Below are 54,660 nucleotides of genomic sequence, written 5' to 3'. Positions count from 1 at the left end.
TGGCCCAGTTTATTGATTCCCCGGACACGGCTCGCGCCGGTCCCCCACGTAGCCGACACGGGAGAACCGGCGCGAAACCCACAGCACCGCGCGGACGCCGCTTCCCGCCCTACGTGGACGACGCGAGCGCGTCCTTGTCGTACACCTTCACCTCCGACGCCGGCCGGTTCTTCGGCGTGCGGCGCATCCGCTCCTTGGTCCGCTCCACCATCGTGTAGAGCGTCGGCACCAGCACCAGCGTCAGCAGCGTCGAGGAGATCAACCCGCCGATCACCACGATCGCCAGCGGCTGCGAGATGAACCCGCCCGACCCGGTCACGCCCAGCGCCATCGGCGTCAGCGCGCAGATCGTCGCGATCGCGGTCATCAGGATCGGCCGCAACCGCCGCCGGCCGCCCTCCAGCACCGCCTCCACGATCCCCAGCCCCTGCTCGCGGTACTGGTTGACCAGGTCAATCAGCACGATCGCGTTCGTCACCACGATGCCGATCAGCATCAGCATGCCGATCAACGCCGGGACCCCCAGCGCCGTGTTCGTCGCCAGCAGCAGCCCGATCGCGCCGGTCGCCGCGAACGGGATCGACACCAGCAGGATCAGCGGCTGCACGAAGCTCCGGAACGTCGCCACCATGATCATGAACACGATGGCCACCGCCAGCATCATCGCCAGCCCGAGATCCCCGAACGCCTTCTCCTGCTCCGCACTCGCGCCGCCGATCTTGTACGTCACGCTTGCCGGCAGCTTCACGCCCGCCAGCGTGTCCTTCACCTTCGCCGTGATCGCACCCAGGTCGGCCGCGTCCGCCTTACCCGACACCGTCGCCGTTCGGTCGCCGTCCTGGCGGGTGATCTGCGTCGGACCGGCCGCCCGGACCACGTCCGCCACCGAGCTCAGCTTCACCAGCCCCGACGCAGTCGGCAGCGCGATCTTCTCGATCGCCGCCAGGCTCGCCGGAGAGTCACCCGTCCGCAGCACGATGTCGCTGGAGCGCCCGTCCAGGCTGATCGACCCCACCGGCGCGCCGCGGAACGCCTGCGCCACGAACTGGCCCACGGTCGCCTCGCTCAGCCCCTTGGCGGCCGCCTTCTCCCGGTCCACGTGGACCTCGATCCGGGGCGCGCTGGCCTCCAGGTTGGAGGCGACGTCCCGCAGGCCCTTGACCCCGGCCATCGCCTCCCGCGCCGCGGTCGCCGCCGTCTTCAGCTCATCGCTGTCCGCGCCCTGCAGGATCACCTGCACCTGGTCGGAGGCGAACCCGCCGTCCGAGCCGCCGACCGTGATCTCTCCCGCGCCGGACAGGTCCTTCAGCCGGTCACGCAGCGAGTCCTGGAACGCCGACGCGTCCACGCCCTCGCCCACCGTCACCGAGTACGACGCCCGGTCGGCGCTGCCGCCGAGCCCGCCCATGAACTGGTTGCCGCCGCCCACCGTGACCTGGTACGACGCGATCTGCGAGAACTCGCCGAAGACCGCCTCGACCTTCTTGGCCGCCGCGTCCGTGGTCGCCAGCGCCGTCCCCACGGGCATCCGCTGCGTCACCTGGATCGAGTCGTTGCCCGAGGAGTCGAGGAAGTTCGTCTTCAGGTTCGGCACCAGCGCCATCGTCCCGGCGAACACCACCAGGCCGATCACCAGCGTCACCAGCCGCCGCCGCGTCGCGAACCGCAGCACCGGCAGATACATCCGCTGCAGCGGGCTCCGCAGCTCCCGCAGCTCCGCCTCCTCCCGCACGGCCTCCGCCTCGGCCGGAGACAGCGCCGGAGCCTTCAGGAACCAGTACGCCAGCACCGGGATCACCGTCAGCGACACCACCAGCGACGCCAGCAGCGCGACCGTCACCGTCACCGCGAACGGGCTGAAGAGCTGCCCGACCATGCCGCCGACGAACGCGATCGGCAGGAACACCGCGACCGTCGTCAGAGTGGACGCCGTCACCGCCCCCGCCACCTCGCGCACCGCCGTGAGGATCGCCTGCCGCTTGTCCTCGCCGTACCCGAGGTGCCGCTTGATGTTCTCCAGCACCACGATCGAGTCGTCCACCACGCGGCCGACCGCGATCGTCAACGCGCCCAGCGTCAGCATGTTCAGCGAGTAGTCGCCCAGCCACAGCGCGATCAGCGCCATCACCACCGACAGCGGGATCGACACCGCCGTCACGATCGTGGACCGCACCGACAGCAGGAACACCAGGATGACCAGCACCGCGAACGCCAGACCGAGCAGACCCTCGGTGGTCAGGTCCTCGATCGACCGTTCCACGTACGGCGCCTGGTCGAACACCACCGTCAGCTCCGAGGCGTCCCCGACCGCGCGGGTCAGCTCCGGCAGCGCCGCGCGCACGTCGTGCGAGATCCGCACCGCGTTGCCGTCCGGCTTCATCGTGATCGACACGCCAAGGCTCGGCTTGCCGTTCGTCCGGGTGAGCGTGGTCGCGTCGGAGTCCTGGACCGCGATGTCGGCGACGTCGCCCAGCTTGACCGGCTTCGGCGCGGCCGACACCCGCCCCGGAAGCTGACCGCCCGCCGCGGCGCCGGCGGCTCCCGCCGCCGATCCGGTACGGCCGGCCGCCCCGGCTCCGCCCCCGGCGGCTCCGGCGCCCGCGCCCGCCTGCGGCGCCGCGGGGGCCAGGTACAGGTTCTTCAGATCATCGACCGTCTCGATCCGGTCCCCGACCTGCACGGTCAGCGTCCGGTCCTTCTCCGTGAGCGCGCCCGCGGGGATCGCCACACCGTTCGCGCGCAGCAGCTCCGGGATCGACGCCGCGGAAAGGCCGCGCAGCGCGAGCTTCATCTGGTCCGGGGTGATGACGACCTGCTTCTCCCGCGCGCCGGAGACGGTCGCGTCGCGTACGCCGTCGATGCTGCGCAGCTTGGGCACCATCGCGCGTTCGAGCCGGTCGAACATGGTGTGCTGGTCGCCCGCGTCACCCACCGCGATCACCATCACCGGGATGTCGTCGGTGTTCCCCGCGACCACCTGCGGGTCGACGCCCGCGGGCAGCCGGGAGCCGATCCGCCCCACGGCCTGCTGCATCTTGGCCACGGCCGCGTCGATATCGGTGCCATACTCGAACGCGACCTGAACCTGCGCCAGTCCTTCCTTGGACGTCGAGGTGATGTCGGTCGCGCCCGCGATGCCCTGGAAACTGTTCTCGATCGGCTTGGTGACCTGTTCCTCGACGATCTCGGGCGAGGCGCCGGGATAGGCGGCCACCACGAACGCCCCGGGGAAGCTCAGGGACGGGAACAGCTGCTGTTTGAGAGAGGGGATCGCGAAGGCGCCGAGCGCGCTGAGCACGACCGCGATCATCACCACAAGTGTGCGGTTGGCCAGGCTCAGGCGAGCCAGGAACGTCATCTGGCGGAGCTCCTTCACGGATGATCTTGGGAAAACTATTGGCCCCACCCTAACACTTCGTATAATGCGAATAATTCGCCTTCGTGTTAATGACTGATAACCTGACTGGCCGACGGCGAGAGGTGAACGTGGGCGACAACCAGGCGACAGGACAGGCCGGAAGCGAGCGAGACGAGCGCCACGCGCTCATCGACCGGCTCACCCAACTCCAGCGGACACTCGGCCGCTTCCTCGCCCACGACCGCTCCACCCCACTGCTCGCCTCCAGCCTCACCATGCAGCAGCTCAAGGTCGTCGTGATGCTCTTCTTCCGCGACGCCTCCTCCGGGCAGCACCTCGCCAGAGCGCTCGGCGTCGGCCTCGGCACGGTCACCGGCATCGTCGACCGCCTCGTCGCCCAGGGCCTCGTCAGCCGCCGCGAGGACCCCGCCGACCGCCGGGTCCGCCTCGTCGAGCTCACCACCCGCGGCCACCTCCTCGCCGAGGAGCTCATCGACGCCGGCACGGCCAACTACATGCGCCTGCTCGACCGGCTCGACACCGAGACCCTCAACACCCTCGAACAGGTGATGGTCAAGCTCCAGGGGGCCGCCGACTCCATGATCGCCGAGAGCGGACGCTCCGCCGCCCACTGACCCCGCCCCTACCCAGACGACAAAGGTAGGATGATCCGCTATGTCGTCCTACGCTGCCGAACTCTTCTCCCTCCGCGGCCGCACCGCCCTCATCACCGGCGGAAGCTCCGGCATCGGACAGGCCATGGCCGAGGCCATCGGCCGCGCCGGCGCCTCCGTCGTCATCGTCGCCCGCCGCCCCGCCGAGCTCGCCGCCACCGTACGAACCCTCGAAGAACACGGCGTGAACGCCGCCGCCATCAGCGCCGACCTCGGCGACCGGGCCGCCGTCGCCCGCGTCTGCGCCGAAGCCCCCGAGTTCTTCGGCGACATCGACATCCTCGTCAACGACGCCGCCAACAACATCCGCACCCCCATGGGCGACCTCACCGTCGACGACTACGACCAGACGATCGCCGTCAACCTCACCGCCCCCTACCTGCTCGGCCAGCACTTCGCCCCCCGCATGGCGGCCAGGGGCTGGGGCCGCATCATCAACATCGGCTCCCAGCAGTCGATCAGCGCGTTCGGCGACAGCGGAGCCTACGGCGCGTCCAAAGCGGCCATCTGCGGCCTCACCCGCTCACAGGCCGAGGCCTGGTCCGCCCGCGGCGTCACCAGCAACACGATCATCCCCGGATTCGTGCTCACCCCGCTCACCGAGCCCGCCCAGGCCGTACCCGGACGCGTCGAAGCACTCGCCGCCCGCACCATGACCGGCCGCAACGGCCTCCCCGCCGACTTCGCGGGCGTCGCCGTCTTCCTCGCCGGCGACGCCTCCGCGTACGTCACCGGCCAGGCCATCTGCGTCGACGGCGGGTTCAGCGTCCACTGACCCGCCCGCGCCGGGGCGCACCGCTCCGGCGCGGCCGCGCCCCCTCCCGCCAGTGCGCCGGACGCGCCAGCGCCGCCGGCAACCGGGTCGCGCCGTCGCCCCTGGCCGCGTTGACCTGGGCCTGGGTGAGGAAGATGCTCCCGGTGAGATCGGCGCCGCTCAGATCGGCGTCCCGCAGGTCCGCGCCGATCAGATCCGCCGCCCGCAGGTCCGCACCCGCCAGGTCGGCCGCGATGAGGTACGCGCCGCGCAGGTTGGCACCCCGCAGGTCGGCGCCCCTGAGCCCGGCCCCGATCAGGTCGGCGCCCCGATGGTTCCTCTTCCGCCCCGCAACCCCCGCCCGCGCCAGCTCGCTGGCGCGCAGCAGCAGCGCGTTGACCTCCGCGCGCACCGCCGCCACGTCCGTCTCCGCGAGCGTTTCGGCGCTCTCGCGGGTGAGCCGGTCGATGCCGTCCAGGGCGGTACGGAGATCATCGTGAACCGGGCGGGCCGCCGCCAGCGACAACGCCTCGTTGACGTACCAGAGCAGCTCGTGGAGCTGGCGCATGACGGCGAACACGTCGAACATCCGCCGCGCCGTGTCCGGGTGCCGCCGCCAGTCCCGCCCGCCGAAGGTGACCTGGGAGACCTTCTGCCCGGCCCCCAGGCAGTCGAAAACGGTGCAGCCCGCGAAGCCGCGCTCACGCAGATGCGCGTGGATGCCGCAGCGGAAGTCGTCCCGCAGGTTCGCGCACGGCTTCCCCGCGTCCTTGTCGACCGCGAAGTCGGCCGAAGCGGCGAAAGGCAGCGCGACACAGCACAGCCCGAAGCAGCTCGCGCAGTCGGCGCGCAGGCCGAGACGGTCGATCTCAGTGGACGAAGCGTGCTGCTGCTGGGACAACGTACGGGGTCTCCTGCCAGGAAAGAGCGGCGAACGCGAGGGCGGGCCGGACCCGCTCGCGACGTTCCCCCATTCTCCCCGACCCGCCACCTCTCCCGAGCCGCCTCATCGGCCCTCCACTACAGGTCTCGGCACCAGCGCGGAAGATCAGCTTGAGGTCGGCCCGCGCCGCCGCACCAGGGGCAGGAACACCTCGTCGACGATCTCGATGAGGACGTCGTCGGGGGCGGTAGGGACTCCGCGCACGACGAACTCGTTGCGCAGCAGGACGATGGCCACCGTGGCGACCCGTGGATGAAGCGCTTCGGGTGCTGCCTCACCGCGTGCGACCGCGCGCCCCAGGATGGTCAACCAGGGGGCGGCCACAGCGTCACCGGACTGGTCCTGCAACTGCGCGAGGAGCTCCGACGTCCCACCGGCCGCGGCGAACAGCTCGCGCAGGATCGCGCCGAACGGGGAACTCCAGTGACGGTTGGCCTGGCGTAGCAGTTCCAGGACGTCACCGCGCAGGCTGCCGGTGTCCGTGAGCGGGACCGTCGTGGCCAGCTGCCGGTAGGCGGCGATGCCGAGCGCCAGGCGGTTCGGCCAACGTCGGTAGATGGCGTTCTTGTTGGTACCGGCGCGAGCGGCGACCTTGTCCATGGTCAACCCGGCGTATCCGGACTTGGTGAGCTCCTCCACCGCAGCGTGCAGGATCGCCTCCTCCAGGGCCGCTCCGCGCCGCCGCGTCGGATTCCCCGCCATGACCCCTCCCCGGGAACGGTACCGCTCGTACCTCCTCATTCTTGTTGCCAACGCTGGACAGCGGCAATTAGGGTACGCCCAGTACCGTAAGAGCGTTGTAGGAGAAGGAAAACCCGTGCGCGCCAAAGGCATCAGCTACGACACCGGCTTCATCAAGAACGGAGCGACCTCTCGCAAGCACTTCAACCCGGAGACGGTCAAGCGCGAGCTGCGCATCATCCGCGATGACCTGCACTGCAACGCGGTCCGCATCATGGGCGGTGACCCGGAACGGATAGAGCTGGCGGCGACGCACGCGGCCGACCTGGGCCTGGAGATCTGGTTCTCCCCCTACCCCCTCGAACTGACCACCGAGGAGATGCTGAAGCTGTTCGCCGACTGCGCCGAACGCGCGGAGCGGCTGAGGTCGCGAGGAGCCGAGGTGGTGCTCGTCACCGGCGCCGAGCTGAGCCTGATGAATCCCGGGCTCCTGCCCGGTGACAGCACCGACGAGCGGATCGCACTGCTGAGCCGGCCGGATCGCGTGCGTGAGCAGATCGGCGAGGTCAGCGCACGCGTCAACGAGTTCCTCGGCACGGCCGTGGCGCTCGTCCGCGCAGGCTTCGGCGGCAAGGTGACCTACGCCTCCGTACCGCTTGAGCGCGTCGACTGGGCGCTCTTCGACTTCATGTCCGTGGATCTCTATCGGTCGGCCGAGATCGCCGACCGTTTCGCCGACGGCGTCCGCGGCCTGGCCGCGCAGGGAAAGCCGGTCGCGATCACCGAGTTCGGCGCCGCCGGCTACCAGGGTGCCGGCGAGCGGGGCGCTCTCGGCCTGGAGATCGTCGAGTACGACCAGAACGGTCCCGTTCGGTTGAACGGCGAGTACGCCCGGGACGAGGCCGGTCAGGCCGCGTACGTGCGCGAGCTGCTGGAGGCATTCCAAGCCGGAGGCATCGACAGCGCCTTCGTGTTCACCTTCGCGCTGTACGACCATGTGCACCGCCCCGACGGCCTCCCCCACGAGGACCTGGACCTGGCCAGCTACGGCATCGTCAAGGTCTACGAGGACCGCCTCGGAGCCACCTACCCCGACATGCCATGGGAACCCAAGGCCGCCTTCACCGCCCTCGCCGAGTACTACCGCGGCTGACCACGGCAAGGACCGCAACCCGAAGCGAGCCACACCGGCACCGCCCACCGGCCATGCGCTTCCGCGCTCCACCCGCCCTGCCTTTTCCATGCGAATTCCATGCGAACGAAGGAGAAAACGTGATCACAGATGTCGTCATCGCCGGAGGCGGCCCGAACGGACTGATGCTGGCCTGCGAACTCAGCCTCGCAGGGGTCCGGCCGATCCTGCTGGAGCGGCTACCGGAGATAAGCCAGGAACCCAAAGCGAACGGACTACTCGGCCAGGTCGTGAAAGTGCTCGACCACCGGGGGCTGCACGAACGCCTCAGCGGCAGCCAAGAACCACCGCGGCCGAACTCCGCATACTTCATGTTCGGCGCGATGGGCCTGGACCTCAGCCTGCTGGAGGACAGCCCCATCCATGCCCTGCCAGTGCCGCAGCGCCGCATAGTGCAGGTGCTGCAGGAACGCGCCATCGAACTGGGCGTGGAAATCCGACGGGGACACGAGGTCGTCGGCCTGTCGCAGGACGACGACGCGGTCACCGTCGACGTCGCGAGTCCGAGCGGGGCATACCAGCTGCGGGCCCGGTACCTCATCGGCGCGGATGGCGCACACAGCACCACGCGCAAACTCTCCGGCATCGAATTCCCCGGCGTCACCTACGACCGGATGACCGTCCGCACCGCGCACGCGACGATCCCGGCGGACTGGGTTGATCCCGCGACCGGTGCGCTGAACGTGCCCGGCTACGGCGCGGTTCCGCCGTTCCTGCCCCGCCGCACCGAGCGCGGCGGGTTCTCCTACGCACCGATGCCCGGCCACCCGCCGCTGATCAGCACCACAGAGTGGGACCAGTCCGAGACCGACGCTCCAATGAGCCTTGACGAGTTGCGGGCGAGCATCCGCCGCGTGCTCGGCGTCGACGTGCCACTCGGTCCGCCCGACGGCGAAGGGCCGCACGTGCTGCGCCGCCTGACCGGCGGAAACACCCGAGTCGCCGAACGGTTCTCCGACGGCCGCGTGTTCCTGATCGGTGATGCCGCCCACGTGTACGCCGCCACGGGGGGAGGACCCGGGCTCAACCTCGGCCTGCAGGACGCGGTCAACCTCGGCTGGAAACTCGCCGCCGCGGTCCGCGGCAGCGCCCCGCCCGGACTGCTGAACAGTTACGAGACGGAGCGGCGATCAGCCGCCCGCCGCATGGTGTTGAACGCGCAGGCACAGTCGGCCCTGATAGCCCCCGGCGGCGACGTCACCGGACTGCGCGAAGTGTTCACCGAACTGCTCCGCGACCAAAGCACCGTACGGCGCCTCGCCGAACTCGTCGCAGGCGCCGACACCCGCTACGACATGGGCGTACCCGAGGCGCACCCACTGATCGGCCGGTTCGCCCCGGACATGGACCTGCACACCGCGGCCGGGCCGGTCCGGCTGGCCGAGCTGACCAGAGCCGCACGCCCCCTGCTGCTTGACCTGACCGAAGAAGCATCCCTGGCGGAGACGCTTGCCCTGCCGCAGGACCACGTCGACATCGTCACCGCCCGCCCCCAGGCCTCAGCGCCCACCGCCCTGCTCCTTCGACCGGACTGCTATGTGGCCTGGGCATCCGCGTCACCCCAGCCAGATCCCACGGAAATGGAGGCACTCCGGACGGCCTTGCGGCAGTGGTTCGGTGTCACCGAACCCACCCACGCCTGAGAGGAATCCCAGAAGACGCCGGACCTTCATCGCGCACCGCCGCGGCCCGCCAAGGAACCGCGAACGGTTCACCTCCGGCGGCACGGCGCCGCGCGACCGGCCCATGCTCATGGGACGCCGGCGCGGGCGGCACAGCGGCCATAGGTGCCGCCCGCCCGCGGCGGCGCCCGGATAACCAGGCCGTCCGAGCGGACGGCCTGGTCTGTTGCAGAGGGGTTTTGCGTTGTGATGTTCGGCCATGTTGATCTTGCACAACCCCCGCGCCTTTACGTTGTAGATTTCAATAGTTCGCCGACCGGCCGCGTCCACGCGCGCACGCGCTGTTCCGGTCCCGGAACGGGATCTCGCGGCACGCGAGTTAGCCTGATGAGGAATACGGGAGGGATCACCATGACCGAGTACGGCAGCGTGTCCACGACCGGCGACACCTGTACCCTGCGCTTCGAGCGCCGCCTCCCCCACCCCGTCGAGCGCGTCTGGCGCGCGATCAGCGAGCCCAAGCACCTGATCGAATGGCTCGCCGAGGCCGAGGTCGAGCACCACCTCGGAGGCCAGGTCACCCTGCGGTGGCTCGGCACGGACGAGCACGGCAGCCAGAACGCCCCCGTCGTCCACGGCCTGATCAGCGCGTACAAGCCGCCACACATCCTCCAGATCGACACCGACGCCCACGGCGCCCTCCGCTGGGAGCTCGAGGGTGACGGCAGCGGCTGCCTGCTCCTCTTCAGCGCCACCGGCGACTACGGCGACGAGGCGCCCAAGGTCCTGGCGTTCTGGCACGCCCACCTCGACTTCCTGGCCGACTCACTCGAAGGGCGGCGCATCGACTGGCCACGCTGGCCACGCGCCCGCTGGGAAGCCCTGCTCGGCTACTACAGATCACGCTGACCGTCCAGCGTCCCCTCCCCCACGCCCGGCGCGGGAAAGGCCCGCGGGGAGGATCGGACTGGACGATCCTGGACGAAGAGCGCGACCTCATCGCCAGGAAGCGCGACGCCACGCGACTCGGTTTCGTGATCTTGCTGCAGTTCCACACGCGGCACGGCCGGTTCCCGCGCGGCCGCTCAGAGCTGCCGGACGCCGAGCTGGAGAATTCAGCTCAGCGTGGCCGCCTTGCGCAGCAGCACTGAGCGTTCGCGCTGGTTGGCGCACAGCCGGGCCGCCAGCTCCAGCTCGGCGCGCGCTTCCGATCGCCGTCCGAGTCGAGCCAGCAGCTCACCGCGTACGGTCGGGATCAGATGCGAACCGGGGAGCCGGTCCGAGGCGATCAGCTCGTCCACGATGGCCAGGGCTTGCGCCGGGCCCGAGGCCATGGCAACGGCGACGGCCCGGTTGAGCTCGACCACCGGCGAGGGTGCGACCCGGCCGAGTGCCTCGTAGAGCACCACGATCCGGTCCCAGTCGGTCGCCTCGACGGAGGGCGCCGACGCGTGGGTGGCGGCGATCGCGGCCTGCAGGCCGTAGGGGCCGAGGCCGCGAGCCGATGCCTTGGCCAGCGCGGCCAGCCCACGGCGGATCGCCGAGAAGTCCCACCGCCGCCGGTCCTGCTCGTCGAGCAGGACCGGCGAACCGTCCGGGCCGGTCCGGGCCGGGAAACGCGCGGCCGTCAGCTCGCACAACGCCAGCAGGCCGTGCACCTCCGGCTCGTCCGGCTGCAGCGCGGCCAGCGTGCGGGCCAGCCGGATCGCCTCGTACGCGACATCGGGGCGCAGCAGCCGGTCGCCCGACGTGGCCGTCGACCCCTCGGTGAAGATCACGTAGAGGACGCTGAGCACGCCGCCCAACCGCTCCCGGCGCTCGGCGGCCGGCGGCAGCTCGAACGGCACCCCGGCCGCCGCGATCGTCTTCTTGCCCCGGGTGATGCGGGCCTGCACGGTCGGCACGGGTACGAGGAACGCGCGGGCGATCTCCTCGCTGGACAGGCCGCCGACCACGCGCAGGGTCAGCGCCACCCGGGCCTCGGGGGAGAGCATCGGGTGGCAGCTGACGAACATCAGCGCCAGCACGTCGTCATCGATCTTGTCGCGATCGATTTCTTCGTCAACCGCTGAGTCGACCGCCAAGTCGGCCGCCAGCAGGGTGTATCGGTCCTGGAGGGCGGTCCGGCGGCGGATCGCGTCGATCGCCCGCCGCCGGGCCGTGGCCATCAGCCAGCCGGCCGGATTCGCCGGAGAGGCGAGCGGCCACGACACCAGCGCCTCGGCCACCGCCTCCTGGGCCGCGTCCTCGGCCAGCCCGAAATCGCCGGTGAACCGGGTCAGCGCGGCGACGATCCGCGCCGACTCGATCCGCCAGACGGCCTCGACATCGGCCGTACCCATCAGATCTGGCCGTTGCTCTCGCGCCCGGCCCAGTCCTTGATGATCACTCGTCGACCTGCGGGACCTCGTCGCTCCCGGGCACCCGCCGGACCTCGATCTTGGACCCGGGGGCCGCCGGGACCCGCTTGGCCCACTCGACCGCCTCCTGTTTCGAGGCGACGTCGAGCAGGAAGAAGCCCCCGAACAGTTCCTTGGTCTCGCCGTACGGCCCGTCCGTGACCACCGGGGCCTCGCCGCTGAAGTCGACCACGACGCCCTGGCCCGGATCGTCCAGCCCCTCCGCCGCGAGGAGAACGCCGGCCTTGACCATCTCCTCGATGAACTGGCGGGTCGTGGCCATCATCTCGTCGATGTTGGCCATCATGGCCGCGTTCGACTCGTCGGTATCCCGCATGATCAGCAGGTACTTCGGCATCGCGTTCTCCTCGTCCGGCGGGGCCGCCTCTCGGCCCTCGCACCCACACGTCGAACGAGCGGCCCGCGGATCGACACGCCCCCGGAGAAATCTCTCGCCGCGGCGGAGCCGATCCCTCCGACCCGCGTTTCGCCCGTCAGAGCGGCCCCTGAGCGACGGCTGACGCGGACGCCCTGCTGATCAGAAAGCTTATCGTCGCATCTTTGGAAGGCGGCGACGCTCACACAGATCTGGGGAAGAGCATTCGGGACGCGATCAGTGACTTCTTTCCGATACCGGGCTGAAGAGAGGGCGACGGGAATCTTTAGCGGCGTTTCGCCCGCGGCGCACTCTCATGCCGCAGACAACGCGCGGCCGGCCTCCCATGGTTCGTCACTATGCGTGAGCGGAGATCCGTTCGAAGCCGGGCGCGGCCGTCGCAACCGGCGTGGTGCCGAAACTCCACGAACATCGAGAGCGGCGAGGCGCCGGGCCTGAAGAGTGGGACCGTGCCGCTGGTACGGCTGGTGCGCCAGCCGTACCAGCGTTCGCTCGTTTGGGGCCCATGACACGTTTCTTACCGGCACGTCTGCCGTCCCCACAGGCGTTCGGCGTCACCGGGCGTACCCAGTTGGGCCTGCGGAGCGAAGGCGTGCCCGCCTGCCGTCTCGATCGCGGCCACGGTTTCCTTGGCGGCCTGCTCGTTTGTGCCGTAGTGGACGGCGACGCGGGCGCCGTCGCGGGCCAGGCGCCGGGCGACGGCCCGGCCGATTCCCCTGCTCGCGCCGGTGACGAGGGCGGTCTTGCCATTCAGAGTGTTCATTGCGTCTCCTGCTGCGTCAGATGGAGATGAGGTGAACGGGGGTCACCCGCCGAAGGTGTGCGACGACGTCGAACCAGCCGCCGAACGATCCGCCGGACAGGTGTTCTGTGAAGTCTTGGGCGGGGCCGATCAGCCGGGTTCTGGCCGGTTCCTCCAGCCAGGCGCGTACCGGTTCGGGTCCAGGCGTACGCAGGTCGAGCAGGAACGCGTCCAGGCCGGCGGCGCTCAACGGCGTCTCGGCGAAATCCGCCGGCGGGCTGGGCACCGGCATGGGCAGCGCGCTGGGGATCCAGTGTGGTCAGTGGATGGGCGTGGCGCTTGATCCACTCAGATGTGGTCTCGTTCACAGCAGCCTTCTCTTCCGGTGTGTGGGGACGGGCCGTGACGTGGTCGCAGGGGCGACCCTTCATGCGGAGTAGGGGCGGGCCGCCCTGCCCTCGCGCAGGGTCCGCGCCCACCAGTCGAGCCGGTCGAGCATGATCTTGGCGGCGGTACACGCGTCCGGGTCGGTCGGCGTGCCATCCGCGTCGAACTGGGCCCAGGCGTGCTGGAAGCTGACGGTGTCGCGGATGGTGACCGCGTGCAGTTCGGCGAAGACCAGTCGAAGCTGCTCGACCGCGCGCAGGCCGCCGGAGATGCTGCCATAGCTGACAAAGGCGATCGGCTTGGTGTGCCACTGCCGGTTGTGCCAGTCGACGGCGTTCTTCAGAGAGGCGGGAAAGCTGTGGTTGTACTCGGGGGTGACCACAACGAACGCCTCGGCCCTCTCCAGGTGGGGGGTCAGCGTCGCCAGGGCCTGGGCCGCGGCGGGCGTGGGCGTGCCGCCGAAATCCGGCAGCACCATGGGCAGGTCTATCCCGGCCAGGTCGATGACGTCGACGATCCAGTCGTCGCGCTCGCGGGCCTGGCCCGCGATCCAGGCGGCGACGGTCGGGCCGAGCCGGCCGTCCCGTACGCTGCCGACGATCACTGCAAGCTGGAGCTGCTCTTCGGGCACGGCGGTCTCTCCACTGGTCACGAGGGGATAGGCGGCGTCCTTGGACGCCCTGGCCAAACCAGGCTCGTTGTTAAACCAAGGTTCAAGTCAAGCTAGGTTGGCCGGCATGCCGGATTCCGACGCGATCGTCGCGGAGCTGACCATCGGGGAGCTGTCCGAGCGCAGCGGCGTGCCCGCCTCCGCCCTGCGTTTCTACGAGCGCAAAGGGCTCATCGCCAGCCGCCGCACCGTCGGCAACCAGCGCCGCTATCACCGCAGCACGCTGCGCAGGCTCGCGTTCATCCGCGCCTCTCAAAGCGTCGGCATACCCCTGTCGGTGATCGAGGGCGTCCTGGAGTACGTCCCGCACCACGTCTCTCCCACCCGAGAGCTGTGGCTGAAGGCGTCGGAGTGCTGGGGCGAGGCGATCAACACCCGCATCGCCACGCTGGAGCGCATGCGCGACCAGTTCGCCGAGTGCGTCGGCTGCGGCTGCCTGTCCTTCGAGCAGTGCCAGTTGGTCAACCGCGATGGCAAGCTCGCCGGACAAGGTGCGCCCCCTCTCCTTGACTCGTGATGAGCGAGCGCACGTGTCTCGATCACAGTGGCCGTGCGCAACGCGGCTCTTTCACCCTGACGAGCCTGGTCCCCACACCTGGTACGAAATTCACTATATTTAGTAAATGGTAAATTTGTCGGCGACGCTGTCGCTGCCTGGTTGCGCTCTCCGTTACGCCGACACCGGCGGTGACGGCGTACCGCTGGTGTTCTCGCACGGCGCCGGGGCCGATCACGTGATGTTCGACGCTCAGCGCGAGTACTTGCATGCCCGGGGGTACCGGGTCGTCGTATGGGACATGCGCGGCCACGGGTTGTCTCGCCCGACCAGTGCCGGTTTCACCGCCGAACGGGCGATTTCGGACCTGCGCACACTGATCGAGCGCCTCGCGCTTGACCGGCCGGTCCTGGTAGGGCAGTCGCTCGGCGGCAACCTCAGTCAGGCGATCGTGCGGCGGTATCCGGACCTGGCCCGGGCGCTGATCGTGATCGGCGCGGCGTGGAACACGGCACCGCTGTCGTGGAAGGAGCATCTGCTGGTGAAGATGGCCGCGCCGAGCCTGGCGATGATCCCGGCCAAGAACCTTCCTCGCCTGATGGCGGAGGCCTCCGCGGTGAGCGAGGCCGCGCGGGCAGATGCCCGGCGGGCCTTCTCCCAGTTGTCGAAGAGGGAGTTCCTCCAGGTGTGGCGGGCAACCGTCGAGTTCCTCACCCCCGATCCCGGCTTTCGTACGCCGGTGCCGCTGTGCCTGATCCGTGGCGAGCACGACCGGACCGGCAACATCGCCTCCGCCATGCCCCGATGGGCTCAGGCCGAAGGCGTCGAGGAAGTGGTCATCCCCGACGCGGGCCACATCGCGAATCAGGACGCCCCTCAGACGGTGAACGAGGCGATCGAGATGTTCTTGCGTACGGTGCCGGCGTCGAGGCGGGCACCCCGATGAGCGAGGCCAGGCGCCGCGCGTTCATCACGTCGGTAGGTGACCTGCTGGCCTCGTGGAACCTGCCGCACGCGACCGGCCGCGTCTATGGGCTGCTCCTGGTCACCGAGGAGCCCGCCTCCCTCGACGCGATCGCCGCCGAACTGGAGCTGAGCAAGGGGGCGGTGAGCACCTCGGTACGGCAACTGGACTCCTGGGGGCTTGCCCGAGTGATCCCGCAGCCCGGCAGCCGCAGGCTCCTCGTCGAAGCCACCGCCGGGATCGAGACGCTGCTGGAGGCCAGCCATGCGCGGGCCAGAACGCTGATCGCCGCCCTGCGCGACGGCGAAGGCCTGGTCAATCCCGGCCCGGCACAAGATCGGCTCCAGGACGTGATCGGGCTGTTCGCCGGCTATGTCGATGTCGGAGAGCAGATGCTCAGCAGATCCGGGGTCGAGGAACGCAGGAATCGCCGTCGGCTGCGAGAATGATCTTGTCCTCCACACCGGCCGAAGGCCCGCGACAGCTCAGCGAGATCCCCGACCTCCCCGACGACGACGGCGTGGCCGAGACGTTCACGCACGTCTCCGGCGCCGAGTCCCACATGGAGGGCTTCACCACCAGCCTGTGCGCGATGCTGCTGTCCGAGGCGTGCAACGTGGGGATGTCCGTTCCGCGTTAGCACCTTTGGTAGGCGTCCTGTCCTGCTGCGCGCCGCTCGGGTCCGGGTCGAGTGAGGCCGGGCACGATTCGGTGTCAGGGTGCGTGGCGAGGTCGATCAGAACATCGAGCCTTCGGCTCGCGGCCTGTAGCTCGGCGGCCTTCGCTTCGACGCGGGCGCGCTCGTTGAGCAAGCGGTCCAGTAGCTCGGGACCCACCGAACGGGCGTCGATGGCGGGCAGGAGTGCGGCGATCAGGCGGCTGCCGAGGCCGGCGGTATAGAGCTGCTGGATGAGCTTCACCCGGTCGACGGCCGCCTCGGGGTAGAAGCGCTGGCCGCCGGACGTGCGCTGGGGACTGAGCAGGAGCTGCTCCTCGTAGTAGCGCAGGGCCCGCGTGCTGACTCCGGCCCGATCGGCCAGTTCGCCGATACGCATCGCGACTCCTTCTGCTCGTGCTGTCGCCGCCCGTCGACTTGCTCTTCACGCCGACGTCAAGTTTTAGCGTAGGCAACACGGAGCGGGACCGGACCGTACGCCCGCCCGAGAAAGGGAACGACCATGGACATCGCCGGTTCCACCGCACTCGTGACCGGGGCCAATCGAGGGATCGGTCGACGCTTCGTCGAGCAGATGCTGGAGCGTGGAGCTGAGAAGGTCTACGCGACCGCTCGCCGTCCGGAGTCGATCGGCATCCTGGACACGCGGGTCACGCCGCTGTACCTGGACCTGCTGGATGAGAAATCAATCTCAGAGGCGGCCGCAGCGGCGCAGGACGTCACGCTTCTGGTCAACAACGCCGGTATCAGTACCGGCGCACGCCTGCTGACCGACGACCTGGACATGATCCGGCAGGACCTGGAGACACACCTCTTCGGCACCCTGAGGGTCATCCGCGCCTTCGCCCCGGCCCTGGCCTCCAACGGCGGAGGCGCGATCGTCAACATCCTCTCCGTGCTGTCGTGGGTGGCCACCGCTGAAGGGTCGGGATCGTACTCGGTGGCCAAGGCCGCGGAGTGGAACATGACCAACGGCGTACGGGTCGAACTCGCCGGCCAGAAGACCCTCGTCCAGGGCGTACACCTGGGGGCTGCGGACACCGACATGATGGCGGGGCGCGACACGCCCAAGATCGACCCGGCGGATGTCGCGCGCGCCGCCCTCGACGGCGTACAGGCAGGAGCCATCGAGGTGCTGGTCGACGACCCCAGCCGCTTCGTCAAGTCCGCCCTCGCCGGCGACCCGACGCGGCTCTACGGCCGGCCGTCGGGCAACTGACCGTACTCCACCGCCCCTGTCGGCCAACGATCGTTTGCCGACAGGCGCCAGGGGGTCAGCGACTACCGCTGATTTCCGTTCGGATGCTCCCCGGGGCCGGACCGGCCTGTGGGGCATCGGGCCGTCCCCGATGCCCCGGTGTTCACGGCCGCGGCGCCCGGCTTGCGGCCGGGTCGGCGATCAGCGAATCTCCCACCAGGTCAGGTTGGCGGTCGCCTGGGACACCGGCTCGATGATTTCCCATGCCTCGGCGATCAGGCCGTCGTTGAGCCGCCAGATGTCGATGACCACGATCTCCGGCCCGGCATCGGGCAGCCTGCGCCGCGAATGCATCACGACGTGTTCCCCGTCGGCCAGCACGTGCTGGATCTCGACCTGCATGCCGGCGAGTGGAGCGAGCGCGGCGCCCACGGCGGCCAGCCATTCTGACTTCGTCCTGGAGGTCGCGTCCGGCCGGTGGTGGAGGAAGTCGTCGCTCAGCAAGGGCGCGAGCGCGTTGACGTCGCCGGTCGCGACCAGTGCCGTCAGCGCCTGCTGGACGATGCTCTTGTTGTCGTGGGTCATGTTCTGCGTAGTCATGGACCGCAGTGTTTCCACTGTCCGGGATGGTTGTCGATGAAATCGCATTTCATGGCGTTCTGCTTCCTGATGAGTAGCATCGTCGCCCATGTACACGGTGGGGGAACTGCTGCGGCAGTGGCGGCATCGCCGGCGGCTCAGCCAGCTGGACCTCGCGATCGCCGCCGACGTGTCGGCTCGTCACGTCAGCCTGGTGGAAACCGGCAAGTCCCACCCGAGCGCCGAGATGATCCTGCGGCTGGCCGAGCAGCTCGACGTGCCGTTGCGCGAGCGCAACCGGCTGCTGCTGGCTGCCGGTTTCGCGCCCCGCTATGCCGAGCGGCCGCTCGATCAGAAGGCGCTGTCCGCGGCCTGGGGTGCGATTGAACGGGTGCTGCGCGCGCATGAGCCGTATCCGGCGCTGGCCATCGATCGCCGGTGGAACATCGTGATGAGCAATCGCGCCATTGACCCGTTCCTCGCCGGCGTCGCCCCCGACCTGCTGGTCCCGCCGATCAACATGGTGCGGCTGGGGCTGGACCCGCGCGGGCTCGCTCCGCACATCGTCAACCTGGCGCAGGTGCGTGCGCTGCTGCATATCCGGATCACACGGCAGCTCGCCACGGCTCCCGACCCCGAGCTCACCACACTTTACGAGGAACTCCTGGCCCCCCACTCGGGGGACGCGAGCCAACCGGTCGAGTCCGAGGTCGCCATCCCGATGATCTTCCGCTTCGGCGGACGGGAGGTGCGGCTGTTCTCGACGACCACCACGTTCGGCACGCCGATGGACATCACCCTGGACGAGGTCGCGATCGAGTCGTACTACCCGACGGACGCCGAAAGCGCCGCCTACTTCGCCTCACCCGACGCCGGCAGGAAGCCACCTGCCCTCTGACCAAGAAGACGGCGGCGAGGAGTTCTCGGGTCTGACCAGCCGCGAAGATCGCCGCAGGTCAGGAAACAGCGCAGCCACCGGGCCACCATCGCGATCATCGACTACCACTCGGCGCCTGCCTCCGTTCGGCCTGAAGGCGGGCAGCCCAGGCGGCGGTATTTGCCGGGGGCCATGCCGTACTGACGCTTGAAGGCATTGGCGAAAGCGAACTCCGAGCCGTAGCCGATCGCGCCGGCGACACCGCTCAGCGCGGCGTCGGAGTCGCGCAGCATGCGCGCGGCCGTGCCCAGCCGCCACCAGGTCAGATAGGTCAGCGGCGGCTGCCCGACGAACTGGGTGAACCGGCGGGAGAACGCCGCGCGGGACAGCCCTGCGCGGCGGCCGAGCGACTCGACCGTCCACGGGTGGGCGGGGTCGCGGTGGATGCCGTCGAGTGCGGCGCTGATGGCCGGGTCAGCCAGAGCGGCGGCCCAGCCGTCAACTTTGCAGTGCTCCATCGAGACGTCGAACCAGGCGCGCAGGATGTACAGCAGCAGCATGTCCAGCAGCGCTGACACCACCATGTCGGCGCCCGGCCGCGGGGCGTCGATCTCTTTACCGAGCAGCTCGACGGCGGCGCGCAGCTCGGTGTTGTGCCCCAGCCTGGCGGGCAGGTGGATCAGCTCGGGCAGCCCTCTGAGCAGCGGATGCGCTCGGCTGGAGTCGAGCTGGTAGCCGCCGCAGAGCATCACGGTGACGGGCCCGGCGCCCTCCATCGAAGCCGAGGCGAACAGCTCGGCGTCGGCATACGGATCGCAGTCGGGCTCCGCGATGGGGCTGGTGGGCGAGTCGGCCAGCGTGTAGCCGTGTCCGTGGGGGAAGAACAGCACGTCGCCCGTCCCGACCGGGATCGGCTCACCTTCCGGCGGGATCGCCCAGCACGAGCCCTGCAGCACCACCTGGAAGCCCGCCGAACCAGGCGCTGACGGAAACCGCTGCCCCCAGGGCGCCCGCCACTCGACCCGCGCCGAGCGCGGCACGCCCATGCGCATGGAGGCGACCACGTCGCTCAGCACATCCATGGCGCAAGTCTAGGCCGGGAGACGATCGCGTATAAATTGCAGACAGAAGCACATTGGATGCCTCTTTCAAGGCTCCTATGGTTGACGGCATGACAAAAGTCCTGGTCAGCGGGGCGACCGGCACGATCGGCCGCCCTCTGGTGAACCAACTCGAGAACGCGGGCGCCGACGTCCGCACGGTGACGAGAGCGCTGACCGACCCGGTAGCGCTGAAGGCGGCTCTCGACGGTGTCGACGCGGTGTTTCTGCTGTGGCCGTTCGCCTCGGCCGAGGGTGCCCGCGAGGTGCTGGAGCTGATCGGAGCGCGGCGGGTGGTCTACCTGTCCTCGGCCGCCGCGCGCCCGCACGAGGTCGAGATCGAGCGCCTGATCGCCGGCACCGCCCGGGAGTGGACGGTGCTGCGGCCGCACGCGTTCGCGGCCAACACCTTGCGGTGGGCCGAGCAGGTCCGCGCGGGCGCCGTGCGGCAGCCGTCCGGCGACGCGGCCTTCTCCCCCATCCACGAACGGGACATCGCAGCCGTCGCGGTGCGCGCTCTGCTCGGCGAAGGGCACCACGGCGCGGTCTACACGCTGACCGGACCCCGGCCGCTGACCCAGCGGGAGCAGGCGCGGGCGATCGGCGCCGCGATCGGCCGGACGGTGCGCTGGGAGGAGGAGCCTCACGAAGAGGCCAGGCGACGGCTGCTCGGGCTGGGATGGCCCGCACCGGCCGTCGACGGGATGCTGCGCAGTATGGCCGAGCCCGGCCCCACCACTCGGACCGTGGAGGAGGTCACCGGGGCGCCCGCGAGCACGTTCGAGACGTGGGCGAGCGACCACGCCGCGGACTTCCTCGGCACCATGCGGGCCGCCCGCATCCACGAGTACGGCGACGCCTCGGTGATCTCCCTGGACGAGGTGCCGGTGCCGAAGCCCGGGCCGGGCGAGGTGCTCATCAGGGTGGCCGCCACGTCGTTCAACCCGTCGGAGGTCGGCCTGCGGATGGGCCTGCTGCAGGGCGTGCTCGGTGTCACCCTGCCACACACGCTCGGCTGGGACGTCGCGGGCACCGTGGTCACCGGGGCGGGTGACTTCGCCCCCGGCGACCGGGTGTTCGGGCTCATCGACGGGGCGGCGGCCGAGTACGCGGTCGCGACGGCGAGCGCGCTCGCCGGGGCACCGGAGCGGATTCCGCTGGCGGACGCGGCTGCCGTGCCGGTGGCCGGGCTCACCGCGTGGCAGGCGGTCTTCGAGCATGCCCGCATCGGCCGCGGCACCCGGGTGCTGATCAACGGGGCCGGCGGCGGCGTCGGGCTGTTCGCCGTGCAACTGGCCAAGCACGCGGGCGCGTACGTGGTGGCGACCGCCGGCCCGCGCAGCGCCGCTGCCGTACGGGCGCTGGGCGCCGACGAGATCGTCGACTACACCAGCGCTCCCCTGCCGGGCGGCAACGACGTGCTGATCAACCTGGTGGCCGACGTACCCGCCTCGGTGACGCGGCTGGCCAAGGAGTTCGTCTCGATCACCCAGCCGATCGAGCATCCGCGCGCCGTCCGGTTCGTGGCCCGCAACGACCCAGGCCAGCTGGCCGAGCTCGCGGCGCTGATCGACAAGGGCGTGGTCCACGTCACGGCGGACGTTCGCCCGCTGGAGTCCCTGGCAGACCTGCACCGGGCCGCCGAGCGCGGCCGTGTTCGGGGAAAGGTCGTCCTGAACGTGGAGGCGTGATCAAGAGCCGAATTCGGCCGCCCGGTAGCCGGCGACGGTGACGACGCGGTCCGGCCCGCCCGGCTCGTCGTGCCTTCCCCCGACGCCACCCCCGCCGTCCCTCGGCGGGCCGGGCGGAGATCGTACAGTCAGCCGACCACCATACGGTCCGCATCGTTCACTTGTCGTTTGTCCGATTCCGAAATGGTGCCCTGCGTAGCCGGAGCGCGATCTCTGCTCCGGCGGAGAGAAAGGGCACCCCCATGGGTCACGGGCACCCCCACACCCACGACCACGAACACCACCACCATCACCACGACCATGACCATGACCATGACCACGGCGGCGACATCTCGCCCGCCGCCGACATGGCCATCCCGGACCAGGAGCTGGCGCCGGGCGACCTGTCCCGGCGCCAGATGTTCCGCCGCGCCGGACTCCTGGGCGCCGGGCTCACCGCCGCCGGCGTCCTCGGCGCCGTGACCCCGGCCGCCGCGGCCGCGGCCCGCTCGGCCGGCGGTCCCGAGAAGCAGGACGGCTTCCTCTGGCTCGCGGGCGACCACCACATCCACACCCAGTACAGCTCCGACGGCGTGTACAAGGTCATCGACCAGGTACGGCACGCCAACGCGTACGGGCTGGACTGGATGGTCGTCACCGACCACGGCAGCGTGGCGCACGCGAAGATCGGCGTGGAGAAGGTCAACCCCGACATCGTCGCCGCCCGGCAGGCCGTCAAGGACACCCTCGTCTTCCAGGGCCTGGAGTGGAACATCCCGGCCGCCGAGCACGGCACCGTCTTCGTCGCACCGGGCAAGGGCGAGGTGGCCACGCTCAAGGAGTTCGAGAACACCTTCGACGGCGTGGTCAAGGGCGCGACCTCCGGAACCCCGCAGAACGAGGCCCTCGCCATCGCGGGCCTGAACTTCCTGGCCGACGCCGTCAAGCGGCGCCGCGTCCCCGACGCGCTGTTCCTCGCGAACCACCCCGCGCGCAAGGGCATCGACTCGCCGCACGAGATCCGCGGCTGGCGCGAAGCCCAGCCGGACATCGCCGTGGGCATGGAGGGCGCGCCCGGCCACCAGGCGGCGGGCATCGCCAAGCCGAACGGCCCGGGGGCCGGCCGCGGCTACTACGACAACGGCCCCAGCGCCGACTCGTTCCCCGGCTACCCGGCCGAGAGCTACAAGACTTTCGGCGGCTTCGACTGGATGACCGCGACGGTCGGCGGCCTGTGGGACAGCCTGCTCGCCGAGGGCAAGCCCTGGTGGATCACCGCCAACTCCGACTCGCACACGGTCTACGGCGACACCACCGACCGCGGCCCCGGCAGCGACTTCGACGCCAACGGCAGGTACGAGGACCCGATCTACAAGGGCGTGCCGAACCTGTCCAACGGCGACTTCTGGCCCGGCTACTACAGCCGCACCCATGTGGGGGCGACGAACTTCTCCTACGCCGCCGTCATGGAGGGCATCCGGCAGGGCCGGATCTGGGTCGACCACGGCGGCCTGATCAGCGGCCTGGTCGTGCGCGCCCGCGCGCAGGGCAACCACGGTGTCACCCTCGGAGACACCCTGTTCGTGCGCAAGGGCGCGAAGACCGAGGTGTCCATCCAGATCACCCTGGCGAACACCCCGAACTGGGCGCAGTTCGTGCCGACCCTGGCCCGGGTCGACGTGATCCAGGGCGACGTGACCGGCCCGGTGTCGGACAAGGACGCGTTCACCACGCCGAACACGAAGGTCGTGCAGTCGTTCGAGGTCGGCAAGAACAGCGGCACCGTCACGTTCACCTACCAGGTGGGCGCCGTCGACCGGCCCATCTACGTGCGGCTGCGCGGCACCGACGGCAGGCGCTCCGCCGCCGGCCTGCTCGGCTCGTCCGTCGACCCGAACGGCCCCCAGATCGACGTCTTCGGCGACGCCGACCCGTGGAACGACCTGTGGTTCTACACCAACCCGATCTGGATCCTGCCGCGCCGATGATCCTTGGAATCGACTCGGGATCACGTACGGTCGCCGAGGCCGAGCGCCTTCTCCACTCCGTGGTGGAGGCGCTCGGCCTGCCGTCCGGCGTGATCGGCTGCACGCATTTCGTCAGGACCGGGGCGCTCCCCCACGTGGCGTGCTCGGTCAGCCTGGAGGCAGACGCCGGCGGAGACGCCGGCCTGTCCCTCCTGCCCGAGGGCGTCTCGGCCGCGCTGGGCGAGCGCCGTACCGGCCCGGACGCGGACGGCGCGGCGCTGGCCGCGGCCGAGCACGCGGCCGGACGGTCGGGCAGGATCGTCCTCTTCCCAGGCCGGGACGAGCTGACCGGCACGCTGACCGTCGGCGAGATCCTCGCCCACTCGGCCGTCGAGCGGGTGGTCGTCCTCGCCCAGGTGGAGGAGCCGGACGCGGACACGGCCGTGGTCACCAACGACCACGTGCGGCCGGAGTGGCGCGACGGTGTGCTGACGCTGGTCACCATGCCCGCGTCCGGTGGGCGCCTGACCCCGGCCGAGATCCCCAATCCCACGCCCTGCTGCGCCGACCACGCCTGAGCGGCCGGCACCGCCGAGCAAGATCCTGGCGTTCTGGCACGCCCGCAACGGCGTCGCTTTGTCCGCAGGGCCTACTGGGGCCGGACGTTGTGGTTGCGGGCGAACAGATTGCCGGGGTCATACTGACGCTTGACCGCCGCGAGCCGCTCGTAGGTCTGCCTCGGATAGATCGCGGCGACATCCTCCTCGGTGGCAGAAGCGAGGAAGTTGGCGTAGGCGCCGTCGATGTGAGGTGCAAGTCTCGCCCAGATCGCTTCGAGAGCCGGACGCGCGGCCTCGACGACCGGCCGCGGACCCGCGACGGTGGTCACGAACATCAGCTCCGCCCGGCGATGCGCATAGGCGGTGGCATCGTCGGGAACGCGGGACACCGCACCGCCGACGCTGCGAACGGCGATGAGCGGCGACCCTGTCGATGCCCCGACCTCGGCAAGGATCCGAATGACCTCGGGCACCGATTCCTTGCCGACAAAGGCGCTTCGGGTGACGAGCCGGATGCCCGGCGGCGGGGTGAGGCCGTCCACCAGCGTGTCGCCATAGGGTTTCAGCGCGACATTGTCGTCGATCACCGTGCCGAGCCGGCGGATCGGGTCGATGGCCTGCGCCGCGAGCTCCGGGTCATCGCCGTCGAAGGTGACCTGGATCTCGACCGGCGCCTCGGGCCCGCCGGCGAAGGGATTGGCGAAGCTCGCGATGGAGGTGAGCTCTTCGGGCGCGACGCGGAGGTGGTCCGCCCACCCCTGGAGCACGACGGCCGCCTCCGACGCCGGGAAGGCGATCCTGCCGTTGAAGACGTCCGTCGTCAGGTGTGCCACGAACTCGAAGGCGGTCACGATCCCGAAATTGCCGCCGCCGCCGCGGATCGCCCAGAACAGCTCCGGGTTCTCCTCCGCGCTCGCCCGCACGACCTCTCCGCCGGCCGTGACCACCTCTGCGGCGACCACGTTGTCCAACGCGAGGCCGTACTTCCTGACCTTCCAGCCGATGCCACCGGTCAACGTCAGCCCACCGACACCGACGTCCTTGGTGTCACCCGAGGAGATCGCCAGTCCATGCGGGGCGAGGGCGGCCGCGACCTGACCCCAGGTGGCGCCGCCGCCGATCCGGACGAGGTGACGTTCCTTGTCGACGACCTCGACGTCGGCGAGCCTGCTGAGGTCGATCACGACGCCGTCGTCGTTGGTGCCGAAGCCCGGAAAGCTGTGGCCGCCGCCTCGCACGGACAGCACAAGCCCTGCGCCGGCGGCGAATCCGACCCCTGCTCGCACATCCGCGACACTCTTGGGCCGGAGAACATAGGCCGGGCTGCCCGAGGCCAGTACCGCGCGGCCGGCCGACGCGTACTCCGCCGCGCCCGGTTCGATGATGTCGCCGCCGAAGTCACGGCGAAGGATTTCAAGCGCTGAGCTCATGACGTTCCTTCCACACAGAAGAGCGCCGCGTGGATCGTTGGCGCGGCGTCCTGACGACCAAGAGATCCCGGCGACCGGATCTTTGTGACAGCGCGTCCCATGTGACGTGTGTCACCCGTCGCGGGTGTCACAAAGGGGAGGGGCCCGGGATCGTATGCATGGCACGGTCGCGAACGAACAGACAGGAACCACCAATGAGCGAACACAGCGAGCAACCGACGGACACGGCCGGGCCCCTCGCTCGTGACACCCGCGTGGACCCCGCCGTGGACTCGGCCACCGAGGCGTTCCTCGCCCACCGCAACCTGCTGTTCACGGTCGCCTACGAGATGCTCGGCTCGGCCGCCGACGCCGAGGACGTCCTGCAGGAGACCTGGCTGCGGTGGGCGGGCGTCGACCTCGGCACCGTGCGGGATCAGCGCGCGTACCTGATCCGGATCACCACGCGCCAGGCGCTGAAACGGCTGCGTACGCTCAGCCGGCGCAAGGAGTCCTACGTCGGCCCCTGGCTGCCCGAGCCGCTGCTGACCGCGCCCGACGTCGCCGAGGACATCGAGCTGGCCGACAGCATCTCGATGGCGATGCTGCTGGTCCTGGAGACGCTCACGCCGACCGAGCGGGCCGTGTTCGTGCTGCGCGAGGTGTTCGACCTGGCCTACGACGAGATCGCCGATGCCGTCGACAAGAGCCCGGCCGCGGTCCGCCAGATCGCCCACCGGGCACGGTCACACGTCGCCGCCCGCCAGCCGCGCGGGGCCGTCTCCGCGGTCCAGACCCGCGACGCGCTCGAGGCGTTCCAGAGCGCGGTCGAAACGGGTGATCTGCAACGCCTGCTCGACATCCTCGCGCCGGACGTCGTCCTCGTGGCGGACGGCGGCGGCCTCAAGCAGGCCGCGCTGGTACCCATCGTGGGGGCCGACCAGGTGGCCCACGTGCTGGGCAGGATCGCCCCGGCGTCGCTGGAGCCGGCGCAGGTCAACGGCCACCCGGCACTGATCTTCCGGCGCGACGGCGGCCTCGACACCGTCATGGCGGTGCGCATCGACGACGGCCTCATCACGGGGCTCTACGCCGTGCGTAATCCGGAGAAGCTGTCGCACATGGAGCGGGAGACCACGGTGAGCCGCTGATCCCGGGGCGCACGCCTGAGCGGCCGTCTCCGGCGGGGTCGGCTAGTGGCTGTCCGTGGCGAGGCGGACGGCCAGGGCGGCGAAGATCGTGCCGGAGACGCGGTGCAGCCACTTCTGCACGGCGGGATGCCTGCGCACGAAGTGGCCGAGGCGTCCCGCCAGGAGCCCGGCCGACGCGTCGACCATCAGGCCGACGACGATGAAAAGCGCCCCGAGCACGAAGAACTGCGCCATCACGTTGCCCCGGGCCGGGTCGACGAACTGCGGGAAGAACGCCAGGTAGAACGCGATCACCTTGGGATTGGCGAGATTGGTCAGCAACGCCCGCGCGTAGATGCGGCCCCACGATGTCCTGTGCGCGCTCTGCCCGAACGGTTCCGGCGTGCGCGCCGACCGGAACGATGCCACGGCGAGGTAGAGCAGGTAGGCGGCGCCGACCACCCGGACGATGTCGAAGACGACGGGGAAGGTCCGCATCAGCGCGCCGAAGCCCAGCGCGGCCGCCGTCGTGTGGACGACCAGGCCCGACGACATGCCGAGTGCCGCCAGCACCCCCGCGCGCGGCCCGGACGCCAGCCCGGTCGCGGCGATGAAGAGCATGTCGGGCCCCGGAACCAGGGAGATGACCAGCGCGGCCAGGCAGAACGTCATCGCGACGGCGGGATCGAGCAGCACGGGTGGAACCTACCGTAAGGGCCGAACCCGGCCGCTCACCGCGTGGCGATCGACAAAGGATCCGCCGCTCGCGAACACGCCGAGCCCAAATGGCGCGACGCTGTACTTTCCGCCGTATGACGATCCTTGACGAAATCGCGTACGACCAGGCCGGGCCGCGCGGGGCCGAAGCCGTGGTGCTGGTCCACGCGGCGGTGGCCGACCGCCGGATGTGGGAGCACCAGTTCCGCGCCCTGTCGGAGCGCTATCGGGTGATCCGCTACGACTGGCGCGGACACGGCGAGTCCGCGGACGCCCCCGGCGAAGTGTGCCATCACGAGGATCTCCTGGCCGTGATGGACGCGCTCGGGGTGGAACGGGCGGCGCTGGTCGGGTGCTCGATGGGAGGCGCGTACGCGGCCGAGGCCGCGCTCGTCGCGCCCGGCAGGGTGGCGGCGCTGGCGTTGATCTGTTCGGGGCTCGCGGGACACACCTGGCCGCCCGAGATGCTGGCGCAGGCCCGCGAACGGGTGCGCAGCTCGGTGCCAGAAGAGCGGCTGGCCCGCTACTTGCGGGGGAACGCCGAGGAGGTGGATCCCGCGGACGTGCTGGCCATGGCCGACGCCCACACACTCTGGCAGGTGGCGGGGCCGGACCGCGGCCGGGACGCGCTCTCCGACGAGGTGTGGGAGGCGGCGACGGAGATGTGCCGCCTGGTGTTCCAGAGGTCCTGGACCGGGCCCCGTGGCACCGAACGCCTGCTGTCCCCGCCCGCGGCCGGGCGACTGCACGAGATCGCGGCGCCCACGCTCGTGATCAACGGCCTGGCGGATGTGCCGGGGATCCAAGAGGTGTCGGACCTGCTGGCCAAGGGCATCCCCGGCGCCCGCGTCGTCGACCTGCCCGAGACGGGCCACCTGCCGCCGCTGGAGCGGCCCGAGGAGGTGACGGCGGCGTTGACGGCCTTCCTGCCGGACGCCTTCGCCGCCTGATCTCCTCTTCACCCCCGCTACGGCTGGTCTGGCTCCCGCAGGAAGTCCTGGATGATCCGGGTCGTCTCCGCCGGGCGCTCCAGGTTCGGCAGGTGTCCGGCCCACTCCAGCTCGACCAGGCGCGCGTGCGGCAGGGTCGCGGCGAGATGGCGGGCCGAGTGCCGGAAGTAGGGCAGGTCGCGGCCTCCGCCCACCACGAGGGCGGGGGCCCGTACGGCGGCCAGGTCGATCCGGCCGCGGATCCGCTCGGGCTCCGGGTCGGCCGCGAGCTGCACCTTGTACGCCTCGTGCTGCATCTCGGCGAGCCGGGCGCGGGTCGCGTCGTCGGCGTCGGGGCCGAGCCAGGTCCGCGCGTTGAGCTCCGCCGCGCCCACGAGGTCGCCGGCTTCGACCAGGCGCATCTCCTCGGCGCCGAACTCCTCGACGTCGGGCGTCGCGGGCAGGTCGCATTTGGCGTTGAGCAGCACCAGCCGGGAGACCAGGCCGGGACGCGCGGTGGCCAGTTCGAGCGCCACCTGACCGCCGTGCGAGGAGGCGACCACGGCGACCCGCTCAAGGCCGAGGTCGTCGAGCAGCCGGGCGACGTCCCCGTCGTCGGAATAGGGGTCGTCCGCGGCCCACGGGCTGCGGCCGTACCCCCGGAAGTCCAGCCGGATAACACGGAACGACGCGGTCAGCGCCTCCCACTGCGGGTCCCACATGCGGGCGTCCGCCGTGCTGGAGTGCAGCAGCAGCACCGGGTCACCCGCTCCCCCGGCCTCGTACCAAACACCGGTCAAAATCGCCTCACGGCTCCTCTGTCACGCGCCAAAAAGTCGCCCAATGGTGCCGGTGCGGCCCGCCGCCCCGCAAGCGTTTTTCGTCCCGATTTCAGGCGATGTCAGGCGCGGTACATCGCGGAGAGCTCGGCGACCGTCTCGGCCATCAGATCGCGCAGCTCGGCCGGTTCCAGCACCTCGACAGCGGCGCCGAGCCGCAGGAGCTGCCAGCGCGCGTGCCGCAGGGACTCGATCGGCAGCTTCACCCGCGTCCAGCCGTCGTCCCCGGTGACGCCGAGGCGCAGCGCCTCGCCGGCCACGTCCCCGAAGGTGTAGCAGAAGAGCCCGACGGCCTCGGGCGCCACCCGCACGACGGCGTCGGCGGTGTACATGCGGGCGGCGAACTCGACGGAGAACCGCCGCCAGAACGCGACCAGGTCGAAGTCGGCCGGCCGCTCGAACCACTCGTCCAGGACGTCCACGTCGATGATGCGGCTGACGCGGTAGGTGCGCACGCTGTCGCCGCAGGCGGCGGCCAGGTACCAGGAGCCGCCCTTCAGCACCAGGCCGTACGGGTGGACCAGCCGCTCCACCTCCTGCGGGCCCCAGCGCTGGTAGCGCAGCCGCAGCACCCGCTGGTCCCACACCGCCCGGGAGACCTCGGAGAGGAACGGGACGTCGTCACCGGCCCGATACCAGCCGGGCACGTCCAGGTGGAAGCGCTCGCGCATGCGGGCGGCCTGGGAGCGAGGGCCGGGAGGCAGCGCCGCGAGCAGCTTCAACTCGGCCGTCGCGGCCACCTCCGCCAGCCCGAGCTCGGCGGCCGGCCCGGGCAGCGCGGCGAGGAACAGCGACGAGGCCTCCTCGCTGCTCAGCCCGTTCACCTTGGTGCGGTATCCGTCCAGGAGCCGGTAGCCGCCCGCCGGACCGCGGTCGGCGTAGACCGGCACACCGGCCGCCGAGAGTGCCTCGACGTCGCGGTAGACGGTACGGACCGAGACTTCCAGCTCGGCGGACAGCTCGGGGGCGGTCATCCGGCCGCGGGTCTGCAGGAGGAGAAGGAGGGACAGCAACCTGCTGGCGCGCATGCGTCCATCCTGCCACCTTTACAGTGTAGATTTATTTGATCGGCGAACAGTCAACGTGTTCAAATGAACGCATGGAGAGTTCGGATCGGATCAGAGCGATCATGAACGCGCTGCGGGTCGCCGACAGCGTCTCGGTCGCGGAGCTGGCCGCCGCGCACGGCGTCTCGGAGATGACCATCCGCAGGGACCTGGACGAGCTGGCCCAGCAGGGCGTCGTCCGGCGGGTCCGCGGCGGCGCGCTCAGCCTGCTGCTGCGGGGCGAGGAGCCGCCCTTCGGCGTACGCGCGCGCGAGGCGGTCGAGGCCAAGCGGCGCATCGCCGCCGAGGTCGCCGCGCTCCTGTCCGACGGTGAGGCGGTGCTGCTCGACAGCGGCACGACCCTGCTGGAGGTGGCCAGGGCCGTACGCGACCGCCGCCTCACCGTGCTCCCGCTCGGCCTCCAGGCGGCGCAGGAGCTCGCCGCCGCCCCGCGGATCCGCCTCGTCCTCCCCGGCGGCGAGGTACGGCAGGGCGAGCTGAACTTCGTCGGCCCGCTCACCGAGGCGTCGATCAGGGCGCTGCGGTTCGACACCGCCGTGATCGGGTGCTGCGGGCTGTCCGCCGAGCACGGGCTGACCGCGCACGACCTGCCCGAAGTAGCGATCAAGCAGGCGGCCATCGCCTCGGCGCGCCGGGTCGTGGCGGCGTGCGACTCGGGCAAGTTCGGCCGTACCGCCTTCGGCGCCGTCTGTCCGCTGGACCGGCTCGACGTCGTCGTCACCGACGAGGGCGTCCCCCGCGAGCAGCACGACGCCCTCACCGCGGCCGGCGTCGTCGTCCGCGTCGCCGCCCCCTGAGGTCGTCCTCTCCCGCCCCCTCTCCCCCTCGGAGCGTCCCATGGTCTTTCCCGCCCTCGACCGGCCGGCCCTGCTGCGCGCGCGGCTCGCCGTGTACGGGTTCTTCCTGCTCGCCGGGCTCACCTTCGGCACCTGGACGGCCCGCATCCCCGCCGTCAAGGCGCACCTCGCCCTGTCCGACGGCGAACTGAGCCTCGGCCTCCTCGGCATCGCGGCCGGCGCGATCACCGGTATGCAGGTGGTCGGCCGGCTCATCGACCGGTTCGGCAGCCGCCGCGTCGCGATCCCGACCGCGGTCGTGCAGGGGGTCGTCCTCGTGCTGCCCGCCTACGTGCCGAACCTGCCCGCGCTCGCCGCCGCGCTGTTCGTCTTCGGCCTGACGCACGGCAGCCTCGACGTCGCCATGAACGCCAACGCCGTCGTCGTCGAGCGCGCGTACGGCAGGACGTTGATGGGGTCGTTCCACGCGGTGTACAGCATCGGCGGGTTCGTCGGCGCCGCGATCGGCGGGCTGTTCGCGCACGCGTCCGTCGACGCGGGCCCGACCTTCCTGTCCGCCGCGCTGCTGATCGTCGCGCTCGCGGCGGTGTCGTCCCGCTGGGCCATGCGCGACGCCGCCGAAGCCTCCGAGGGTCCGGCCGCGGCGACGGAGCCGGCCGCGGGGCTGCCGCGCGGGGTGCTGTTCCTCGGCGTGCTCGCGTTCTGCTGCCTGGTCGGCGAGGGCGCCGCGGGCGACTGGAGCTCGGTCTACCTGGTGGAATCCTTGGGCTCGGCCCCCGCGACGGGGGCCGTCGCCTACGCCGCGTTCGCCATCATGATGACCGCGGGGCGGTTCGCCGGGGACCGCCTGGCCGCGCTGCTCGGGCCGGTTCGGTTGGTGCGCTGCTGCGGGATCCTCGCGGCGGCCGGCCTCGCGCTCGCGGTGCTCGGCGGAACGCAGGTCACGGGCGTGCTCGGATTCGGGCTGTTCGGTGCGGGTTTGTCGTGCACCATCCCGCAGGTCTTCTCCGCCGCCGGGCACCGCGACCCGGCCCAGGCCGGCCGCGCGCTGGCCCGGGTGGCGAGCCTCGGATACGCCGGGCTCCTCGCCGGTCCGGTCCTGATCGGCGGCGCCTCCGAGCTGTCCACGCTGCGCCACGCCCTGCTCATCCCCGTGATCCTTTCGCTGTTCGTGGCGGTGACGGCGTCCGCGCTGCGCTCGCCTCGCGCCGCCCACATGTCCGGCGCCGCCGCCCCGGCCCTCGGCGACACGCCCTCCTGACGTGCCGCGGCGGCGCCCTCAGCGGGCGAAGAACTGCTCGTAGCCGAGCTTGAGGACCAGCGCGGCGACCACGCAGAGCAGGACGACCCGGACGAAGCCGGAGCCCCGGCGGAGCGCCATGCGCGCACCGAGCTGGGCTCCGGCGATGCTGCAGACGGCCATGCCGAGCCCGAGCCCCCAGAGCACGTGCCCCTGCCAGGCGAAGACGATCAGGGCGCCCAGGTTCGTACTGGTGTTGAGGATCTTCGCGGTCGCCGAGGCGTTCACGAAGTCCATCCCGAGCACCGAGGTGAACGCGATGAGCAGGAACGTGCCCGTCCCCGGGCCGAGGATCCCGTCGTAGAACGCGATCACGATGCCCGCGAGGGCGATGGCGGCGGCCAGCCGGGCCTGGGTGCGCAGGTGGGGCTGCGCAGCGAGGCCGAACGCCGGGCGGAGCGTCACGAAGGCCGCCACCCCGAGCAGCACCACGAGGACCAGCGGCTTGAGCACACCGGCTTCCAGCATCGCGGCCGAGGCCGCCCCGAGGCCCGCGAAGCCGATCGCCAGCACACCGGCCGGCACGGCCACCGCCCGGTCGAACTTGGTGTTCCGCGCGTACGCGACCGCGGCGGACGCGGTGCCGAAGATGGAGGCGGACTTGTTCGTCGCCATCGCCTGCACCGGGGACAACCCCGCCAGCAGGAGCGCCGGGAGCTGGAGCAGCCCTCCCCCGCCGACGACCGCGTCCACCCAGCCCGCGGCCAGCGCCGCCACGAGCAGGACGACGACCTCTCCCGCCGCCATGCGGCTCCCCTCCCCCTTGACGATCTCTTGACCGTCCGAGGCTACCGGCCCCCGTACCGGCCGGCCGGGGCCGGGCGGTCACTCGCGGTTGGCCCGGCCGAGCGCGAGCAGCACGGGCGGCAGCACGGCCGCCCATCCGTAGTGGACGATCTCCCAGTTCGCCTCCCCGGGATACAGCCACGGCCAGTACGGCCCGCGCAGCACCAGGGTCACCGAGAAGACCGTCAGCAGGGCGCCCGTTCCGGCGAGCGCGGCCGCCTTCCCCTGATGCGCCCGAGCGGCCACCGAGGCCGCCAGCAGCCCGAGCGCGACGCACACCGCGGCCTCCACCGCCATCCCGGCCACCCTGAGCGATCCGCCCTCGGCCAGCCGGGCCGAGGCGACCGCGCAGGCCGCGCCCCAGGACGCCCCCGCGGCCAGTCCCCCGTACGCGCAGCGCACCCACTGGCGCAGCGCCCGGGGCGCCGGGGTCGCGGCCGTGCTCGCGGTCATCTCGTCGATCACCGCGAACCCGGCGGCCGCGCCCAGCATCACCCCCGTCATCCTGAGCAGCGTGAAGGCGGTCCCGGAGCCCAGTGGGGAGCCGGCGTCGATCAGCGCGGCCATGAGCACGGCGGCCGCCCCGGTGGCCGCGAGGGGGATCCAGTCGATCGCCCGCGCGATCGGCCTGAGCAGGTGGATCAGGAGCACGGCTGCCCCACCGGCGGCTCGGCGGCGAACTCGGGCCGCAGGCCGAGCAGCGGCAGCGCCTGCTCGACCGTCGTGCCGGGTTTCACCAGGGTGTCCCAATGCGCCCAGATCCGCTGCTTGGCGTCGGGCGCGGCGAGCAGCCTGCGGGCGTATCCCAGCTCGGCCGTGCCGTACCGGATCACACCGAGCGGCGATTGTTCCTCGGCGAAGAGGGAGGAGCCGATCTGAACCTGCCGGTCCCGGGGCGGGGCCGGGGGGACGGCCTGGCCGAGCAGCCATAGCGCGACGACCGCCCGGCTCTGGCCCCGCGCGTCGCAACCCGCTCGCCCCTGCGGCAGCAGGCCGGTCACCGAGCGGACGATCCCCGAGGCGAGCACCGCGCGGTAGGCGTCCTCGGCGCCGGCCCGTCCCCACACCATGAACGTGAACCTCGCGACGGAGGGCTCCTCATCGCCGTCCACGTGCCACCAGCTGTCGGTGAGCTGCCCAACCGTCGGGAAACGCCCGCGTTCGGCCGGTGGCAGCGCCCGCATCACGGGGTCCACCGCCGACACCCATTCAGGGATCCAGGCCGCGTAGTCGCGGTAGGCGCAGTACGTGACGGGGCCGTGCTTCTCGCACCTGCGCGCGCCGGGGCCGAAGAAGCGCTCCCGCACCTGGGCGCCCATGAGAGCGAAGGACGCCTCCGGCCCCTTCTGCTGGGCGGTACTCATCTCTCCGCCGGGAGCCGCGGCGGTGGCGGCCGTCCCCGTGGTCACCGCGACCGCGGCGGCGGCGCCGGCCGCGGTCAGTCGCGGCCACGTCCTCCCGTGCCGGAGCAGGGCCAGGGCCGCGAAGAGCGCGACGGCGGCGACAAGATAGCCGACGTGCTCGGCGGAGGGCCGTGGCGGCCAGTCGGGCCGGTGGAAGAGCACGACCGGCAGGAACCAGTCTCCGTAACCGCTCTGCTGGCCGTTCAGCCAGGTGAGAGCGCCGATCAGGAACACGGTCAGGGAGACCGCGACCGGCCGGGGAGCCCACCGGCCGAGCAGCACGCCGAGCGCGGCGGCGAAGGGCACGGCCAGCACGCCGCCGATCGCCTCGAAGGGGTCGAACACCCCGGCCACCGGACCCATCGCCTGCCGCGCCAGCAGGTAGGCGGCCATGACCGCCGCGGCGAGTCCGGTTCCGACCGTCACCGCCGCCCCCAGCGCCGCCGCGGTCCGCCGCACCGCCCGGCCGGGCACGGCGGCGAGGGTCTCGCCCATGCCGCCGCGGACGTCCCGGGACGTCGCGAGGTGGGCCGACAGCATCATCGCGGCGGCCAGGAGCAGCAGCGCGCCCGACGTGCCGACCGGCTCGACGCTCATGTCGGGCAGCAGCTCCCAGGTCGCGGCCAGTCGCAGTCCCAGGCAGAGCGCGGCGGCGCCCCACGGGATCGGGCCGCGTGTCAGCCTGCGGACCTCGGCCAGGAACAACGCCCGGGTCACGAGGCCTCCCGCTCGCTCGAACCGCCCAGCAGCAGCAGATAGCCGTCCTCGATGCCGGGATCTGCCGGGTCGCCGGCCGGGGGGCGGGCTCCGAGCGTGCGGTACCGGCCGTCGGCCGTCCGCCAGAAGAGGCTCTCCTCGGTGGGCGGGCGGTCCGACAGCCAGACACGCCCGGCCGCGACGGCACCCAGGTCGCCCGGCGTCCCCTGGAACACCGCCGCGCCGTCCTTCATCACGATCACGCGCTCACACAGGGCGGCCACGTCCTCGGTCTGGTGGGTGGACAGCAGCACGGTACGGCTCTCGCCCAGCCGGGACGCCAGGGCGCGGAACCGCATCCGCTGCTCGGGGTCCAGCCCCACGGTGGGCTCGTCCAGGATGAGGAGTTCCGGATCGCCGAGCAGCGCCTGGGCCAGCGCGAGCCGCTGCCGCATGCCGCCGGAGAGCCTGCGTACCTTCGCCTGGGCCCGGTCGGCGAGATCGACCTCGCCGAGCACCCGGCGCACCTCGCGGTGGCGCGTGACGCGATCGGTCAGCTCCTTCAGGATCGCGACGTACTCCACCAGCTCGAAAACCGTGAAGTGCGGATAGAAACCGGGGTCCTGCGGGAGATAGCCGAGCCGCCGGCGCAGCGCGACGCGCTCCCCGGAGTCCGCCGGGTCCAGCCCGAGCGCCCGGACCTCGCCGCCGTCAGGGGCGAGCGTCGTCGCCAGACAGCGCAGCAGGGTGGTCTTGCCCGCGCCGTTGGGGCCCAGGAGGCCGGTCACCCCCCGGCCGAGCTCCAGCGTGACGCCGTCGAGCACCACCCTGCGGCCGTATCGCTTGGCCAGGTCTCGTACGGTCACGGCCACTGTGGCCGGGGGTGCGGTCATCGGGTTTCTCCGGGGTCCAGGCGGGCGCGCCGCAGGTAGACGAGTGCGAGGAGCGCCGGCACCGCCAGCGCGTACAGCGCCTGCGCGCCGGGTGAGAAGGCCAGCAGCAGGTCGCCGGCGAACAGGGGCCCCGCGGCCACCGCGCCGGACCAGGCGGCGGCGAGCGCGGCCACCGACACCGGCGGCGCGAACCGGGTCGAAAGGGCCAGCGCGGCCGCGGTCAGCGCCAGGGCGGGCAGCAGCCAGGCGGCGGCGAGCCCCGGAGGGCCGGGCAGCAGCGGCGTCGCCGCGCCGGTCAGCGCGACCGCGCAGCACAGCACCGCGAGCGCGCGCAGCAGCAGCGCCCGCCACCCCGCCAACGGGGTCGCGGCCTGCGACTCGTACGCCGGATCGACGTGCCGGCCGTACGCCGCCGCGATGCCGGCGAGCGGCAGGAGCGGCGCCGCCACCAGGAAGGGGATCAGGGCGTCCGCCGCGCCCGGCCCGTCCTGGGCCGAGAGCCGGGCCGCCGCCACGGCGAAGCCGAGCACGCCGGCCATCGCGACGAGCCAGCCCCGGGCGAGCGCCGGGGTCGCGGCGAGGAACACGGCCACATGCTCGGGGACCCCGAACCGGCACAGGAGGCGCGTGGCGAGGCGCGGCCGGGGCCGGTCGACCAGGTCCTCGATCCGTTCCCAGCTCGCCGTGAGCCATTCCTCCTCGTACGGCACCGCCGCCCGGCAGGCGGGGCAGCGCGCGAGGTGGCTCTCCACGGACATCGTGAGGACCGGGTCGAGACGCCCCCGCGCGTAGCGTTCGACGAGGTCGCGGGGCGGGTGCCAGGTCATGCGAGATACCCCCTGAGCCGGGCCTTGGCCCGCATGACGCGGGTCTTGACGGTGCCCTCGGGGATCCCGAGGAGGCGGGCGGCCTCCTTCACGGTGAGGCCGTCGAGAACGGTGGCCTGAATGGCGGCGCGCAACTCGGGCGAGAGCCGGGCGACGGCGGTGCCGAGGTCGCCGTGCTCGACGCCGACCAGGACGGCGTCCTCGGCGGACTCGGTGACCAGGCGCGCCTCGTCGTACGGGGTGGCGGGCGGAGCCGGGCCGGTCCTGCGCAACGTGGAGATCAGGCGGCGGATCGCGATCGGCCAGATCCACGCGGCCACCTCGCCCTCGCCCGCGCGGTAGCGGTGGGCGCCGCGCCAGACGGCGACGAAGGTGTCCTGGATCGCGTCGTCCACCGTGTCGGGGTCGGCGCAGCGGCGGGCGAGCCGTCCGCGGATCCAGGGGGCGTGCCGCTGGTGCAGCAGGCGCAGCGCCTCCGTCCTGCCGGCGGCCACGGCGGCAAGCAGCTCCGCGTCGTCGCCGGCGGGGCCGATCGGAGGAGGCTCTCTCCGCCGGGCGAGGAATCTGTACACACCTGATCTATCGCGACATCCGCCGCAGGCGGTTCCCTTGGGGCCGGAAAAGGCTAGAAGATCGGTTCTCTATGCCGCCCCGGAGCCGCCGGGCACAACCACAACGCAACGGCTTCCGGCCGGCGGCCACGGCCCGGGGCGGCGTCGAGCGGTTCCGACTTCAATCCGCACGGGCCTGCGCAGTGAGGCCGTCGAGATCGAGGGCGTACATCGGCCGGGGTTAGATTGCCCACGTGATCAACGCATGGGCGACGCAGGCGATCGAGAAGCTGGACGAGGAACGGCGCCGGACGGGGGTCACCCCGCTCCGCGAGCTCCCCCTTCCCGAGGAATGGGGGGTGCGGCTGCTGCTGAAGGACGAGTCGGCGCAACCGGAGGGCGGTCTCAAACTCCGGCTGGCGCGCGCCCTCTTCCGCGACGCGATCGCCGCGGGCCGGATCCGCGCGGACACCACCGTGGTCGAGGCCACCGGGGGCGCGATGGCGGCCGCCCAGGCGTACCTGGCCCGGCTGCTCGGCCTGCCGTACGTCGCCGTGATGCCGAAGAAGGCCTCCGGCGCGGACGTGGAGCGGCTGGGCGGCACATGCCGGTACGTCCATCCGCCGCTCGCGATCTACGACGAGGCGCGGGAGCTGGCCGAGCGGCTCGGGGGCCACTACGTGGACCACTACACGGCCGCCGCGAGCGTGGACTGGCACGGCGACAGCCTGGCCGAGGAGCTGTTCGGGCAGCTCGGAGCGTGCCCGCACTGGGTGGTGGTGGGTGCGGGGACCGGCGCCACGTCCGCCGCGCTCGGCCGCCACCTGCGGGGGCGCGGCCTGCCCGGACGGCTGGCCGTGGCCGATCCGGAGAACTCCGCCTACTTCCCGGGCTGGGCCTACGACGCGGCCGACTACTCCACGGGGATGCCGTCCCGGATCGAGGGGGTCGGCCGCCCCCGGGTGGAGCCAGCGTTCGCCGCGGACGTCGTCGATCTGGTCGTCCCGGTGCCCGACGCGGCGAGCGTGGCCGCCGCACGCCGCCTGCGCGCGGCGGCCGGCCTCGCGGTCGGCCCGGCCAGCGGGACGAACCTGTGGGGCGCGCTGGAGCTCGCCGCGCGCATGCGCGCCGAGGGCGTACGCGGCGACGTGGTCGCCGTGATCGGCGAGGCGCACCCGCGCCACCTGCGCGCCTGTCACGACGACGCCTGGGCGGAGGGCCGGGGGCTGGACTGGCGGCCGCACGCGGCGCGGCTCGCCGACGTGCTCGACGGGGGCGCGCCCTGGTGATCTCCCCCGTACGGGGGAGGCGGTTCACTCCGGCTCGGGAGGAGCGTGGCTCGCGACCACGGGAACGTGGGGACATGGTTTCCCTCACGTCGTCGTACCGTCCCGCCGTCGTGGCGGGCGGGTGGATCGCCGCCGCGCTGCTCATCGGCTACTCCGCCACCGGTGTCGCCTTCGACATCCTGCTGCTCATCATGCGAGGGGTCTCCCTTCTCACCGGTGACACGGGCCTGCTCAATATGGACATGGACTGGCTGCTCAGCGGCAGCCGGATCGTGTCCCTGGTCGCGGGCACGGCGGTCGCCGTCGCCACCCTGCGGTACCGGCGGCGGGCGATGGGCGCCTGCGCACGCTGCGGCCGCGCCGCCGAGGGCGGGAGCGGCCCGGACGGCCGGCACGGCCTGAGCGGATACACCCGCCACGCCGGGTACGCCTGCGCCCTGCTCGCCGCCGCGTACGGCGGCCTGAAGGCGCAGTGGGGGCTGGGCGGCACGTTCGGCCTGGACGACCCGCACGCTTTCGGCGACGACGTCCACCTGTGGAGCCCGGGCCTGGGGGACACCGCCGTGCTCGGGTTGATCGGCGTGGCGCTCGGGATCGGGTTCGCCCGCACCTGGACCCCCCGGTTCATCCCCCGCTGGATGCCGCTGACCGCCGCCTTCGTCGGGTCGGTGATGTCGATCTCCGTCGGGCTCCTCAGCATCGGCATGTCGGTCGCCGCCGGCCTCGGACTCCTCGAACTGCCGAACTCCGGCGACCTCGGCGGCATCTCGGCGTGGGTCTTCCAGGGGATCTATCCGCTTTTCCTCACCTGGGGGCTGACCATGGCGATCGCGGCCGTCGGGTACCACTACCGGACCCGGGGCCGCTGCGCCGCCTGCGGGCTCGGCTAAGTTTGCGGACCGACGACCAGGTGAACGGAAGGGGACCCGCGATGCGCGCCGTCGCCGCCGCGTTGCGCAGTGCGGTCACCTACCGCCGGTGGGCCTGCCTGGTCCTCGGCGGGGCGCTGCTGATGCCGTACATGATGGCGGGCGAGGTGGTGGCGGCGGTGTGGTACCGCTCACCGGCCGCGGGCGACCCGCTGCTGTCGGTCCAGCCGCTGATCTTCCTGGCCGTCCTTCCCGTCGTCGCCGTCTCCGGCCTGTTCCTGCCGGTACGCGTGTTCGAGATCGTGGCGGCCCGGGCGCTGCTCGGCGTCTCTCTGGAGGCTCCCCCTCCCTTCTCTCGGCGCACCTGGCTGGAGCGCCTGCGCACCGCCGCGTGGTTCACCACCCATCTCGCGATCGGCGGCGTGGCCAGCGGGCTGGCGCTCGCGCTCGTGCCGTTCGCGATCTGGGCGGCGTCGCTGCCGCTGGTGGACGGCCCCATACGCGTCGGTGACGTCGTCGGCGCACTCGTCGTCGAGACGGGCGCTGCGGCGTGGTGGGGTCCGCTGCTCTCCGTGCTGACGCTCGTGGTGCTGTTCGGGGCGCTCGTGGGGGCGGGGGCGCTGCTGGCCGAGCTGGCCCCGGCCCTGCTCGGCCCCTCGCCCGAGGACCGGCTGGCCGCGGCCGAGGCGCACGCGCGGGGGCTGGCCGCCCGCAACCGCCTGGCCCGCGAGCTGCACGACTCGGTCGGCCACGCCCTCAGCGTCGTCACCGTCCAGGCCGCCGCCGCGGGCCGCGTCCTGGACCGGGACCCGGAGACGGCGCGGGCGGCCCTGCGGGCGATCGAGGAGTCGGCCAGGTCCGCCCTCGCCGAACTGGACCACGTGATCGGGGTGCTGCGCGAGGGCGCGAGCCGCCGGGAGCCCGAGCCGACCCTGCGCGACCTGGACCGGCTCCTGGACTCCTCGGGCGCCCGGATCGTCCGCAGGATCGGGGATCTGTCCGGCGTTCCTCCGGTGGTGTCCCGGGAGGCGTACCGGATCGTCCAGGAGGCGCTCACCAATGCCCTCCGGTACGGCGCCGGCCCGGTGGATGTGGCGCTGGACGCCAGCGACGGGAGCCTTGAGCTGGACCTGCGGAACGCGACGGGCTCCCGGCGCCCGGGAGGCCGGCGCCGCACCGGGCGCGGCGTGGCGGGCATGCGGGAGCGGGCGGATCTACTGGGCGGGGAGTTCACGGCCGGCCCGGCCGAGGGAGGCTGGCGGGTCACGGCCCGCCTGCCGCTGGACCCCAAGGGCGGGACGGGGTCATGAGGGTGCGCGTCGTCATCGCCGACGACGAGGTCTGGCTCAGGCGGTGACCCGGGCCAGCACTATCCCGCCGACGATCAGGGCGAGCGCCGCCAGCCTGCCCACCGACACGGGGTCGTCGTTGACGACGATGCCCAAGGTGATCGCGCCGACGGCGCCGATGCCGGTGAAGACGGCGTACGCGGTGCCGACCGGCAGCACGTTCATGACCTGGGACAGCAGCCAGACGGCGACCGCCATCAGGACCAGGCAGATCAGCGTGGGCAGCGGCCGGGTGAAGTTGTGCGTCGGCTTGATGCTCTGTGACCACGCCACCTCGACGAGCCCGGCCAGCAGCAGGATCAGCCACTTCATCGAGCCGCCTCCTTGAGCGCCGCGGCCAGCGACTCCTCGTGCCGGTCACGCAGGTGCGCCAGCGCCGGGTCGAGGCGGGCGTTCACCAACTCCGCGTGGATGAACGTCACGTCCTCGACCCGGTAATGCCCCTTGAAGAAGTCACGCAGGTAGCGCTCCTGGTGGTCGTACGGTTCGCGAGGCGTGCCGGGGCCGTACGAGCCGCCTCGCGCGCTCGCCACCACGAACGAGCGCCCGTCGAGCGACATCTTGGGAAAGGTGATCTGGTCGAGCCAGGCCTTCAATGACGAGGGGATCGAGTAGTTGTACATCGGCGTGCCGATGAGGATCACCTCGGCCGCGACCACCTCCTCGAGCAACGGCTCCACGACGGCCCACGCCTGACGCTGGGCAGGGGTGCGGACCGCCTCCCGATAGCGCGAGATGTCGGTGATCTCGTGTTCCAGGATGTAGTCGCACAGCTCGGTCCACGCCTCGCCGATGTGCGGCACGGGTTGCGTGGCCAGGTCGCGGTAGACGTAGCCGGCCTGCGGGTGGGCGGCCCGCCAGGTCGCGGCGTAGACGCCCGACAGCTTCCGCGAGAACGACGCCCGGCGGGCGCTGGCGTCCAGGTGCAGCAGCATGATCTCTCCTCGTCACAGATATGTGGACACGGTGTCCGGATGAATATAACCGGACGGCGTGTCCAGATACAATCGGACGCATGGAGAGAGCCGACGCCGCGCGCAACCGCGCACGGATCCTCGAGGCGGCCGCACTGCTGTTCGCGGAGCGGCCACCGCAGGACGTGACGATGGACGACATCGCCAAGAAGGCCGGGGTGGGCCGGGGCACGCTCTACCGCCGCTACCCCGACCGGGCGTCGATCGCCGTGGCGCTGCTCGATGAGCACGAGCGGGACCTGCAAGAACGCCTGCTGCGCGGCGAGCCGCCCCTGGGCCCGGGAGCGCCGCCCGCCGAGCGGCTGGCCGCCTTCTACTCCGCCATGGTGCGCCTGCTGGAGGACCACTCCCACCTGGTGCTCGGCTCGGAGGTGGGCCGCTCCCGCTTCGAGACGGGCGCGTACGGCTTCTGGCGCGCCCACGTGCGCGCGCTCCTGACCGCCGCGGGCACGCCCGGCCCGGACGCGCTGGTCGACGCCCTGCTCGCCCCCCTGGCCCCCGAGGTGTACGGCTACCAGCGCACAGTGCTCGACCTCGCGCCGGAGCAGATCGCCGAGGCGCTGGCCAGGCTCACGAGAGCCCTCGGCCCAGGGTCCTCGTAGGCCCGACCCTGACGGGCGAGCGGGCCAGGCCGGTCACTTCGCCGGAAGGAACCTGCGGTCCTCGCCCCCTTCCGCTCCGCTCCCTCGATCCCAGTGAACGTTTGCGGCGGCGCACTAGGCGACGCGGATGACGCCCGCGCGGGCGGCGGCGGCAGCGGCGTCGGCCGCGCGTTCCGCGTCGCGTTCGGTGACCGGCTCGTGAGTGACGAACAGCCGATAGTAGATCGGGGCGACGGCCATTCTGATCACCTCGGCGCCGTCCGTGCCCGGCGGCAGTTCGCCCCGCTCGACGGCTCGCCGCACCACTACGGCCGCCTGCTCGTGGCGGGCCGTGAAGAAGTCGTGCAGGGACCGCGCGGCATCGCCGCTCTGTACGGCCGCCGCCACGAACGCGGTGGAGATCGGCCCGGCGACGGGGTCGGCGAACCCGCTCCGCACCAGCCGGACGATCTCCCTCAGATCATCTTGGAGGGAGCCGGTGTCCGGCATCGGCCACGGCTCCTCCCGCGCGAGCTCCAGCGCGTCCGCGATCAGACCCTCCACGCTTCCCCAGCGGCGGTACACGGTCGTCTTGTGGACACCTGAGCGGATCGCCACGCTTTCCACCGTCAGTCCGCTGTAGCCGTGTTCGCCCAGTTCGGCGAGGGTCGCCTGCCGTACGGCGTCGCGCACGCGAGCGCTGCGACCACCAGGACGTCGCTCCAAAATCTACTCCAGTTGCATTAAGACTCACGGTCATGTTAGCTTAACGCGACATAAGTTGCGATTGGAGTCCTTTCCTGACCACACAGCTCTCCCTCCGGGGAGTCTCGAAGTCGTACGGCGAGCGCCGAGTCCTCAACCAGATCACCTTCAGCGTCCGCCCCGGCGAGCGCGCGGGGATCGTGGGCGAGAACGGTTCCGGCAAGTCCACGCTGCTCCGGATGATCGCCGGGGTGGAGAGGCCGGACGACGGCGAGGTGACGGTGTCGGCGGCCGGCGGTGTCGGTTACCTGAGCCAGACCCTCGACCTGCCCGGCGACCACACCGTCCAGCAGGCGATCGACGCCGCCCTGGCCGAGCTGCGCGCGCTTGAGCGCGGCATTCAGGAGGCCGCCGAGGCGCAGGACATGGACAGGTACGGCGAGCTGCTCACCGCCTTCGAGGCCAGGGGCGGATACGAGGCCGACGCCCGCGTGGACAAGGCGATGCACGGGCTGGGCCTGGCTCAGATCGAGCGCTCGCGCGTGCTGTCGAGCCTGTCCGGCGGCGAGCAGGCGCGGCTGGGTCTGGCCTGCGTACTGGCGGCCTCGCCGGAGATCCTGCTGCTCGACGAGCCGACCAACCACCTCGACGAGGCGGCGATGACCTGGCTGGAGGATCGGCTGCGCGAGCACAAGGGCACGGTGGTGACGGTCTCGCATGACCGGATCTTCCTGGACCGGGTGGCGACGGCGATCCTCGAAGTCGAGGGCGGCACGATGACCAGGTTCGGCGGCGGCTACACCGGTTTCCTCGCCGAGAAGGCGGCGGCCAGGCTGCGCTGGGAGCAGGCCCACGCCGACTGGCAGGAGGAGATCCGGCAGGTCAAGGAGTTCGCCGCGACCACCGCGCACCGCGTCGCCGTCGGCCGGGCCATGAAGGACAACAACAAGATGGCCTATGACCGCAACGCCGGGCGGGTGCAGAGCTCGGTGGCCTCGCGGGTACGGCAGGCCCAGGAGCGCCTGCGCCGCCTGGAGGAGGACCCGGTCCCGCGCCCGCCCAGGCCGCTGCGCTTCCGCGGCGCGTTCGCGCCCGCCGGTGCGCGCACGGGCACGCTCGTGCGGCTCGACCGGCTGCGGATCGCGGCGGGCGACCGGCTGCTGATCCACGGACCCAACGGCGCGGGCAAGTCGACGCTGCTCGCAGCGATCGCGGCCGAGGCGGGCGAGCGAGCCGGATACCTCCCGCAGGAGGTGACGTTCGACCCGGACAAGACGGTCATCGAGACCTACGGCGGGGAGGCGGCGGCGCTGATGGCGACCGGCCTGTTCCCTCCGGAGGCGCTCGAACTCAAGGTCGGCGCGCTGTCGGTGGGCCAGCAGCGGCGGCTGGCGCTGGCCATGCTGCTGGCGGGCGAGCACGACCTGCTGCTGCTCGACGAACCCACCAACCACCTCTCGCTCACCCTGGTCGAGGAGCTCGAACAGGCGCTCGACGGCTACGGCGGCGCGCTCGTGGTGGTCACGCACGACCGGGCGCTGCGGCGCCGTTTCACCGGCACGGAGATCTCACTTTCAGGGGGCTACGTATGTTGATCAATGGTTCTCCTTACGGCGTCGTCACCGGTCCCGACGGGGCGCTGTGGTTCACGCTCGTCCATCAGGGGCAGATCGGGCGGGTCGTGCCGGGCGAGGACCCCACGATCTTCCCGCTCGATCCTGCCGACGGCCGGCCCACGGTGATCACCGTGGGGCATGACGGGTCGTTGTGGTACACCGAGTTCGCCGGTGGCCGGATCGGGCGGATCACCCTGGACGGCACGATCACCGCCTTCGAGGTGGCCTCGCCGTACGGCATCGCCGCCGGCCCCGACGGGGCCATGTGGTTCACACAGCTCCAGGGCGACCGGATCGGCCGCATCACCGCGACGGGCGAGGTCACCCTCCACCCGCTGCCCACCGAAGGCGCGATGCCGTCCGCGATCGTGGCGGGACCTGACGGCGCGCTCTGGTTCACCCTCAACCAGGGCAACGCGATCGGCCGCATCACCGTTGACGGCGCGGTGACACAGTACGCGCTGCCCACGCCGGGCGCGGCCCCGGTGGGCATCTGCGCCGGACCGGACGAGGCGCTGTGGTTCGTGGAGATCGGCGCGGGCCAGGTGGGCCGGATCGACACCTCCGGCGCGATCAGCGAGTTCCCGCTGCCTGATCGCGCCGCCAGGCCGCACGCCATCGTGACCGGCCAGGACGGCGCCCTCTGGTTCACCGAGTGGGGCATCGGCAAACTGGGCCGCATCACCACCGAGGGCAAGATCGACGAGTATCCACTGGAGGGCGCCGAACCCCACGGGCTCACGGTCGGCCCCGACGGCGCGATCTGGGTCGCGATGGAGTCCGGGGCTCTGCTGCGGAATTAGCCGGCCGACCTGGCCGCTGATGACCCCTGCACGGGCAAGCCCGTGAGCACGGCTCGGCGGGGTACCTCAGGCGTACGGTACGGCCAGCAGGGAGCGCAGTTCGGCGGGGGAAAGCGCGGCACCGAGGACGGCCTCGGCAGCGAAGCGCTCCTCACCCAGCGCCGTACGGACCCGGGTGGTGACGCGGTCGATGTCCGCGCGCTCGGCGGGGGCGGGCGAGGGGGCACCCGAGGCCCGCGACGCGGCCGCCGCGCCCAGGAGCCGGGCGGCGCGCTCGTGGTGTCCGCCGAGGGACAGCGCCCCGGCCAGACCGTCGAGGACGATCGTCATGTTCCGGGAGGTGTCGAAGCCCGCCGCGAGGTGGAACGCCTCCAGATGCAGGTCGTAGGCGGCCGTCGCGTCCCCGCGCAACTCGGCGACGAAGCCCAGCTCGCTCAGCACCAGGGGCAGGTACGGCGGCGCGGCCTCTCCGGAGTCCCGGCGCGGAGCCCGTTCGAGCACGTCGCGCAGGTGGGTCTCGGCGAGGTCGAGCCGGCCCTCCTGACGGGCGGCGAACGCCAACCCCATCCTCGCGAAGATCTCACCGGCCTGGTGGCGCTGCTCGACGGCCAGCCGCAACGCCCGCGCGCAGTGCTCGCCCGCCTCCGCGAACTCGCCCCGCCGCAACGCGATCCAGCCGAGCCAGGCGTGCCGCCCGCCGACCTCCGGCCACAGCTCCAGTTCCTCGGCGAGGCGAAGGCCGTCCCGCTGGAGCCGCGCGGCCTCGGCGAGGTCGCCGGTCATCTCGGCCAGCGCGCCGAGCCAGCCGGTGGCCTCAAGCCGCCCCCAGCGGTCGCCGATCTCGTCGAACAGCGCCAGGCTTCGCTCACCGTCGCGGCGCAGCCCGTCCAGGTCGCCCCGCACGTGCGCGAGCTTGGCCCGGGTGGCGAGGGCCGCGGCCGTCCCCCACAGGTCGCCGGCTGATCGGAACGCGGGCAGCGCCAGGTCGAGCAGGTCCCCGGCGACGGCGAGATCGCCCAGGTCGATCGCGGTGTAGGCGAGGAACCACCGGGCCCTGGCCAGCCCGTTCGGATCGCCCGCCTCCTCGTACTGCCGCAGGACCTCCCGCCGGCGGTCCTCCCGGTCGGCGACGTCACCCTGGAGCAGCCCGAGGCCTGCGGCCCAGGCCAGCGCTTCGGCCTGCAAGGCGCGGACCGCCCGTCCTTCCGCGGATTCCGCCGGCTCCGTGACGGCGACGTCCAGCGCCGCCGCCAGGGACCGCCGAGCCTCGGCCAGCCGCCCGCGCAGGAACCAGTACCAGGCCATCGCGTTGACGAGGCGCAGCGCGTCGGTCGCGCTCCGGTCCCTGACGGCGGCGTTCAGCGCGGCCCGCAGGTTGGCGGCCTCGGCGTCCAGGTGCCGCAGCCGACGCCGCTGGTCTGGGCCGCGCAGATGTGGCGTGGCCCGTTCGGCGAAGGCCACGTGGAAGCGGCGGTGCCGCAGCCGGATCCGGTCGAGCTCCCGCGCCTCCCGCAGCCGCTCGACGCAGTAGGCGGCCACGGACTCCAGCAGCCGGTAGCGGGGGCCGTCCGGCCCGTCCGTCATCATCACCAGCGACCGGTCCACCAGGCGCGCCAGCAGGTCGAGCACGTCGAGGCCGTCCTCGGCGCAGACCGCCTCGGCGGCCTCCAGCGTGCAGCCGTCGGCGTGTACGGCCAGCCGGCGCAGCACGACGCGCTCCTCCTCGGTCAGCAGGTCCCAGCTCCACCCGATCATCGCGGCCAGGGTTCGCTGGCGCGGCGGGGCGCCCCGATGCCCGGTGGCCAGCAGCCGGAACCGGTCGTCCAGGCGCTCGACCAGGCCGTGCACGCCCAGGACCCGGACCCGCGTCGCGGCCAGTTCGAGGGCCAGCGGGACGCCGTCCAGCCGGCGGCACAGCGTCGCGACCGCGGGCGCGTTGTCCGCGTCCAGTCCGAATCCGCGCGCGGAGGCCGACGCGCGGGCCACGAACAGCCGCACGGAGGCGGTCCGCTCCAGCGCCGCGACGTCGGCGGCGTGGGCGGGCACCTCGAGCGGTGGGAGGTTCCAGACCACCTCGCCGGCGAGCCTGAGCGGCTCCTGGCTGGTCGCCAGGATCCGCAGTCCCGGGGCCGCCCGCAGCAGCCGTTCCACCAGTTCGGAGACCGGAACGACGACGTGCTCGCAGTTGTCCAGCACGAGCAGCAGCCGCCGGGCGCGGAGCGCGTCGGCGAGCCGTTCCACGGCGGTCACCGGCTCGGCGGACGGCGTGCCGTCCCGGACGCCCAGTACGCCGGTGATCGTCTCGACCAGGCGGGACGGCGCGTCGGGATCGGCGGGCCGGTCCAGTGCGGCCAGCTCGACCCACCACACGCCGTCCGGGAACAGGTCCGGGCCGGGGGACGTGCCGGTGCCGCTCTCGACCAAGCCCGTGGCGGCCTCCAGCGCCAGCCGGGTTTTGCCCACCCCGCCGGGACCGGTCAGCGTCACCAGCCGGTCCGCCGCCAGCCGCGCGCGGACCTCGGCGAGCGCGTCGTCCCTACCGATCAGGTCGGCGAGCGGTGCGGGCAGGTTCGTGGCCGGACCGGCCACCGCGGAGTACGGCGCGGCGTCCGGGGCCAGCGCCGGGTCTCTGGCCAGGATCGCCCGCTGTAACGCGACCAGGTCGGCGCCCGGCTCCAGCCCCAGCTCGTCCGCCAGCAGCGCGCGCAGCGTCTCGTAGCTGTCGAGCGCCTCGCTCTGCCGTCCCGAGCGGTAGAGGGCGCGCATGTGGGCGGCCCGCAGCCTCTCGCGCAGCGGGTGCTCGGCGACGAGACGCCCCAGCTCGCCGACCAGCCGGGCGTGCTCGCCCAGGGCCAGCCGTACCTCCGCGAGGTCCTCCTGGGCGGTCAGCCGGCGCTCGGTCAGGTGGGCGGCGGCGGCCTGGGCGAACGGCTCGTCCGCGACGTCCGCGAACGCCGGGCCGCGCCACAGCGCGAGCGCGTCGGACAACAAGGTCGCCTTGGTCCGTGGGTCGCCCGCCCGCTCCGCATCGGCGAGCAGGTCCCGGAAGGCATCCGCGTCGGTCTCGACCTTCAGCAGGTAGCCCGCCGGATGGAGCGGGAGCAGCTCCCGACCGCCCGGGGCGGCGTCCTCAAGTACCCGGCGCAGCTGCGACACCTTGGCCGACAGCGCGGCGAACGGGTTGCCCGGCGGCTTGTCGCCCCACAAGTCGTCGATCAGCCGGTCGGCCGGCACGGGGCGGCCGTCATGCGCCAGCAGGTCGGCCAGCAGAGCGCGGACCTTGATCCCGGGGACGGCGACCGGCTCACCGTCGGCACCCCAGACCGCCACCGGACCCAAGATCCCGAAACGCATGCGCGTCACGATAACGGGCGATGGCGACGCGCCGACGGATTTCCGTAAACCGATGCGAAAGAAGCCGTAAGCCGCCTCCGCCACAGTAATTTCCACAGCGCGGTGACCGCGCGCCGAGAAGGCGCCGGTACACCTCGCGCCGACCGCGTCCGCGATTCACGACAGGGAGAACGTCATGCGAAAGATCATCGCCTCGACCTACAGCACGTTCGACGGCTTCATCGACAACCCGCACCTGTGGTCCATGCAGTACACGAACGAGCAGAGCATGGCGTACGCCCTGGACCTCGTCCTCGGCAGCGACGCGCTGCTGCTCGGCCGGGAGACCTACGACGGCATGGCGCAGGCGTGGCCCGCGATGGGCGGCAACCCCTACGCCGACCGGGTGAACTCCATGGCGAAGTACGTGGTCTCCTCCACTCTGGAGAAGGCCGAGTGGAACAACTCGACCATCATCCACGGGGACGACCTGGTGGCCGACGTGACCAAGCTGAAGGAGCAGCCCGGAGAGAACATCCTGATCTGGGGCTGCGGGAGGCTCACCGACACGCTGATGGAGCACGGTCTCCTCGACGAGTACCGGATCTGGATCTGTCCCGTCATCCGGGGCGGCGGGCAGCGCCTCTTCCGCGAGGGCACCGAGGCGACACTCGAGCTCCTGGACGCGACGACGTTCGATTCAGGTGTCGTCGTACTCACCTACCGGCCGGCGAACGCGGCGGGCGTGAGCGGGGACGGGGGCGAGGACGGCGACACCGCAGGCTGATCCTGCGGGTTCCGCGCACCGCTCCTGCATCCCGGCCCGGCCCCCATCAATCCGTGGTTCACCTGTGGGGGGAGGAGAACGGGCGATCACCAATAATGGCGCCGCCCGCCGACGGCGTGTCCGAGTGCCCCAAGGACCCATAGGACGGCACCGATCACCAGCAGCACTATCCCGATGGTCCACAGGACAGAGACGCCGAATATGAAACCGATGATGAGCAGGATGATTCCGAGAGTGATCACTGGGCCCTCCGATCTTCCAGGAGGAGTAGTAACGTCCACTTCCCGTCAGGTCACCAGATATGCCTCTCGGGGCGGTACCGGCAGGCCGCAGTTCACCGTGGACAGCTAGAGCACCGAAGGCTCCGTCCAGAGCGGCCGTACCCCCGTGCGGGTCCGGCCGAGATACGGCCAGAAGCAGCCCTGAGTCTGACCCCGTATCTCGGCCGGACCCGAACCCGTTGGCACCGAGGCCTCGGCCGGACCCCTCGGTTACACGGCCTCATGGCCCCGTGGCGTCACGGCACCATCGAGACCTACTCGTTATCGACAAGATCCGAATCGTCCGACTTTTGATGATGTTTCAATCTGCCCGACAGTCGCCGATTCCAAAAACGGGGCCGAAAACCATTTCTGCCATTTAAGCCCGCAAATGGACCGCTCCAAGTTAAGCTCCCTTCCTCCGACCAGGAAGGTAGCTGCGTTGCCGACCCCCCATGCCCCCAAGCAGTCCCAGCCGGCGACCAAGGCCCAGAAAGGATGCGGCTGTCTGCTGCTTCTCGCGGTGATATTCGCGTTGTTCGCCGCGTGCGGCGCGATATTCGGAGACACGGCTCCTCCGCTTCCCTCGCCGTCCCCGCTTCCGTCGTATGCCGCGACTGACCTGTCCGAACCGGCCGATCCCGCTCCTGCCGACACGCTGACGCCCAGCTCCTCCCCCACGGACGATTTCGACGGGGACGGGATCCGGGACCGCAGGGACCGCGACGCCGACGGTGACGGGGTGAACAAGTCGGTCGACCGGGACGACCTGGACCCCACCAAGGGCCGCAAGCCGAAGCCCAAGCCGAAACCGGCGCCTCGGGAGACCGAGGACAACACTCCGTCGATCATCTCCGGCGTCAACCCGGGCGGTTTCTGCGGCCATGCGGGCGCCGTCGGGACGAGCAACCGCGGCCGGACCTACATCTGCCGCGATGGCCACTGGCGGCGCTGAGTCGGCCGGCCTCCGACCCGGCCGCGGGCTGCGTCCAGGCCCCGCCGAACGGCCGAGCCGTAGATGTGGCGGCGGCGCGGCTGATATCCGGTGGATCCGCGTGACGCGTCGTTGGCACAGTAAGCGGCATGGTCACGCCTACTGCCCCTTTCGTTCCCGGCCTTGAGCTCGCGAGGACTCTGTACGAGGAGGCGGTGAAACCGATCCTCGACACCGCCTATCCAGGGCTTCGGTACGCGGCCGCCCGGGTCGGCGCGGGATCCGAGGTCCTGGGATTCGACACCGCGCGCTCGGCCGACCACGACTGGGGACCTCGACTGGAGCTCTTCCTCGCTCCCGAGGACGCGGTACGCCACGGTGGGCGGATCCGCGACCTCCTGGCCCAGAGGTTGCCGAAACAGGTGCATGGATGGCCCACCCACTTCCGCCGCAGCAGCGATCCACTCGACCCGGTTGGCCACATGGAGCCGACCGAAGGCCCGGTCGACCACCGGGTCTCGGTGCACGGGGTGGGCTCCTGGCTGACCGCACAGCTGGGCCCTCACGCGGCAGCCTGGCGCGATGCGGGGCCGGCGATCAGCGACTGGCTGGCGCTGCCGCAGCAGAAACTGGCCGAGGTGACCGGCGGGGCGGTGTTCCGCGACGATCTGGGTGATCTCACCGCGGCCAGGCGGCGGCTGGCGTGGTACCCGGAACAGGTGTGGCGCTACCTGCTGGCCTGCCAGTGGCAGCGGATCTCCCAGGAGGAGGCGTTCGTCGGCCGCTGCGCGGAGGTCGGGGACGACCTTGGCTCCGCCATCGTGGCCGCGCGCCTGGTCCGTGACCTGATGCGATTGTGCCTACTGATGGAGCGACGCTATTGCCCGTACAGCAAGTGGCTCGGCAGCGCCTTCGGGCAGCTGAGGACAGCCGAACGGCTGGCGCCGTCGCTGCGCGGCGCCCTGGGCGCGACCGACTACCCCGGCCGGGAGCGGCACTTGTGCGACGCGTACGAGGTCGTGGGCCGGACGCACAACGCCATCGGGCTCACAAAGCCGGTGGATCCGACCCGCCGGCCCTACCACAGCCGGCCGTTCCTGGTTCTGCATGCCGAACGCTTCGCCCGGGCCCTGCTGGAGACGGTCACCGATCCCCGGTTGCGTGAGCTGCCGCTGACCGGAGGCGTGGACCAGTGGGCCGACAGCACGGACCTTCTGGGTCACCAGGACGCCATCCACGCAGCCGTGGACGCCATCATCTGATCTGGGATGCCCCGTTCCCGCCGACGCGGCCCCTCCACCGATGCCCGAAATGGCCACCGAGGGGAATTCCCGACGCCGCTACTTCACCGAGGGCCCGCTTACCGCAGGGATCAGTCGCGGTCGTCCTCCTGGTCGTGACGCCCCTGCGCGGCGATAACGGCGGGCATGTGCGCCTCCAGGTGCTCGATGACCTCGAACAGCTTGGCGGCGGTGCTGCTGCCGAGCTCGGTGAGGCTGTACTCCACGCGCGGCGGCAGCACCGCGTGGACGTCGCGGCGGATGAAGCCGTCGCGTTCCAACTCCTTGAGGGTCTGGGCGAGCATCTTCTCGCTCACCCCGTCGACGCGGCGGCGCAGGGCGTTGAAGCGAGCCGGCCCCTGGTGGAGGCCGACCAGGATGAGGACACCCCAGCGGCCGGTGAGGTGTTCCAGGACGGGCCGCGAGGGACAGTGGCGGGCGAATACGTCGAACTCGAGCGACTCGTCCCCGGCAGGCCGCGCTGTCGATGTGTCCATATCAGCAAATGCTACCCGACAGAGAGCACGGTGGAATAGTTTGCACTTTCGATTAGAAAGCATAGGGTGAGTGGAGGTCGGCGCCGCCGGCCGTTCCCCACCATCCCCACACGAAGGGCATATTTCGATGATCGTCGTCACTGGAGCCACCGGACCGTTCGGCCGCCTCGCCGTGGAGAGCCTCCTCAGGCGCGGGGTGCCCGCGTCCAAGATCGCCGTCGCTGTTCGCACCCCGGGCAGGGCCGCCGACCTGGCCGCCAAGGGCATCACCGTCCGCGAGGCCGACTACGACCGGCCGGAGACCCTGGCCCCCGCCTTCACCGGCGCCGACAAGCTCCTGTTCGTCTCCTCCAACGGACCCGACGCGCTGCGTCTCGCCCAGCACCACGCGGTCGTCGAAGCGGCGCGTACGGCCCGCGTGGGGCTGGTCGCCTACACCTCGATCGTCGGGGCGGACCGCAACCCGCTGAGCCTGGCCGCGGTCCACCGGGACACCGAGGCGGCCCTCGCCACGTCCGGTCTGCCCACCGTGCTGCTGCGCAACGGCTGGTACACCGAGAACTACACCACCACCCTGGCCGGTTCGGTCGAACGTGGCGCGATCGTGGGCAGCGCGGGCGAGGGGCGCATCGCCTCGGCCACCCGGGCCGACTTCGCCGAGGCCGCCGCCGTCGTCCTGACCCGGGACGAGCAGGCGGGCAAGGTCTACGAGCTGACCGGCGACACTGCCTGGACCCTGCCCGAGCTGGCCGCCGAGGCCGCCGCCCAGTCCGGCAAGCCGGTCGTCTACACCGACCTGCCCGCCGAGCGGTACGCCGAGATCCTGACGGGAGCCGGCCTGCCCGGCTTCTTGGTCGAGCTGCTGGTCGACGCCGAGGTCCAGGTCGCGAAGGGCGCCCTCGCCGACGTCACCGGCGACCTGGCCGCCCTCCTGGGCCGGCCCACCACGCCGCTCGCCGACGCCGTCGCCTCGGCGCTCAAGGGCTGAGCGGCCCGACCGGGCGACGGTTGGCAGCGTTCTAGGGTTGGGCCATGACGTTGAGCGTGGTGATCGTCGACGACGAGGACCTGATCCGTACCGGCCTGCGGATCATCATTGAGTCCGAGCCCGGACTCAGCGTCGTGGGCGAGGCCCGGGATGGGGCCGAGGCGGTGTCGGTCGTCCGCGCGACGCGGCCGGACCTGGTGTTGATGGACGTGCGGATGCCCGCCGTGGACGGGATCCAGGCGACCCGCAGGATCCTGTCCGGGGAGGAGCCGCCCAAGGTGCTGGTCGTCACGACCTTCGAGAACGACGACTACGTCTACGAGGCGCTGCGGGCGGGGGCGAGCGGCTTCCTGCTCAAGCGCGCCCGGCCGGAGGAACTGGTGCACGCGATCCGGCTGGTGGCGTCGGGCGACTCGCTGCTCTTCCCGGCCGCGATCAGGACGCTGACCGCCGCGCGCGGCGCCCGCCGCACGGTGCCGGGGATCGGCCGGCTCACCGCGCGCGAGGCGGACGTGCTGCGCCTGATGACGCGTGGCCTGTCCAACGGTGAGATCGCGGCCGAGCTGGTGGTCGGAGCGGAGACGGTCAAGACGCACGTGCGGAACGTGCTGGCCAAGCTCGACGCCCGGGACCGGACCCAGGCGGTGATCTCCGCGTACGAGTCGGGCTTCGTCTCCCCCAGCTGACCGGAAGCGACGGACCGCCGGCCGCTCCCGCCGACCGGGGGATCAGCCCGGACGCCGAAGGTTCTCGGCCCGGCCCAGGGCACACACACCCTGGGCCGGGGCGCGTACGCCGCCCTGACATATCGGTTCAGGCGATGACGGGGCGCTTGTCTTTCGGAAGCGCCTCGATCATGGAGCGGGGCATGTTGATGGTGTCCGCGCTGACCTGGGGTGGCAGGTTGGCCATCCACTGGGTGGCCGAGATGTCCTCAAACCGGGGGTTGCGGAACATCTCCAGGAAGACCAGTGGCTCCTTGCCCAGGTTCTCGATGTAGTGCCCGTACGCGAACGGCACATAGCCGACGTCGCCCGCCTGGAAGTTGAATGTGCGGGCCAGCCCCGAGCTGGCGAACACCCCCATCCGCCCGAAACCGGAGATGTAGTACTGCCACTCGTCGTCGGTCGGGTGCCAGTGCAGCT

General features: G+C 71.6%; 56 protein-coding genes and 1 pseudogene (1 of these 57 only partly in view). 29 read left to right on the top strand and 28 right to left on the bottom strand.

Annotation, left to right across the window (positions count from 1 at the left end):
• Positions 1-109: 109 nt before the first annotated feature.
• Positions 110-3,358, bottom strand: coding sequence for an efflux RND transporter permease subunit (locus tag AWQ71_RS04130; RefSeq protein WP_067126875.1), 3,249 nt, complete (start codon positions 3,356-3,358; stop codon positions 110-112).
• Positions 3,359-3,486: 128 nt separating this feature from the next.
• Here AWQ71_RS04130 and AWQ71_RS04125 point away from each other — a divergent pair, with 128 nt between their 5' ends.
• Positions 3,487-3,993 (top strand): MarR family winged helix-turn-helix transcriptional regulator, encoded by a 507-nt coding sequence (locus tag AWQ71_RS04125; protein ID WP_067127580.1) that lies wholly within the window; start codon positions 3,487-3,489, stop codon positions 3,991-3,993.
• Positions 3,994-4,033: 40 nt separating this feature from the next.
• A complete protein-coding gene (locus AWQ71_RS04120; RefSeq protein ID WP_067126871.1) occupies positions 4,034-4,807 on the top strand; it encodes an SDR family NAD(P)-dependent oxidoreductase in 774 nt (257 codons plus the stop codon).
• Here the strand turns inward: AWQ71_RS04120 and AWQ71_RS04115 are convergent.
• Complete coding sequence (locus AWQ71_RS04115) at positions 4,794-5,687, bottom strand: pentapeptide repeat-containing protein (RefSeq protein WP_067126868.1); 894 nt, start codon at positions 5,685-5,687, stop codon at positions 4,794-4,796. The two genes, AWQ71_RS04120 and AWQ71_RS04115, sit on opposite strands and share 14 nt — an antisense overlap.
• A 147-nt stretch (positions 5,688-5,834) precedes the next feature.
• On the bottom strand, positions 5,835-6,431 hold the full coding sequence (locus AWQ71_RS04110) for a TetR/AcrR family transcriptional regulator (RefSeq protein ID WP_067126864.1): 597 nt from the start codon (positions 6,429-6,431) through the stop codon (positions 5,835-5,837).
• A gap of 115 nt (positions 6,432-6,546) precedes the next feature.
• Between AWQ71_RS04110 and AWQ71_RS04105 the strand changes: the two genes are divergently transcribed.
• From AWQ71_RS04105 to AWQ71_RS04095, 3 genes are all read left to right on the top strand, one after another.
• A complete protein-coding gene (locus tag AWQ71_RS04105; RefSeq protein WP_067126861.1) occupies positions 6,547-7,563 on the top strand; it encodes a glycoside hydrolase family 113 protein in 1,017 nt (338 codons plus the stop codon).
• A gap of 53 nt (positions 7,564-7,616) precedes the next feature.
• Positions 7,617-9,245, top strand: coding sequence for an FAD-dependent oxidoreductase (locus tag AWQ71_RS04100; protein WP_218001634.1), 1,629 nt, complete (start codon positions 7,617-7,619; stop codon positions 9,243-9,245).
• 390 nt (positions 9,246-9,635) lie between these two features.
• Positions 9,636-10,133, top strand: a complete 498-nt coding sequence (locus AWQ71_RS04095; RefSeq protein WP_067126855.1) for an SRPBCC domain-containing protein — start codon at positions 9,636-9,638, stop codon at positions 10,131-10,133.
• Between the two features lie 206 nt (positions 10,134-10,339).
• On the opposite strand, the gene AWQ71_RS04090 is transcribed toward AWQ71_RS04095, so the two are convergent.
• The 5 genes and pseudogenes from AWQ71_RS04090 to AWQ71_RS04070 all read right to left on the bottom strand — a co-directional run bounded on the left by AWQ71_RS04090 (position 10,340) and on the right by AWQ71_RS04070 (position 13,837).
• Positions 10,340-11,566, bottom strand: coding sequence for an RNA polymerase sigma factor (locus AWQ71_RS04090; RefSeq protein ID WP_157570167.1), 1,227 nt, complete (start codon positions 11,564-11,566; stop codon positions 10,340-10,342).
• Positions 11,566-11,981 (bottom strand): annotated as a pseudogene (locus AWQ71_RS04085) (YciI family protein). Before AWQ71_RS04085 ends, AWQ71_RS04090 begins: the two are co-directional and overlap by 1 nt.
• Before the next feature lie 556 nt (positions 11,982-12,537).
• Positions 12,538-12,783: an SDR family NAD(P)-dependent oxidoreductase gene (locus tag AWQ71_RS04080; RefSeq protein WP_067126846.1), complete on the bottom strand. Its 246-nt coding sequence runs from the start codon at positions 12,781-12,783 to the stop codon at positions 12,538-12,540.
• Between the two features lie 16 nt (positions 12,784-12,799).
• Complete coding sequence (locus AWQ71_RS04075; protein WP_067126843.1) at positions 12,800-13,054, bottom strand: erythromycin esterase family protein; 255 nt, start codon at positions 13,052-13,054, stop codon at positions 12,800-12,802.
• A 135-nt stretch (positions 13,055-13,189) separates the two neighbouring features.
• Positions 13,190-13,837, bottom strand: coding sequence for an NADPH-dependent FMN reductase (locus AWQ71_RS04070; protein WP_369407183.1), 648 nt, complete (start codon positions 13,835-13,837; stop codon positions 13,190-13,192).
• 49 nt (positions 13,838-13,886) lie between these two features.
• Between AWQ71_RS04070 and soxR the strand changes: the two genes are divergently transcribed.
• The 4 genes from soxR to AWQ71_RS41300 all read left to right on the top strand — a co-directional run bounded on the left by soxR (position 13,887) and on the right by AWQ71_RS41300 (position 15,919).
• Positions 13,887-14,336 (top strand): redox-sensitive transcriptional activator SoxR, encoded by a 450-nt coding sequence (soxR, locus tag AWQ71_RS04065; protein WP_067126840.1) that lies wholly within the window; start codon positions 13,887-13,889, stop codon positions 14,334-14,336.
• Between the two features lie 106 nt (positions 14,337-14,442).
• Positions 14,443-15,261 (top strand): alpha/beta fold hydrolase, encoded by an 819-nt coding sequence (locus tag AWQ71_RS04060; RefSeq protein ID WP_067126837.1) that lies wholly within the window; start codon positions 14,443-14,445, stop codon positions 15,259-15,261.
• Complete coding sequence (locus AWQ71_RS04055; protein ID WP_067126834.1) at positions 15,258-15,728, top strand: GbsR/MarR family transcriptional regulator; 471 nt, start codon at positions 15,258-15,260, stop codon at positions 15,726-15,728. Before AWQ71_RS04060 ends, AWQ71_RS04055 begins: the two co-directional genes overlap by 4 nt.
• On the top strand, positions 15,725-15,919 hold the full coding sequence (locus AWQ71_RS41300; protein WP_067126831.1) for a hypothetical protein: 195 nt from the start codon (positions 15,725-15,727) through the stop codon (positions 15,917-15,919). The genes AWQ71_RS04055 and AWQ71_RS41300 overlap by 4 nt, the downstream gene beginning before the upstream one ends.
• On the opposite strand, the gene AWQ71_RS39800 is transcribed toward AWQ71_RS41300, so the two are convergent.
• Positions 15,852-16,334 (bottom strand): MerR family transcriptional regulator, encoded by a 483-nt coding sequence (locus AWQ71_RS39800; protein ID WP_084258475.1) that lies wholly within the window; start codon positions 16,332-16,334, stop codon positions 15,852-15,854. The genes AWQ71_RS41300 and AWQ71_RS39800 overlap by 68 nt on opposite strands.
• A 123-nt stretch (positions 16,335-16,457) precedes the next feature.
• Here AWQ71_RS39800 and AWQ71_RS04045 point away from each other — a divergent pair, with 123 nt between their 5' ends.
• On the top strand, positions 16,458-17,174 hold the full coding sequence (locus AWQ71_RS04045; protein WP_067126828.1) for an SDR family oxidoreductase: 717 nt from the start codon (positions 16,458-16,460) through the stop codon (positions 17,172-17,174).
• A gap of 180 nt (positions 17,175-17,354) precedes the next feature.
• On the opposite strand, the gene AWQ71_RS04040 is transcribed toward AWQ71_RS04045, so the two are convergent.
• Positions 17,355-17,753: a nuclear transport factor 2 family protein gene (locus AWQ71_RS04040; protein ID WP_245658101.1), complete on the bottom strand. Its 399-nt coding sequence runs from the start codon at positions 17,751-17,753 to the stop codon at positions 17,355-17,357.
• A gap of 88 nt (positions 17,754-17,841) precedes the next feature.
• Here AWQ71_RS04040 and AWQ71_RS04035 point away from each other — a divergent pair, with 88 nt between their 5' ends.
• On the top strand, positions 17,842-18,630 hold the full coding sequence (locus AWQ71_RS04035) for a helix-turn-helix domain-containing protein (RefSeq protein WP_067126823.1): 789 nt from the start codon (positions 17,842-17,844) through the stop codon (positions 18,628-18,630).
• A gap of 101 nt (positions 18,631-18,731) precedes the next feature.
• Here the strand turns inward: AWQ71_RS04035 and AWQ71_RS04030 are convergent, their stop codons facing one another.
• On the bottom strand, positions 18,732-19,691 hold the full coding sequence (locus AWQ71_RS04030) for an AraC family transcriptional regulator (protein ID WP_067126819.1): 960 nt from the start codon (positions 19,689-19,691) through the stop codon (positions 18,732-18,734).
• A gap of 89 nt (positions 19,692-19,780) precedes the next feature.
• Between AWQ71_RS04030 and AWQ71_RS43600 the strand changes: the two genes are divergently transcribed.
• The 3 genes from AWQ71_RS43600 (at position 19,781) to AWQ71_RS04015 (ending at position 23,924) form a co-directional block, all read left to right on the top strand.
• On the top strand, positions 19,781-21,400 hold the full coding sequence (locus AWQ71_RS43600) for a zinc-binding dehydrogenase (protein ID WP_245658100.1): 1,620 nt from the start codon (positions 19,781-19,783) through the stop codon (positions 21,398-21,400).
• Between the two features lie 242 nt (positions 21,401-21,642).
• Positions 21,643-23,367, top strand: a complete 1,725-nt coding sequence (locus AWQ71_RS04020; protein WP_067126814.1) for a PHP domain-containing protein — start codon at positions 21,643-21,645, stop codon at positions 23,365-23,367.
• Positions 23,364-23,924 carry a hypothetical protein gene (locus tag AWQ71_RS04015; RefSeq protein WP_067126811.1) on the top strand — a complete coding sequence of 187 codons (561 nt, stop codon included), beginning with the start codon at positions 23,364-23,366 and terminating at the stop codon, positions 23,922-23,924. Before AWQ71_RS04020 ends, AWQ71_RS04015 begins: the two co-directional genes overlap by 4 nt.
• 71 nt (positions 23,925-23,995) lie before the next feature.
• Here the strand turns inward: AWQ71_RS04015 and AWQ71_RS04010 are convergent, their stop codons facing one another.
• Entirely contained in the window at positions 23,996-25,336 is a 1,341-nt protein-coding gene (locus tag AWQ71_RS04010) for an FAD-binding oxidoreductase (protein WP_067126807.1), read from the bottom strand.
• Positions 25,337-25,530: 194 nt separating this feature from the next.
• Between AWQ71_RS04010 and AWQ71_RS04005 the strand changes: the two genes are divergently transcribed.
• On the top strand, positions 25,531-26,466 hold the full coding sequence (locus AWQ71_RS04005; RefSeq protein ID WP_084258473.1) for an RNA polymerase sigma-70 factor: 936 nt from the start codon (positions 25,531-25,533) through the stop codon (positions 26,464-26,466).
• Positions 26,467-26,508: 42 nt separating this feature from the next.
• On the opposite strand, the gene AWQ71_RS04000 is transcribed toward AWQ71_RS04005, so the two are convergent.
• Positions 26,509-27,141, bottom strand: a complete 633-nt coding sequence (locus AWQ71_RS04000; protein ID WP_245658099.1) for a LysE family translocator — start codon at positions 27,139-27,141, stop codon at positions 26,509-26,511.
• Between the two features lie 116 nt (positions 27,142-27,257).
• Here AWQ71_RS04000 and AWQ71_RS03995 point away from each other — a divergent pair, with 116 nt between their 5' ends.
• Positions 27,258-28,112: an alpha/beta fold hydrolase gene (locus tag AWQ71_RS03995; protein ID WP_067126804.1), complete on the top strand. Its 855-nt coding sequence runs from the start codon at positions 27,258-27,260 to the stop codon at positions 28,110-28,112.
• A 17-nt stretch (positions 28,113-28,129) separates the two neighbouring features.
• Here AWQ71_RS03995 and AWQ71_RS03990 read toward each other — a convergent pair whose 3' ends face one another.
• Together AWQ71_RS03990 and AWQ71_RS03985 are read right to left on the bottom strand one after the other, a co-directional pair.
• Entirely contained in the window at positions 28,130-28,891 is a 762-nt protein-coding gene (locus tag AWQ71_RS03990) for an alpha/beta fold hydrolase (protein ID WP_067126801.1), read from the bottom strand.
• A gap of 101 nt (positions 28,892-28,992) precedes the next feature.
• A complete protein-coding gene (locus AWQ71_RS03985) occupies positions 28,993-29,958 on the bottom strand; it encodes a helix-turn-helix transcriptional regulator (RefSeq protein ID WP_067126798.1) in 966 nt (321 codons plus the stop codon).
• A gap of 71 nt (positions 29,959-30,029) precedes the next feature.
• On the opposite strand from AWQ71_RS03985, the gene AWQ71_RS03980 reads away from it, so the two are divergent.
• Both AWQ71_RS03980 and AWQ71_RS03975 read left to right on the top strand, forming a co-directional pair.
• Entirely contained in the window at positions 30,030-30,794 is a 765-nt protein-coding gene (locus AWQ71_RS03980; protein ID WP_067126795.1) for a DeoR/GlpR family DNA-binding transcription regulator, read from the top strand.
• A 40-nt stretch (positions 30,795-30,834) separates the two neighbouring features.
• Positions 30,835-32,055, top strand: a complete 1,221-nt coding sequence (locus tag AWQ71_RS03975; protein ID WP_067126792.1) for an MFS transporter — start codon at positions 30,835-30,837, stop codon at positions 32,053-32,055.
• An 18-nt stretch (positions 32,056-32,073) separates the two neighbouring features.
• Here AWQ71_RS03975 and AWQ71_RS03970 read toward each other — a convergent pair whose 3' ends face one another.
• The 6 genes from AWQ71_RS03970 to AWQ71_RS03945 form a co-directional block, all read right to left on the bottom strand.
• Positions 32,074-32,841 (bottom strand): sulfite exporter TauE/SafE family protein, encoded by a 768-nt coding sequence (locus AWQ71_RS03970; RefSeq protein ID WP_067126789.1) that lies wholly within the window; start codon positions 32,839-32,841, stop codon positions 32,074-32,076.
• Positions 32,842-32,919: 78 nt separating this feature from the next.
• Positions 32,920-33,531, bottom strand: coding sequence for a hypothetical protein (locus tag AWQ71_RS03965; protein ID WP_067126786.1), 612 nt, complete (start codon positions 33,529-33,531; stop codon positions 32,920-32,922).
• Complete coding sequence (locus tag AWQ71_RS03960) at positions 33,522-35,000, bottom strand: hypothetical protein (RefSeq protein WP_067126783.1); 1,479 nt, start codon at positions 34,998-35,000, stop codon at positions 33,522-33,524. Before AWQ71_RS03960 ends, AWQ71_RS03965 begins: the two co-directional genes overlap by 10 nt.
• Positions 34,997-35,872, bottom strand: coding sequence for an ABC transporter ATP-binding protein (locus AWQ71_RS03955; protein WP_067126780.1), 876 nt, complete (start codon positions 35,870-35,872; stop codon positions 34,997-34,999). Before AWQ71_RS03955 ends, AWQ71_RS03960 begins: the two co-directional genes overlap by 4 nt.
• Entirely contained in the window at positions 35,869-36,699 is an 831-nt protein-coding gene (locus AWQ71_RS03950; RefSeq protein WP_067126778.1) for a zf-HC2 domain-containing protein, read from the bottom strand. The genes AWQ71_RS03955 and AWQ71_RS03950 overlap by 4 nt, the downstream gene beginning before the upstream one ends.
• Positions 36,696-37,271 (bottom strand): RNA polymerase sigma factor, encoded by a 576-nt coding sequence (locus AWQ71_RS03945; RefSeq protein ID WP_067126775.1) that lies wholly within the window; start codon positions 37,269-37,271, stop codon positions 36,696-36,698. Before AWQ71_RS03945 ends, AWQ71_RS03950 begins: the two co-directional genes overlap by 4 nt.
• Before the next feature lie 233 nt (positions 37,272-37,504).
• Here AWQ71_RS03945 and AWQ71_RS03940 point away from each other — a divergent pair, with 233 nt between their 5' ends.
• The 3 genes from AWQ71_RS03940 to AWQ71_RS03930 all read left to right on the top strand — a co-directional run bounded on the left by AWQ71_RS03940 (position 37,505) and on the right by AWQ71_RS03930 (position 40,718).
• On the top strand, positions 37,505-38,539 hold the full coding sequence (locus AWQ71_RS03940) for a pyridoxal-phosphate dependent enzyme (RefSeq protein ID WP_245658098.1): 1,035 nt from the start codon (positions 37,505-37,507) through the stop codon (positions 38,537-38,539).
• 74 nt (positions 38,540-38,613) lie between these two features.
• Positions 38,614-39,429, top strand: coding sequence for a hypothetical protein (locus tag AWQ71_RS03935; protein ID WP_067126768.1), 816 nt, complete (start codon positions 38,614-38,616; stop codon positions 39,427-39,429).
• Between the two features lie 41 nt (positions 39,430-39,470).
• Entirely contained in the window at positions 39,471-40,718 is a 1,248-nt protein-coding gene (locus tag AWQ71_RS03930) for a sensor histidine kinase (RefSeq protein WP_067126765.1), read from the top strand.
• A 36-nt stretch (positions 40,719-40,754) separates the two neighbouring features.
• Here the strand turns inward: AWQ71_RS03930 and AWQ71_RS03925 are convergent, their stop codons facing one another.
• Both AWQ71_RS03925 and AWQ71_RS03920 read right to left on the bottom strand, forming a co-directional pair.
• The gene (locus AWQ71_RS03925) at positions 40,755-41,069 is read right to left on the bottom strand and encodes a DMT family transporter (RefSeq protein ID WP_067126762.1); all 315 of its coding nucleotides are present in this window, start codon (positions 41,067-41,069) and stop codon (positions 40,755-40,757) included.
• Positions 41,066-41,692, bottom strand: a complete 627-nt coding sequence (locus AWQ71_RS03920) for an FMN-dependent NADH-azoreductase (protein ID WP_067126758.1) — start codon at positions 41,690-41,692, stop codon at positions 41,066-41,068. Before AWQ71_RS03920 ends, AWQ71_RS03925 begins: the two co-directional genes overlap by 4 nt.
• A gap of 80 nt (positions 41,693-41,772) precedes the next feature.
• On the opposite strand from AWQ71_RS03920, the gene AWQ71_RS03915 reads away from it, so the two are divergent.
• The gene (locus AWQ71_RS03915; protein WP_067126755.1) at positions 41,773-42,333 is read left to right on the top strand and encodes a TetR/AcrR family transcriptional regulator; all 561 of its coding nucleotides are present in this window, start codon (positions 41,773-41,775) and stop codon (positions 42,331-42,333) included.
• 114 nt (positions 42,334-42,447) lie between these two features.
• Here the strand turns inward: AWQ71_RS03915 and AWQ71_RS03910 are convergent, their stop codons facing one another.
• Positions 42,448-43,038, bottom strand: a complete 591-nt coding sequence (locus AWQ71_RS03910; RefSeq protein ID WP_067126752.1) for a TetR/AcrR family transcriptional regulator — start codon at positions 43,036-43,038, stop codon at positions 42,448-42,450.
• A 50-nt stretch (positions 43,039-43,088) separates the two neighbouring features.
• Between AWQ71_RS03910 and AWQ71_RS03905 the strand changes: the two genes are divergently transcribed.
• Both AWQ71_RS03905 and AWQ71_RS03900 read left to right on the top strand, forming a co-directional pair.
• Positions 43,089-44,612 carry an ABC-F family ATP-binding cassette domain-containing protein gene (locus AWQ71_RS03905; RefSeq protein WP_369407188.1) on the top strand — a complete coding sequence of 508 codons (1,524 nt, stop codon included), beginning with the start codon at positions 43,089-43,091 and terminating at the stop codon, positions 44,610-44,612.
• Complete coding sequence (locus AWQ71_RS03900; protein WP_067126746.1) at positions 44,606-45,436, top strand: Vgb family protein; 831 nt, start codon at positions 44,606-44,608, stop codon at positions 45,434-45,436. The genes AWQ71_RS03905 and AWQ71_RS03900 overlap by 7 nt, the downstream gene beginning before the upstream one ends.
• A 66-nt stretch (positions 45,437-45,502) precedes the next feature.
• On the opposite strand, the gene AWQ71_RS03895 is transcribed toward AWQ71_RS03900, so the two are convergent.
• Positions 45,503-48,790, bottom strand: coding sequence for an AfsR/SARP family transcriptional regulator (locus AWQ71_RS03895; RefSeq protein WP_067127565.1), 3,288 nt, complete (start codon positions 48,788-48,790; stop codon positions 45,503-45,505).
• 175 nt (positions 48,791-48,965) lie between these two features.
• Between AWQ71_RS03895 and AWQ71_RS03890 the strand changes: the two genes are divergently transcribed.
• Positions 48,966-49,556 carry a dihydrofolate reductase family protein gene (locus AWQ71_RS03890; RefSeq protein WP_067126743.1) on the top strand — a complete coding sequence of 197 codons (591 nt, stop codon included), beginning with the start codon at positions 48,966-48,968 and terminating at the stop codon, positions 49,554-49,556.
• A gap of 86 nt (positions 49,557-49,642) precedes the next feature.
• Here the strand turns inward: AWQ71_RS03890 and AWQ71_RS44555 are convergent, their stop codons facing one another.
• Positions 49,643-49,798, bottom strand: a complete 156-nt coding sequence (locus AWQ71_RS44555) for a DUF6131 family protein (RefSeq protein WP_245658096.1) — start codon at positions 49,796-49,798, stop codon at positions 49,643-49,645.
• Between the two features lie 460 nt (positions 49,799-50,258).
• On the opposite strand from AWQ71_RS44555, the gene AWQ71_RS03885 reads away from it, so the two are divergent.
• Together AWQ71_RS03885 and AWQ71_RS03880 are read left to right on the top strand one after the other, a co-directional pair.
• Entirely contained in the window at positions 50,259-50,771 is a 513-nt protein-coding gene (locus tag AWQ71_RS03885) for a hypothetical protein (protein WP_157570166.1), read from the top strand.
• A gap of 128 nt (positions 50,772-50,899) precedes the next feature.
• A complete protein-coding gene (locus tag AWQ71_RS03880) occupies positions 50,900-52,012 on the top strand; it encodes a DUF4037 domain-containing protein (protein WP_067126738.1) in 1,113 nt (370 codons plus the stop codon).
• A 110-nt stretch (positions 52,013-52,122) separates the two neighbouring features.
• Here the strand turns inward: AWQ71_RS03880 and AWQ71_RS03875 are convergent, their stop codons facing one another.
• The gene (locus tag AWQ71_RS03875) at positions 52,123-52,527 is read right to left on the bottom strand and encodes a winged helix-turn-helix transcriptional regulator (RefSeq protein ID WP_067126735.1); all 405 of its coding nucleotides are present in this window, start codon (positions 52,525-52,527) and stop codon (positions 52,123-52,125) included.
• Between the two features lie 127 nt (positions 52,528-52,654).
• On the opposite strand from AWQ71_RS03875, the gene AWQ71_RS03870 reads away from it, so the two are divergent.
• Together AWQ71_RS03870 and AWQ71_RS03865 are read left to right on the top strand one after the other, a co-directional pair.
• The gene (locus AWQ71_RS03870) at positions 52,655-53,515 is read left to right on the top strand and encodes an SDR family oxidoreductase (protein ID WP_067126732.1); all 861 of its coding nucleotides are present in this window, start codon (positions 52,655-52,657) and stop codon (positions 53,513-53,515) included.
• A 44-nt stretch (positions 53,516-53,559) separates the two neighbouring features.
• Positions 53,560-54,201 carry a response regulator transcription factor gene (locus AWQ71_RS03865; RefSeq protein ID WP_067126730.1) on the top strand — a complete coding sequence of 214 codons (642 nt, stop codon included), beginning with the start codon at positions 53,560-53,562 and terminating at the stop codon, positions 54,199-54,201.
• 127 nt (positions 54,202-54,328) lie between these two features.
• Here AWQ71_RS03865 and AWQ71_RS03860 read toward each other — a convergent pair whose 3' ends face one another.
• Positions 54,329-54,660: the end of an oxalate decarboxylase family bicupin gene (locus AWQ71_RS03860; RefSeq protein WP_281195307.1), read on the bottom strand. The gene runs 823 nt beyond the window's last position; the window shows 332 of its 1,155 coding nt (coding positions 824-1,155); its start codon lies beyond the right edge, outside the window; it ends in the stop codon at positions 54,329-54,331.

The organism is Microtetraspora malaysiensis (assembly GCF_001528665.1).
GTDB classification, from domain to species: Bacteria; Actinomycetota; Actinomycetes; order Streptosporangiales; family Streptosporangiaceae; genus Microtetraspora_A; species Microtetraspora_A malaysiensis.
The sequence above is the reverse complement of the archived record's forward strand: the minus strand, read 5'-3'. Positions and strand labels throughout refer to the sequence as shown.

Bases quoted from the DNA above. Each gene is read 5' to 3' on its own strand.
- AWQ71_RS04130 (WP_067126875.1), bottom strand. From the start codon at position 3,358: ATGACGTTCCTGGCTCGCCTGAGCCTGGCCAACCGCACACTTGTGGTG.
- AWQ71_RS04120 (WP_067126871.1), top strand. From the start codon at position 4,034: ATGTCGTCCTACGCTGCCGAACTCTTCTCCCTCCGCGGCCGCACCGCC.
- AWQ71_RS04110 (WP_067126864.1), bottom strand. From the start codon at position 6,431: ATGGCGGGGAATCCGACGCGGCGGCGCGGAGCGGCCCTGGAGGAGGCG.
- AWQ71_RS04100 (WP_218001634.1), top strand. From the start codon at position 7,617: ATGCGCTTCCGCGCTCCACCCGCCCTGCCTTTTCCATGCGAATTCCAT.
- AWQ71_RS04095 (WP_067126855.1), top strand. From the start codon at position 9,636: ATGACCGAGTACGGCAGCGTGTCCACGACCGGCGACACCTGTACCCTG.
- AWQ71_RS04090 (WP_157570167.1), bottom strand. From the start codon at position 11,566: ATGGGTACGGCCGATGTCGAGGCCGTCTGGCGGATCGAGTCGGCGCGG.
- AWQ71_RS04080 (WP_067126846.1), bottom strand. From the start codon at position 12,783: ATGAACACTCTGAATGGCAAGACCGCCCTCGTCACCGGCGCGAGCAGG.
- AWQ71_RS04075 (WP_067126843.1), bottom strand. From the start codon at position 13,054: ATGCCGGTGCCCAGCCCGCCGGCGGATTTCGCCGAGACGCCGTTGAGC.
- soxR (WP_067126840.1), top strand. From the start codon at position 13,887: ATGCCGGATTCCGACGCGATCGTCGCGGAGCTGACCATCGGGGAGCTG.
- AWQ71_RS04060 (WP_067126837.1), top strand. From the start codon at position 14,443: ATGGTAAATTTGTCGGCGACGCTGTCGCTGCCTGGTTGCGCTCTCCGT.
- AWQ71_RS04055 (WP_067126834.1), top strand. From the start codon at position 15,258: ATGAGCGAGGCCAGGCGCCGCGCGTTCATCACGTCGGTAGGTGACCTG.
- AWQ71_RS41300 (WP_067126831.1), top strand. From the start codon at position 15,725: ATGATCTTGTCCTCCACACCGGCCGAAGGCCCGCGACAGCTCAGCGAG.
- AWQ71_RS39800 (WP_084258475.1), bottom strand. From the start codon at position 16,334: ATGCGTATCGGCGAACTGGCCGATCGGGCCGGAGTCAGCACGCGGGCC.
- AWQ71_RS04045 (WP_067126828.1), top strand. From the start codon at position 16,458: ATGGACATCGCCGGTTCCACCGCACTCGTGACCGGGGCCAATCGAGGG.
- AWQ71_RS04040 (WP_245658101.1), bottom strand. From the start codon at position 17,753: ATGACTACGCAGAACATGACCCACGACAACAAGAGCATCGTCCAGCAG.
- AWQ71_RS04035 (WP_067126823.1), top strand. From the start codon at position 17,842: ATGTACACGGTGGGGGAACTGCTGCGGCAGTGGCGGCATCGCCGGCGG.
- AWQ71_RS04030 (WP_067126819.1), bottom strand. From the start codon at position 19,691: ATGGATGTGCTGAGCGACGTGGTCGCCTCCATGCGCATGGGCGTGCCG.
- AWQ71_RS43600 (WP_245658100.1), top strand. From the start codon at position 19,781: ATGACAAAAGTCCTGGTCAGCGGGGCGACCGGCACGATCGGCCGCCCT.
- AWQ71_RS04020 (WP_067126814.1), top strand. From the start codon at position 21,643: ATGGGTCACGGGCACCCCCACACCCACGACCACGAACACCACCACCAT.
- AWQ71_RS04015 (WP_067126811.1), top strand. From the start codon at position 23,364: ATGATCCTTGGAATCGACTCGGGATCACGTACGGTCGCCGAGGCCGAG.
- AWQ71_RS04010 (WP_067126807.1), bottom strand. From the start codon at position 25,336: ATGAGCTCAGCGCTTGAAATCCTTCGCCGTGACTTCGGCGGCGACATC.
- AWQ71_RS04005 (WP_084258473.1), top strand. From the start codon at position 25,531: ATGAGCGAACACAGCGAGCAACCGACGGACACGGCCGGGCCCCTCGCT.
- AWQ71_RS03995 (WP_067126804.1), top strand. From the start codon at position 27,258: ATGACGATCCTTGACGAAATCGCGTACGACCAGGCCGGGCCGCGCGGG.
- AWQ71_RS03985 (WP_067126798.1), bottom strand. From the start codon at position 29,958: ATGCGCGCCAGCAGGTTGCTGTCCCTCCTTCTCCTCCTGCAGACCCGC.
- AWQ71_RS03980 (WP_067126795.1), top strand. From the start codon at position 30,030: ATGGAGAGTTCGGATCGGATCAGAGCGATCATGAACGCGCTGCGGGTC.
- AWQ71_RS03975 (WP_067126792.1), top strand. From the start codon at position 30,835: ATGGTCTTTCCCGCCCTCGACCGGCCGGCCCTGCTGCGCGCGCGGCTC.
- AWQ71_RS03970 (WP_067126789.1), bottom strand. From the start codon at position 32,841: ATGGCGGCGGGAGAGGTCGTCGTCCTGCTCGTGGCGGCGCTGGCCGCG.
- AWQ71_RS03955 (WP_067126780.1), bottom strand. From the start codon at position 35,872: ATGACCGCACCCCCGGCCACAGTGGCCGTGACCGTACGAGACCTGGCC.
- AWQ71_RS03950 (WP_067126778.1), bottom strand. From the start codon at position 36,699: ATGACCTGGCACCCGCCCCGCGACCTCGTCGAACGCTACGCGCGGGGG.
- AWQ71_RS03935 (WP_067126768.1), top strand. From the start codon at position 38,614: ATGGTTTCCCTCACGTCGTCGTACCGTCCCGCCGTCGTGGCGGGCGGG.
- AWQ71_RS03930 (WP_067126765.1), top strand. From the start codon at position 39,471: ATGCGCGCCGTCGCCGCCGCGTTGCGCAGTGCGGTCACCTACCGCCGG.
- AWQ71_RS03925 (WP_067126762.1), bottom strand. From the start codon at position 41,069: ATGAAGTGGCTGATCCTGCTGCTGGCCGGGCTCGTCGAGGTGGCGTGG.
- AWQ71_RS03920 (WP_067126758.1), bottom strand. From the start codon at position 41,692: ATGCTGCTGCACCTGGACGCCAGCGCCCGCCGGGCGTCGTTCTCGCGG.
- AWQ71_RS03915 (WP_067126755.1), top strand. From the start codon at position 41,773: ATGGAGAGAGCCGACGCCGCGCGCAACCGCGCACGGATCCTCGAGGCG.
- AWQ71_RS03900 (WP_067126746.1), top strand. From the start codon at position 44,606: ATGTTGATCAATGGTTCTCCTTACGGCGTCGTCACCGGTCCCGACGGG.
- AWQ71_RS03895 (WP_067127565.1), bottom strand. From the start codon at position 48,790: ATGCGTTTCGGGATCTTGGGTCCGGTGGCGGTCTGGGGTGCCGACGGT.
- AWQ71_RS03890 (WP_067126743.1), top strand. From the start codon at position 48,966: ATGCGAAAGATCATCGCCTCGACCTACAGCACGTTCGACGGCTTCATC.
- AWQ71_RS03880 (WP_067126738.1), top strand. From the start codon at position 50,900: ATGGTCACGCCTACTGCCCCTTTCGTTCCCGGCCTTGAGCTCGCGAGG.
- AWQ71_RS03875 (WP_067126735.1), bottom strand. From the start codon at position 52,527: ATGGACACATCGACAGCGCGGCCTGCCGGGGACGAGTCGCTCGAGTTC.
- AWQ71_RS03870 (WP_067126732.1), top strand. From the start codon at position 52,655: ATGATCGTCGTCACTGGAGCCACCGGACCGTTCGGCCGCCTCGCCGTG.
- AWQ71_RS03865 (WP_067126730.1), top strand. From the start codon at position 53,560: ATGACGTTGAGCGTGGTGATCGTCGACGACGAGGACCTGATCCGTACC.